General features: G+C 43.3%; 46 protein-coding genes and 1 pseudogene (1 of these 47 only partly in view). 20 read left to right on the top strand and 27 right to left on the bottom strand.

The window, feature by feature from the left end; translation table 11 throughout:
• Positions 1–184 precede the first annotated feature (184 nt).
• Positions 185–1,960: an ABC transporter ATP-binding protein gene (locus ACFVU8_RS27580; protein ID WP_387431658.1), complete on the top strand. Its 1,776-nt coding sequence runs from the start codon at positions 185–187 to the stop codon at positions 1,958–1,960.
• Positions 1,947–3,722 carry an ABC transporter ATP-binding protein gene (locus ACFVU8_RS27575; RefSeq protein WP_387431655.1) on the top strand — a complete coding sequence of 592 codons (1,776 nt, stop codon included), beginning with the start codon at positions 1,947–1,949 and terminating at the stop codon, positions 3,720–3,722. The genes ACFVU8_RS27580 and ACFVU8_RS27575 overlap by 14 nt, the downstream gene beginning before the upstream one ends.
• 109 nt (positions 3,723–3,831) lie before the next feature.
• Here ACFVU8_RS27575 and ACFVU8_RS27570 read toward each other — a convergent pair whose 3' ends face one another.
• Positions 3,832–7,197 carry a HEAT repeat domain-containing protein gene (locus tag ACFVU8_RS27570; RefSeq protein ID WP_387431653.1) on the bottom strand — a complete coding sequence of 1,122 codons (3,366 nt, stop codon included), beginning with the start codon at positions 7,195–7,197 and terminating at the stop codon, positions 3,832–3,834.
• A gap of 138 nt (positions 7,198–7,335) precedes the next feature.
• Positions 7,336–8,088: a peroxide stress protein YaaA gene (yaaA, locus tag ACFVU8_RS27565; protein ID WP_387431651.1), complete on the bottom strand. Its 753-nt coding sequence runs from the start codon at positions 8,086–8,088 to the stop codon at positions 7,336–7,338.
• A gap of 262 nt (positions 8,089–8,350) precedes the next feature.
• Between yaaA and ACFVU8_RS27560 the strand changes: the two genes are divergently transcribed.
• Genes ACFVU8_RS27560 through ACFVU8_RS27550 form a run of 3 tightly spaced genes read left to right on the top strand, consistent with a single transcriptional unit; the run spans position 8,351 to position 12,412 of the window.
• Complete coding sequence (locus ACFVU8_RS27560) at positions 8,351–10,078, top strand: methyl-accepting chemotaxis protein (protein WP_387431648.1); 1,728 nt, start codon at positions 8,351–8,353, stop codon at positions 10,076–10,078.
• Between the two features lie 25 nt (positions 10,079–10,103).
• Positions 10,104–10,856 carry an SDR family NAD(P)-dependent oxidoreductase gene (locus ACFVU8_RS27555; protein ID WP_387431646.1) on the top strand — a complete coding sequence of 251 codons (753 nt, stop codon included), beginning with the start codon at positions 10,104–10,106 and terminating at the stop codon, positions 10,854–10,856.
• Between the two features lie 44 nt (positions 10,857–10,900).
• On the top strand, positions 10,901–12,412 hold the full coding sequence (locus tag ACFVU8_RS27550; protein ID WP_175371612.1) for a sodium:solute symporter family protein: 1,512 nt from the start codon (positions 10,901–10,903) through the stop codon (positions 12,410–12,412).
• A gap of 167 nt (positions 12,413–12,579) precedes the next feature.
• On the opposite strand, the gene ACFVU8_RS27545 is transcribed toward ACFVU8_RS27550, so the two are convergent.
• Entirely contained in the window at positions 12,580–12,909 is a 330-nt protein-coding gene (locus tag ACFVU8_RS27545; protein WP_066379639.1) for an antibiotic biosynthesis monooxygenase family protein, read from the bottom strand.
• Between the two features lie 146 nt (positions 12,910–13,055).
• Positions 13,056–14,222, bottom strand: a complete 1,167-nt coding sequence (locus ACFVU8_RS27540) for a DUF4317 domain-containing protein (protein WP_387431643.1) — start codon at positions 14,220–14,222, stop codon at positions 13,056–13,058.
• A 186-nt stretch (positions 14,223–14,408) separates the two neighbouring features.
• Between ACFVU8_RS27540 and ACFVU8_RS27535 the strand changes: the two genes are divergently transcribed.
• Complete coding sequence (locus ACFVU8_RS27535; RefSeq protein WP_387431641.1) at positions 14,409–15,017, top strand: nitroreductase family protein; 609 nt, start codon at positions 14,409–14,411, stop codon at positions 15,015–15,017.
• Between the two features lie 92 nt (positions 15,018–15,109).
• Here ACFVU8_RS27535 and ACFVU8_RS27530 read toward each other — a convergent pair whose 3' ends face one another.
• From ACFVU8_RS27530 to ACFVU8_RS27520, 3 genes are all read right to left on the bottom strand, one after another.
• Entirely contained in the window at positions 15,110–15,508 is a 399-nt protein-coding gene (locus ACFVU8_RS27530; RefSeq protein WP_387431638.1) for a hypothetical protein, read from the bottom strand.
• A 45-nt stretch (positions 15,509–15,553) separates the two neighbouring features.
• On the bottom strand, positions 15,554–16,537 hold the full coding sequence (locus tag ACFVU8_RS27525; protein WP_387431635.1) for a helix-turn-helix domain-containing protein: 984 nt from the start codon (positions 16,535–16,537) through the stop codon (positions 15,554–15,556).
• Positions 16,538–16,750: 213 nt separating this feature from the next.
• Complete coding sequence (locus tag ACFVU8_RS27520) at positions 16,751–17,647, bottom strand: helix-turn-helix domain-containing protein (RefSeq protein WP_387431632.1); 897 nt, start codon at positions 17,645–17,647, stop codon at positions 16,751–16,753.
• A 210-nt stretch (positions 17,648–17,857) separates the two neighbouring features.
• Between ACFVU8_RS27520 and ACFVU8_RS27515 the strand changes: the two genes are divergently transcribed.
• Complete coding sequence (locus ACFVU8_RS27515) at positions 17,858–18,322, top strand: nuclear transport factor 2 family protein (protein WP_175371692.1); 465 nt, start codon at positions 17,858–17,860, stop codon at positions 18,320–18,322.
• A gap of 137 nt (positions 18,323–18,459) precedes the next feature.
• Here the strand turns inward: ACFVU8_RS27515 and ACFVU8_RS27510 are convergent, their stop codons facing one another.
• The 3 genes from ACFVU8_RS27510 to ACFVU8_RS27500 all read right to left on the bottom strand — a co-directional run bounded on the left by ACFVU8_RS27510 (position 18,460) and on the right by ACFVU8_RS27500 (position 21,361).
• On the bottom strand, positions 18,460–19,125 hold the full coding sequence (locus tag ACFVU8_RS27510) for an isochorismatase family protein (RefSeq protein ID WP_387431630.1): 666 nt from the start codon (positions 19,123–19,125) through the stop codon (positions 18,460–18,462).
• A gap of 52 nt (positions 19,126–19,177) precedes the next feature.
• On the bottom strand, positions 19,178–20,545 hold the full coding sequence (locus ACFVU8_RS27505) for a uracil-xanthine permease family protein (protein ID WP_387431627.1): 1,368 nt from the start codon (positions 20,543–20,545) through the stop codon (positions 19,178–19,180).
• A 72-nt stretch (positions 20,546–20,617) separates the two neighbouring features.
• Positions 20,618–21,361, bottom strand: a complete 744-nt coding sequence (locus ACFVU8_RS27500) for a FadR/GntR family transcriptional regulator (protein WP_387431625.1) — start codon at positions 21,359–21,361, stop codon at positions 20,618–20,620.
• A 197-nt stretch (positions 21,362–21,558) separates the two neighbouring features.
• Between ACFVU8_RS27500 and ACFVU8_RS27495 the strand changes: the two genes are divergently transcribed.
• Positions 21,559–22,254: an MFS transporter gene (locus ACFVU8_RS27495; protein ID WP_387431622.1), complete on the top strand. Its 696-nt coding sequence runs from the start codon at positions 21,559–21,561 to the stop codon at positions 22,252–22,254.
• An 11-nt stretch (positions 22,255–22,265) separates the two neighbouring features.
• Positions 22,266–22,754, top strand: coding sequence for an MFS transporter (locus tag ACFVU8_RS27490; protein ID WP_387431619.1), 489 nt, complete (start codon positions 22,266–22,268; stop codon positions 22,752–22,754).
• Positions 22,755–22,979: 225 nt separating this feature from the next.
• On the opposite strand, the gene ACFVU8_RS27485 is transcribed toward ACFVU8_RS27490, so the two are convergent.
• From ACFVU8_RS27485 to ACFVU8_RS27475, 3 genes are all read right to left on the bottom strand, one after another.
• Positions 22,980–23,867, bottom strand: coding sequence for an MBL fold metallo-hydrolase (locus tag ACFVU8_RS27485; protein WP_387431616.1), 888 nt, complete (start codon positions 23,865–23,867; stop codon positions 22,980–22,982).
• 238 nt (positions 23,868–24,105) lie between these two features.
• Positions 24,106–24,897 (bottom strand): TatD family hydrolase, encoded by a 792-nt coding sequence (locus ACFVU8_RS27480; RefSeq protein ID WP_387431614.1) that lies wholly within the window; start codon positions 24,895–24,897, stop codon positions 24,106–24,108.
• Positions 24,894–25,472 (bottom strand): RNA 2'-phosphotransferase, encoded by a 579-nt coding sequence (locus tag ACFVU8_RS27475; protein ID WP_387431611.1) that lies wholly within the window; start codon positions 25,470–25,472, stop codon positions 24,894–24,896. The genes ACFVU8_RS27480 and ACFVU8_RS27475 overlap by 4 nt, the downstream gene beginning before the upstream one ends.
• A gap of 319 nt (positions 25,473–25,791) precedes the next feature.
• Here ACFVU8_RS27475 and ACFVU8_RS27470 point away from each other — a divergent pair, with 319 nt between their 5' ends.
• From ACFVU8_RS27470 to ACFVU8_RS27450, 5 genes are read left to right on the top strand one after another with little or no spacing between them, the layout of a single operon-like run.
• Positions 25,792–26,853, top strand: a complete 1,062-nt coding sequence (locus tag ACFVU8_RS27470; RefSeq protein WP_387431609.1) for an AAA family ATPase — start codon at positions 25,792–25,794, stop codon at positions 26,851–26,853.
• A 2-nt stretch (positions 26,854–26,855) separates the two neighbouring features.
• Positions 26,856–28,664, top strand: a complete 1,809-nt coding sequence (locus tag ACFVU8_RS27465) for a DUF2201 family putative metallopeptidase (protein ID WP_387431606.1) — start codon at positions 26,856–26,858, stop codon at positions 28,662–28,664.
• A gap of 27 nt (positions 28,665–28,691) precedes the next feature.
• Positions 28,692–29,555 carry a hypothetical protein gene (locus tag ACFVU8_RS27460; protein WP_387431603.1) on the top strand — a complete coding sequence of 288 codons (864 nt, stop codon included), beginning with the start codon at positions 28,692–28,694 and terminating at the stop codon, positions 29,553–29,555.
• A 23-nt stretch (positions 29,556–29,578) separates the two neighbouring features.
• A complete protein-coding gene (locus ACFVU8_RS27455) occupies positions 29,579–30,064 on the top strand; it encodes a GNAT family N-acetyltransferase (protein ID WP_387431600.1) in 486 nt (161 codons plus the stop codon).
• A 22-nt stretch (positions 30,065–30,086) separates the two neighbouring features.
• Positions 30,087–30,818, top strand: coding sequence for an aminoglycoside 3'-phosphotransferase (locus ACFVU8_RS27450; RefSeq protein WP_387431597.1), 732 nt, complete (start codon positions 30,087–30,089; stop codon positions 30,816–30,818).
• A 52-nt stretch (positions 30,819–30,870) separates the two neighbouring features.
• Here the strand turns inward: ACFVU8_RS27450 and ACFVU8_RS27445 are convergent, their stop codons facing one another.
• The 5 genes and pseudogenes from ACFVU8_RS27445 to ACFVU8_RS27425 form a co-directional block, all read right to left on the bottom strand.
• A complete protein-coding gene (locus tag ACFVU8_RS27445) occupies positions 30,871–31,989 on the bottom strand; it encodes a slipin family protein (protein WP_379467549.1) in 1,119 nt (372 codons plus the stop codon).
• A gap of 799 nt (positions 31,990–32,788) precedes the next feature.
• Positions 32,789–33,787: a phosphotransferase enzyme family protein gene (locus tag ACFVU8_RS27440; protein ID WP_387431799.1), complete on the bottom strand. Its 999-nt coding sequence runs from the start codon at positions 33,785–33,787 to the stop codon at positions 32,789–32,791.
• A gap of 99 nt (positions 33,788–33,886) precedes the next feature.
• Positions 33,887–33,988, bottom strand: a pseudogene (locus ACFVU8_RS27435) (flagellin); the annotation flags it as partial.
• 45 nt (positions 33,989–34,033) lie between these two features.
• Complete coding sequence (locus ACFVU8_RS27430; RefSeq protein WP_387431596.1) at positions 34,034–34,366, bottom strand: hypothetical protein; 333 nt, start codon at positions 34,364–34,366, stop codon at positions 34,034–34,036.
• Between the two features lie 523 nt (positions 34,367–34,889).
• Complete coding sequence (locus tag ACFVU8_RS27425; RefSeq protein ID WP_387431593.1) at positions 34,890–35,582, bottom strand: helix-turn-helix domain-containing protein; 693 nt, start codon at positions 35,580–35,582, stop codon at positions 34,890–34,892.
• A 177-nt stretch (positions 35,583–35,759) separates the two neighbouring features.
• Between ACFVU8_RS27425 and ACFVU8_RS27420 the strand changes: the two genes are divergently transcribed.
• Positions 35,760–36,122 carry a hypothetical protein gene (locus ACFVU8_RS27420; RefSeq protein WP_387431590.1) on the top strand — a complete coding sequence of 121 codons (363 nt, stop codon included), beginning with the start codon at positions 35,760–35,762 and terminating at the stop codon, positions 36,120–36,122.
• Between the two features lie 384 nt (positions 36,123–36,506).
• Here the strand turns inward: ACFVU8_RS27420 and ACFVU8_RS27415 are convergent, their stop codons facing one another.
• From ACFVU8_RS27415 to ACFVU8_RS27390, 6 genes are read right to left on the bottom strand one after another with little or no spacing between them, the layout of a single operon-like run.
• Positions 36,507–37,157: an ATP-binding cassette domain-containing protein gene (locus ACFVU8_RS27415; protein WP_387431587.1), complete on the bottom strand. Its 651-nt coding sequence runs from the start codon at positions 37,155–37,157 to the stop codon at positions 36,507–36,509.
• Between the two features lie 12 nt (positions 37,158–37,169).
• The gene (locus ACFVU8_RS27410; protein ID WP_387431584.1) at positions 37,170–38,147 is read right to left on the bottom strand and encodes a hypothetical protein; all 978 of its coding nucleotides are present in this window, start codon (positions 38,145–38,147) and stop codon (positions 37,170–37,172) included.
• Positions 38,113–38,715 (bottom strand): RNA polymerase sigma factor, encoded by a 603-nt coding sequence (locus ACFVU8_RS27405; RefSeq protein ID WP_387431581.1) that lies wholly within the window; start codon positions 38,713–38,715, stop codon positions 38,113–38,115. Before ACFVU8_RS27405 ends, ACFVU8_RS27410 begins: the two co-directional genes overlap by 35 nt.
• A gap of 26 nt (positions 38,716–38,741) precedes the next feature.
• A complete protein-coding gene (locus ACFVU8_RS27400) occupies positions 38,742–39,434 on the bottom strand; it encodes a hypothetical protein (protein ID WP_387431579.1) in 693 nt (230 codons plus the stop codon).
• Complete coding sequence (locus ACFVU8_RS27395; protein ID WP_387431576.1) at positions 39,431–41,896, bottom strand: M1 aminopeptidase family protein; 2,466 nt, start codon at positions 41,894–41,896, stop codon at positions 39,431–39,433. Before ACFVU8_RS27395 ends, ACFVU8_RS27400 begins: the two co-directional genes overlap by 4 nt.
• Positions 41,893–42,768 (bottom strand): ABC transporter ATP-binding protein, encoded by an 876-nt coding sequence (locus ACFVU8_RS27390; RefSeq protein WP_387431573.1) that lies wholly within the window; start codon positions 42,766–42,768, stop codon positions 41,893–41,895. The genes ACFVU8_RS27395 and ACFVU8_RS27390 overlap by 4 nt, the downstream gene beginning before the upstream one ends.
• An 811-nt stretch (positions 42,769–43,579) precedes the next feature.
• Between ACFVU8_RS27390 and dndB the strand changes: the two genes are divergently transcribed.
• The 5 genes from dndB to ACFVU8_RS27365 are packed head-to-tail and all read left to right on the top strand — an operon-like array spanning position 43,580 to position 49,713.
• Complete coding sequence (gene dndB / locus ACFVU8_RS27385; protein ID WP_387431570.1) at positions 43,580–44,671, top strand: DNA sulfur modification protein DndB; 1,092 nt, start codon at positions 43,580–43,582, stop codon at positions 44,669–44,671.
• Positions 44,664–46,160, top strand: coding sequence for a DNA phosphorothioation system sulfurtransferase DndC (gene dndC, locus ACFVU8_RS27380; protein ID WP_387431567.1), 1,497 nt, complete (start codon positions 44,664–44,666; stop codon positions 46,158–46,160). Before dndB ends, dndC begins: the two co-directional genes overlap by 8 nt.
• A gap of 17 nt (positions 46,161–46,177) precedes the next feature.
• The gene (gene dndD, locus ACFVU8_RS27375) at positions 46,178–48,184 is read left to right on the top strand and encodes a DNA sulfur modification protein DndD (protein ID WP_387431564.1); all 2,007 of its coding nucleotides are present in this window, start codon (positions 46,178–46,180) and stop codon (positions 48,182–48,184) included.
• Positions 48,181–48,558, top strand: coding sequence for a DNA sulfur modification protein DndE (gene dndE / locus ACFVU8_RS27370; protein WP_387431561.1), 378 nt, complete (start codon positions 48,181–48,183; stop codon positions 48,556–48,558). Before dndD ends, dndE begins: the two co-directional genes overlap by 4 nt.
• Before the next feature lie 21 nt (positions 48,559–48,579).
• Complete coding sequence (locus ACFVU8_RS27365) at positions 48,580–49,713, top strand: cysteine desulfurase family protein (RefSeq protein WP_387431559.1); 1,134 nt, start codon at positions 48,580–48,582, stop codon at positions 49,711–49,713.
• Between the two features lie 105 nt (positions 49,714–49,818).
• On the opposite strand, the gene dptH is transcribed toward ACFVU8_RS27365, so the two are convergent.
• The 3 genes in view from dptH to dptF are tightly spaced (at most 5 nt apart) and all read right to left on the bottom strand, a layout consistent with a single transcriptional unit that may run on beyond the window.
• Positions 49,819–55,050, bottom strand: coding sequence for a DNA phosphorothioation-dependent restriction protein DptH (dptH, locus tag ACFVU8_RS27360; RefSeq protein ID WP_387431556.1), 5,232 nt, complete (start codon positions 55,048–55,050; stop codon positions 49,819–49,821).
• On the bottom strand, positions 55,031–56,437 hold the full coding sequence (dptG, locus tag ACFVU8_RS27355; RefSeq protein WP_387431554.1) for a DNA phosphorothioation-dependent restriction protein DptG: 1,407 nt from the start codon (positions 56,435–56,437) through the stop codon (positions 55,031–55,033). Before dptG ends, dptH begins: the two co-directional genes overlap by 20 nt.
• Before the next feature lie 5 nt (positions 56,438–56,442).
• A protein-coding gene (gene dptF, locus ACFVU8_RS27350) for a DNA phosphorothioation-dependent restriction protein DptF (protein WP_387431551.1) crosses the window boundary here: on the bottom strand, positions 56,443–57,671 show its 3' portion. 577 nt of this gene lie beyond the right edge of the window; 1,229 of the gene's 1,806 nt are visible here — the last part of the coding sequence; its start codon lies beyond the right edge, outside the window; its stop codon occupies positions 56,443–56,445.

The raw sequence follows: 57,671 nt of genomic DNA, 5'->3' as shown, positions 1-57,671 counted from the left end.
CGCTGTCATTGTAGCATCACCTTATAAACCAAGGAACAAACGATCTTCTTAAAAAGTTCCATCGATTGTAACAAGAAAAATATTTCCGTAATCGATACTTGGGCGTTTGATAATGTTATAATCACTTTGATTTAGCCACTCTTTTCAGGCAAGGGTGAGAGAACAATCAGAAACAGGTGATCAGATGTTCGAACTTAAATGGCTATGGCAGAACTTAAAGGGAAACCGGACGCGTTATATTATGGCGCTCTGCCTCTCGGTGGTGGGCTCCAGTCTCACGATCGTGAACCCATACATCAGTCAACGCATTGTCGATACGTTTATAGCTGGTGACAACGCGCTGCAGAATCTTACACAAGAACGGCAACTATTGATAATGCTCTGCCTGGGCATGATTGGATTTTCTCTACTGCGTACAGGGCTCGCTTATTTTACGACCATGCAGTATGAAAAGTCCTCGCAAAACATGATGTACAACATCCGTATTTATCTGTACAACAAGATCCAGGGGCAAGACAGGGAATATTACGACCATAACCGCACAGGTGATCTTATGACCAAGATGACTGGTGATCTGGACATGGTAAGGCACTCCATGGCATGGATTTTCAAGACGATCATCGAATCGTTAACAATCTTCATTGCTGCCGTTATCTATTTTTTCACAATAGATACGCAGCTGACGTTGTGGATGCTGATCCTGTCACCGCCGATCTTTATCGTGGCTTACATATTCGCCAAACGCGTCCGTCCCATGTATATCGACCTGCGCGAGCGACTGTCCCAGCTTAACACGACTACTCAGGAGAATATTTCAGGCAACCGTGTAGTTAAAGCTTTTGCCCGCGAGGAGTTCGAGATCCAAAAATTCACGGAGAAGAATGTCAACTATTCCACGGCGAACAAAAAGGCCGCCCTCGTATGGCTTGATTATTTTCCTTATTTGGAATCCTTCGCGCAAGGCTTCAACGTAGTCCTAATGTTAGCCGGTGGATACTTCCTTATGGATGGCCGGATCACCTTTGGTGAATTCACAGCCTTCTCTTCGCTCATATGGGCCGTATCTAACCCTATGCGCAACATCGGCATTATTATCAACGATATTCAGCGCTTTTTCGCGAGCTTGTCCAAAATCGTCGATGTCTATTATGCTAAGCCCAATATTGTCAACGAGCATACATCCATAGAGAAACGCCGTTATGAAGGCCGCATTGTGTTCGATCATGTCCGCTTCAAATATGATAGCGCTCTCGTGTTAGACGATGTTAGCTTTACCGTTGAACCGGGAGAAACCATTGCAATCATGGGCTCGACGGGATCAGGCAAAACAACAATCATCAACTTGATCCCTCGCTTCTACGATGTATTCGAAGGACGTGTGCTGGTAGACGATATCGATGTTCGAGAGCTGGAGCTGGATGAACTCCGCGGTAATATCGGCATGGCGACCCAAGATGTACTCTTGTTCTCCGATACCATCGACGGAAATATCGCCTATGGCGATCCTGATCTTCCGGAAGAGGATGCGAAAGGTTATGCCGAACTCGCAGCCGCACACGACTTCATTACCAAAATGCCTGAAGGTTACGATACCGTTGTTGGGGAACGCGGAGTCGGATTGTCTGGAGGACAAAAGCAGCGTATTGCACTGGCACGGGCCTTGGCGGTCCGCCGTCCAATCCTGATTCTCGATGATACGACCTCTGCTGTCGATCTGGAGACGGAGGAACATATTCAGAAAAGTCTACGCGAGCTCGATTATCCTTGTACGAAGATTATTATCGCGCAGCGGGTGTCTACTACTGCGCAGGCTGACCGTATCCTCATTGTGGATGGTGGGAAGCTGATTGAAGAAGGTACACACGCCGAACTGCTGGCGAAACGTGGCTACTATTACGATGTATTTAAACTGCAGAACGAGGGTATTGGAAGGCAGGTGAGCGAAAGTGGCACGGAATAAATTCGACGTCGATGAGAATTTGGAATCGCCGTTCAACATAAAACACTTCCGGCGTGCGATGGTATACATCAAACGAAAGAAAACACCTATGATTGTAGCGTTTATACTCAGCGCTCTTTCAGCCGGCATCTCACTCTCGGCTCCGCTGATCATGCAGCATGTCGTCGACGTGACCATCCCGGCAAAAAACAAACTTGCGCTGTTTGGCTGGTCTGCCCTGACGCTTGTGACCATCGTGGTCAGCGTCTATCTGGCAACCGTCCGATCACGCATCATGACAAGTGTCGGGCAGGATATTATTTTCGATATCCGCACCGATTTGTTTAAGCACTTGCAGGATTTGCCCTTCAAATATTACGACGACCGGCCGCAGGGTAAGATCCTTATACGGGTCGTGAATTACGTCAATTCAGTTTCAGATGTGTTGTCCAACGGTATTATCAACTTTATTCTGGAAATTGTGAACCTGCTCTTTATCGCTGCCTTCATGTTCGCCGTCGATGTGCGCCTATCGTTCGTCATCCTGGCAGGGTTACCTGTGTTCTTCGGCATCATGATGCTGATCAAAACCCGGCAGCGCCGGGCATGGCAGGCTGTGTCTAATAAAAGCTCCAATCTGAACGCGTATTTACAAGAGAGCATCAGCGGCATTGGTGTAACGCAGATGTTCTCCCGCGAACAGCGCAATGAGGGGATCTTCACGCGTCTGGCTGGCAATTTCCGTACGGAATGGATGAAGGCTCTACGTTACAACATGCTGATTCCGTTCTCAGTAGACAACTTGTCTACGATCGTTACAGCACTGATTTTTCTAGTGGGTCTGTTGACACTTAGTCCGCAAAACATAACGCTTGGCGTCATTCTAGCGATGAGTAGCTACGCTGCCCGTTTCTGGCAGCCCATTCTGAACCTCTCGAACCTGTACAATAACTTTATCAACGCCGTTGCCTACTTAGAGCGTATCTTCGAAACGCTGGATGAGCCGGTTACGGTCAGCGATATTCCGAATGCGAAGACACTGCCAGCTGTACAGGGCCATGTCACTTTCGACAATGTGACCTTCGCCTATGACCCTGGGCTCAACATCCTTGAGAATATTTCTTTCTCGGTCAAAGCGGGAGAAAGCATCGCTCTAGTAGGACCAACAGGTGCAGGCAAAACAACAGTCGTCAATCTGATCTCACGCTTTTATAACATTTCAAGCGGTAAGATTCTGATTGATGGCCAGGATATCTCGCAGATCACACTGAAATCCCTTCGTAGCCAAATGGGGATCATGCTGCAGGACAGCTTCATATTCTCCGGTACCATTCTGGACAATATCCGTTACGGTAAACTTGATGCCACCGAAGAAGAAGTGATCGCCGCGGCAAAGGCCGTTTGCGCGGATGAATTCATCCGTGAATTTGAGCAAGGCTATATGACAGAAGTTAACGAGCGCGGCTCCAAGCTGTCTCAGGGACAGCGGCAGCTCATTTCGTTCGCGAGAACACTTTTGGCAGATCCGCGTATTCTCATCCTGGATGAAGCTACTTCTTCCATCGATGCCAAGACTGAACGTTTGCTCCAAAAAGGCCTCAATGAGCTACTCAAGGGCCGTACCTCGTTCATTATCGCGCATCGTCTCTCCACCGTAAAAAACTGCGACCGCATTATGTATGTGTCAAGCAAAGGCATCGCAGAAAGTGGCTCGCATGATGAGCTGATCGCAAAGCAGGGACTCTATCACCGGCTCTATACGGCGCAGAAGATGGAAGCATAATTGAAGACAGGCACTTAATTGAACAAGCACCAAAAAAGCTCAGGCTTAATTTGCAGCCTGAGCTTTTTTGTGCTATTTTCCTGGAAAAATATAGTTCCACTCTCGATGGTCAATCTATCGCCGTCCAAACATTTAGCGCAAGTGAGCGAACCGCGATGTTCGGGTGATTTCTGTACAACCTCAAACGCTCTGCAGGCTCTGAACTCCATAATAGCGCACTTCCGGCAACTTCAAGCAACGAAAGTCCAATATACTGAGATTCGTAACTACCTTCAGACCCTAGCACATCTACAATTTCCAATAAAGTCTCCGGACTCCAGTACCCTACACTGTCTTCTAAATTATGAGCGACCTGCTTATAGGCATCGCTTAATAGCTGGGGCTGATCTGAGATACAGTTAATCATCCGATTCAGATAAGCTGCCGATTCCTCCGCCTTATTCCAGTCTATTACTGCTATATACAATTTCATCACAGCTTGCTGTAAAGTCTCATCAGATGACAGACAGTCAATTAGACCCGTATACAAAGGTATCAAGTGCATTCGTGTGATTTTTGGTAAAGCGTTCAACTGATCAACCAATTTCAGGAGACGCTGCCGATGAGGCAAATCTCTTCTGATAGTTGCATTCCATTCATTATTTATCGCCATACCTGCCAGTCTCTGACAAACATCGATTACAACCTCATTGACCTCACCATCGCGGCATGTTTCTATCAGCGTGTTCATAGCAAATTCCCATCGGGTGCTGTCTTCTAAATCCGCAATAGCCCGAGCAGTGGCAGCTGCAATAACCCCTTCATTACCATTGGTCCACCGCATCATAGAAAAGAAAGCATGTCTGCTAATAAACGCATCTTGGTTCTTTGCAATTTCAATGATTAACCCTAGATAGCGCGGTCTATAGTCTAGCGGAATAGCATTAGGCTGTTGAGATAATAAACTTCCTGCGATGTCACTTTCCGATGAAGAGGCCATTGCATTTAAAATATCCCAAGCACGTTCATCATCTAAAAGCTGTTTCGCAGCATGCCCTATGGCTATGATTACATCCTTGTGTGCATTTGGTTTCTTGAACTCGTTCATCAATAGCGGAATGCTATCCTCGCTTCTATATGCTCCCAGTAACCGGACGGCCTCTTTTCTTACAGTGATTTTCAGCTTGTCCCGATCTAACAGCTCCCTAAGCATAGAAACCAGCAACACCGGATTCACTCTGCGGATGCATCTAGGTATCGAGTACATGGCAACACGGGCCCGATCCCCATCCAGATTCTCCATTAGAATGGGAAGTGTCTTCTCCGGTTCTTCCATGAGTGAAAGGGCATGAAGCGCAGCCTCTACTACAGTTATTTCCTTATCCTGTACAAGCCCAAGTAACCTATCCGGGCCAAGATCAGGCATCCTTGCCATGATCTTAATCACTCGTGCACGCTCCCAAAGGTTGCGCTTCGCATCGAATGCTATTTTTTCTAATAAGGAGCTTAATGCTTGTTGCTGACGCGGCAGCCACCTGTAGAATCCGTCCGTAGCCGGTACAGGATAGATCGTTTTACCCGATAGGAACTTGCCCTTAATAACAGCCCCCGAAATAAAAGGATCGAGCCATTCTTGACGCTTCAGATGCAGATGCTGAAACACTTCATGGATCGTAATATACGATTTATCCAAAGCCAATAATTCCTTAACTCTGGCATCACGCGTTGGATGTGGCGCGAGCCAATGTCTGGCCGCTTGTATAGCTGTAGAATCTGCCTTTGCTCTCGTTGCTTCCTTTAACAGATTCTGAAGTTTTATGATGCCATAGCCTCTTTTACCGAATGAGCTAGCCAGGCTAAGCACCAGATTGTAGTCTTCTCTCCCGTTGGCTTGTACAGCTAATGTATATATTTCTTCGAAGATAATCTCTTCTACTCCCCGGGGGAAATTCTTCTCGAGTGATGGGAGTGAAAGCTGCCCATTCTGTTTAGCAAGTTTCTGGATCGTATTCATAGAGAACTTAAATAGCTCACCGTGAGGATGGATCACATTATGCCGCAGAATAGCAAAGGCCAGTTGTTGAACGGAAAACTTCGTACCATAGGAAGTATCTCTGGCATCTATAACACTATCAACAAGCAAAGTAAGCTCTTGGACATGGTCATCCGTGAACACAGACGCAGGACTTTCCGAAAGCTCTTTAAACACATATCCCCGAACAGGGTCCTGCTCATTTCGAATCCGGCCCAGGTACACCAAAGTCTCATTCATACCCTGTCTCGACAGAACTGTACTTCTGATCAACTGCATAAGCGCCGTGCCGCGTTGATCTGCGCTGGATACCCGTGTTGCTTGTTCAAGCTCCACTCTTGAATGAACAATGGATCGGCAAGCCGTAATTCTGAGGGTTCGATCCGGGTCATCCTTGATTTCACGAAGGCCCAGCATTCGGGTGGCTTCCTTGTCACGCAAGGCATGCGGTAATACGTAGAGTAAGCTTTCCGGAAAAATACGCTCTTGGCGTTTATCTTCCTCATATACGGCATCAAAAATGGCTTTGCGGTTAGAAGGCGCCATATTAAGAAGCAGCTTCGCTAAATGCATAGGGTGATCTGCGAGTAATTTCGCTATCGCAATCCATTGATCGATGGATAAATATTTTTTTCTTTTTAGAACCCCTTCAGGAACACCATAAGTAGTCAGATCACTCCGCGACTCCGTCTGAGTCAGCAACTGATACACCTCGTTAGGATTTTGGCGTACGAGCGTGCCAAGTTGTTCTTTTAACGCAGGAGGTATGCTGCCCACGGGTCCATGCTTCATCGCACAATCCAGCACCAAATCCGCCTTTAGATTGCATAGGAGCTCCATAGCGGATGAGAACCTCCACCAGACAGCTCCCTTTTCCCTCGGTGGCGTACTTTCTAGAGAGGTTACAAAGTATTCCGCAACTACGTCAAGATGCCTGGTGGATAATTTCTTCCAGTCTTTTATGGCATATCCAATATCAGCAAGCCATTTACTAACCGTTTCCGTATTACAGGCCTGCAGAACAATTGCTGCCTCCTCCGCGCCCCAACGGGCGTACACTACAGGCAATAAGCGTTCCGCCAATTCCTGACGGTTAATCTGTGAAATACTGTGCAGCAGCTTGCGGCGGCAATCATGCGACAAATGGGGAAGCTCACGTTCAATATCAGCATCTGAAGCCACTTTTGCCAAAAGACCCGCAGCAGTATTTCTGATACTTGCCATGGGATGACGCAGTCCTGATAGAACAATAGCGGTATCCTGTGTTGCAATGGCACCGATTAACGCTAGACGTGCTTCATAAACACCATCCTCCAGCAACGAGGACAGTAATTGGGAGTACTGGGCAGATCCAAGATGATCACGGCCTAATTTCGCTACTTTTTTAAGTCTGTCGGAATAGCCTAGTGAATCCAATTCTTTAAGTAAGCTCTGTTTGTCCAATGGATCTCTTTTAAAAATCATAAGTCCTCCTAATACGCCTGTTCTTATTCCATCCACACTTTATTCTCTATTCTGCCATACATTTCCTTTATAAATAAAGGTAACCCTGAAGCTGGCTGTAGAGCCGCCTTCAAGATTACCTTCAATGTACTACTTACTCTATTCATTCTTTTTTTGTATAAACACATACGTATTCTCATCCGACAGCTTATCATCAAAGCTGAAATCAAACCCGTCGAAGCCTTTGATATCCTCCACACAGGTGATTTGCCGCTCGGCCATGAAGCGTACCATTTCACCTCTAGCCATCTTGACCAGAGTCGCTCTCTCAACCACCTTACCGCCAATTTCCTGCCCGAATACACAGCTAATCATTCGAACGTTTCCGCCAACATACGGGGAGATGCACTTGCTGTATTCCTTAGAGGCCAGATTCAGAATAATGTCACTCTCCGAAAATAACTGATCCGCCAGCTTCCTGTTCCAGAACTCGTAGATCGAGCTGAAACCAGGTCCGCTAAGCTTAGCCTGCATCTCCAGCCTGTACGGTACAACCCCGTCAAATGGCCGGACAATCCCATAGAACCCGGACAATATTCGTAAATGCTGCTGAAGATATTCGAGCTCCTCCATTTGAAGTACCCCAGGTGCCATGTACTGGTACTGGATACCCTCATAAGAAAAGATAGCCGGTGTCAGATTCTGTGTTATATCCATATCCCGAATCCGCTCCACATTCAGCGTGGCGATGGCATCATTGCATTTCCATAGTGATTTGGCTTCTTCATATTTCAATTTTTGTAATAAGGCCAAAAGAGTCTGTGACTCGCTAATGAATTGCGGCATCTGGCGGCAATCCAAGAAATCCGTGTCCCGCTTCATCTTCTTGGCAGGCGAAATAATAATTCTCATGATGCTCCCTTTTCTTACCCCACGGGGAATTTAAATATATCTTATCGTATCATACTTAATCTTCGTAGGCATATTGAGAGCTGCAAGTTATGTTCAGTAAGGGAGATATTAAATATACTTATTGTTTTCTCCTTCCAAGAAGAATACTGGGATATTTTCAACCTTTAGACCTACCTTTCTAATTATTAGGAAGATTAATGTCGATAACTAAAAAGAGAAACGTTACATAACAGAGAGAAATCATTTAAAAGGAGAGGAAATCGTGGAAAAAGTTAGAAATTTATCTTTAAAGTATAAGGTATCCATGATTGTAATTATCATGGTTGTCTTAATTTTTGCCGGAGTCACCTATTTCAGCTTAAACATTCTTAAAACCAATCTTTCGAATGACTTGAAGAGTGAGCTTCTTAGTGTAGGAACCTTGACCAGCATGCAGGTTAATCCGGATCAGGTTAGTCAGCTACTCAGCAAGAACGGAGAAGGAAATCCTGACTTCACAAGTCTACAGAAACAGCTTGACCAAATACAGAAAGATCAAGGTGTAATGAGCTGGAGTTATATTTGGAGCTTAAAGAATGATCAAGTGACCACTCAAGCGTACACTTCCAATTTGAATGATATCTATAAGCCAGGTGCTTTGTTCGCCGACCTTGCTCCCATCCACTTAGATGCTGCTAAAAAGGTATACTCTACCGGAAAATCCGAAGTCACTGATATATTCAAAGATCCGTTCGGCACATGGAGAACCGTATTCTCTCCTATTAAGCAGGATGGAAAAGTTATTGCTGTAATCGGTATAGACTATTCTGCCGACTACATAAATCAGTTATCCAACCAGGCTCGGAACCAACAGCTATTAATTACAATTATTGGTCTGATCATTATAGCTCTTGTAATCTATGCCGCTATCAATAAGATACTCAAACCGTTGAAATCTATTGTAAATGTGTCTAACCGTATCGCCGAAGGAGACCTAAGCAGCAGTCCGCTAAGCTACGATTCAAATGATGAGATTGGCCAGCTTAATACGGCGATTGTCAAAATGCAACATAGCCTGCGTACTCTGATCTTGAATATCCAGGACTCTTCAGAGCATGTAGCTACCTCCTCTCAGCAGCTCACTGCTAGTTCCCAGGAAACGGAATCCTACTCTGTAAAAGTGAACAGTGATATGACAGAAATCGCTGAGAAGACTCTCATGAATTCTAAAATTACCGAAGAAACTGTAACTGTACTGGAGGAGACCGCGATCGGCATCCAGCGTATTGCCGAATCCACCTCTTCTGCTTCAGAGGAATCTGAACAAATGGCTGCTAGTGCTCAGAACGGATATGACTCCTTAGATAGGCTGCAGAATCAGATGAATAATATTACAGAATCCGTTACCCGTATTGCCGATGTGATTCAAGTACTCAATTCCCAAATTATTGAGATTAATGAAATGACAAATCTCATTACCGATGTGGCAGAACAGACGAACCTGCTGTCGCTCAATGCTTCTATTGAAGCTGCGCGTGCGGGTGAACATGGCAGGGGATTTGCAGTCGTTGCTACTGAAATTAGAAAGCTCGCTGAAAGAACAGGCCGCTCTGCAAATACAATTGCTGAACATTTGGGAAGTATTACACAGAGCACCACTCAGTCCCAGATCATAGCCCAAGAGGGACAAGAGGAAGTTCATAGAGGCCTTGAACTGATGAAAGAAGCATCTCAGTCCTTCAATCAAATTCTCGAATCGACCAAGAACGTATCTATGCAAATGCAAGAAATCTCTGCGTCTTCCCAGCAAATTTCCGCCTCTTCTGAAGAGGTTACAGCTTCGATGACAGAGCTTAGAAATGTCTCGGGTGAGATTGCCAAGAGCTCCGACCAAGTCTCCAGCTCCTCCGAGCTTCAGCTGCAATTCATCCAAGAAGTAGCCCAAGCTACCGAATCCTTAAGCCTTACTTCGCAGTCACTTCAGGAATTAATTCAACAATTCAAAGTCTAACTTAAATAGACAGGAGCGATCATAGATGAGTTATGCAGGGCTAAAAGGAAAGCAAGCGCTGATTACAGGCGCAAGCAAAGGAATTGGAAAAGCAGTGGCACTCGAATTCGCCAAGGCAGGAACGAACGTAATGATCAATTATATTGGCGATGATCAAGAAGCACTTGAAGTGAAAAAAGAAGCGGAGTCATATGGAGTTAAGGCCGAGATTCACCACGCGGATGTCAGTGATTCCACCCAGGTACATGAGATGTTCGATGCATTCGACCGGCTGTTCGGCACACTCCATATCCTCGTGAACAATGCGGGGATTGCCCAGGCTGTAACGGTCCGTGAAATGACCGATGAGCAGTGGGACCGGATGATCAAAGTACATCTATATGGAACTTTCTATAATGCAAGGGAAGCTGCCCGCCGCATGTGGGATAACCAAGCCGGCAAAATCATTAATATCTCCTCAGACTTAGCGAGTCTCGGTTGTGAAGAATTCACGCATTATTCTGCGGCCAAAGGCGGAATTACTTCTTTCACCAAAGCTTTGGCACGGGAACTTGCCCCGCACATTAACGTGAACTCAGTAGCTCCAGGCGGAACACTGACCGACATCTTAGCTGACTTCGGTGAAGGCTACGAAGAGGAAGAAGCGGCGAAATACCCGCTGAAGCGTCTGGCACAGCCGCAGGAAATCGCCAAGTCTGTTCTGTTCCTGGCTTCCGATGATGCCAATTTCTACACAGGGCAAGTGCTCGGTGCCAATGGTGGCAGTGTAATGAACTAATTTTCTCAAGTCATCTCATCGGTAATCACTGGAGGAGCAACAACATGACAGCTATAATTGTATTTCTCATTTACTTGGTGTTTATTTATTACATTGGCTTCAAAGGGTACCAAAAAATCAAAACCGCAGAAGACCTGCTCGTAGCGGGCTGGAGCATGCCGCTCTACGTCGTAGCCGGCAGTCTCCTGGCTGCCATGCTGGCCGCACCATTCTTCTTCGCCGCTATCGGGTCCGGTTATACCACCGGCGGCTTTGAAGGAACAGCAACGATGGCCGGACTTGGAACATGTATGGTACTGGGAGCGTTCATCTGGACCCGGCCGCTGCGCAGATTGAAGGGCTGGACCATTGCCGACTATTACGGCCTGCGCTATGCCAGTAAGAAGCTAGGTGCTTACTCAGGAACTGTAATGACCGTCGCTTTCGGCTTCTTTAATGCGGGGGCTTTGACGGTCGGAGGAACCTACATCATCCAAGCGATCTTCGATCTTCCTTTTATTCCGGCTGCACTGTTGTTCGTGCTTCTGACGGCGCTATATTCCATCATTGGCGGACTATGGGCTGTTGCTTATACGGAAGTCATCCAAGGCCTTCTCTCCATTGTGGGAATCCTGGGGATTACCGTTGCAGTGATTTACTCGTACCACGACAACATCTTCCATCCCGATTGGTGGAACGTAAGTACACTATTCAATAAAGGCGGCGCTACATTCTGGAGCTTGTATCTAGTGCTGGCCTTCGGTGATATTCCTGCGGCTGACTTAGGGCAGCGGGTAGCTGGAGCCAAGAATCCGAAGATTGCCCAGCGGGGGATGATCATCTCCGGTGTCATTGTAATTCTAATTAGCTGGATTCCTGGCATGCTTGGTGAAGCCTATAAATTCATTTACCCAGGCAGCCAAAATCCGGAGAACCTCATGCTGGCCTTCGCACAAGGTTACTTCCCGCCGCTAGTCTCTGCGATCTTCCTGACTGCGCTGGCTGCCATGGGAATGTCGACGCTAGCCGCCTGCTTTGTCGCTTCCTCCGGGGTGTTCACTAAGAACATTTATCTGGATTTCATCAATACAAACCCTGAACCAAAAAAGCTGCTTCGCGTCTCGCGGATCGGAATTGCGGTTAGTGCCGTTATCGGCTTCATCCTGGCGATTAACTTTCAGCAGATCATTGATCTGGCTTACCTCGCATGGGATATCATCTTCGTCACGGTCTTCTGGCCGCTCGTTCTAGGTCCATTCTGGCGGAGAGTCTCCACCATTGCCGTGTGGGCTAGCATCACCGTCGGTCTGCTCTACTACATCATCACTTCCTTCACCGGGGTACCGGGATGGACTACCGAATCCACTGGATTCTTTGGTCTGGTGACCGAACTCTGGATGATGCCGGGCATTTCCGGTGTGGTTCTGTCGGGCATTACCATTGTATTGTTCAGCTTCATCTTCCCGGCGACGCCTGCTGTCCTCGAAATGTTCAATAAACAGAAGGACGCTTCACTGGATGAAGTGAGTGGTACGGATGACATCAATTCAGGCTTTAGTACTCACGCTAAGGCTTAACGGAGAGCTGTAATCTTCGCTCAATCCAACTAAAGAAAGGCTGTCTGCCGGATCTGCATGATCTGGTGACAGCCCTTCTTTTAGGTTAATTACAAAATTCTAGGCCCGACGACAACCTTTTGGAGAGAGAGCTTCGCTTACAAAGCTTGAATAGAGCAGACCCAACTTTAGTTAGACTTTTCAAATCCATAATCACGTTCAACCTTACAGACTCTTGTCTTAAACGTTTGATACCATTCAGAAAGGCCCTGTCTTTGTGCGACTAAATGTCTTTCATTTTGTTTCCATTGTTGTATGTCCTCAAGTGACTCCCAATAAGATACAGTAATACCTACACCTTCTCTGGCACTTTCCACACCTAAAAAACCTGGCTGCTCGGATGCGAGTTTCTCCATTTCATCTGACATCTCAGAATATCCGTTATCGCCCTCCGTTCGGTTAGATGTGAAAATGACTGCATAATAAGGGGGTTTCGGTGTTTTAGCAATCTCGCTCATCCTATTTATCTCCTCAAAATAATCGATTTAATATTAGCTTAATCTTTAGAGCAAGACCCGTCACTTTACGATTTAAATGCTTGGGATATCCCATTACGTTACGACAATACATCTCAACGATTAATCTCTCTTGGCGGCCGTGGAGCCTACAGCGTCTCTGTAGTAAGCGTAAACCCTTCAATCACGGCATCTTCGTCAACCTCAATCAAGATGCAGCGTCTCCCTTGATAATTCACCTGCTTCACATACTTTAAATCCTGCGGGCTGATCGAAATCGTAGCTACCTTTGTATCGATCTTAATCGATTTGGTAGTGAATTTCGGCATCACGCTGCTCGCCTTCATCTCATAATGCTTATTGTCGACGATCGTTTCAAACGCCCGTTCCACTTTCTCCGAAGTCACATTCTCTACGCCGCTTACCGTCAGCACGCGTTCCAGATCTTTATAATCGAGCCGTGGAGGTTCTTCCTGGTCTTCGTTAGTTTCGATGACCTGATAGATTTCCTCATACACCTGTGCGAGGGTGGTTGCGTCAATTTGTTCCCCTGCCACTTCCTTCACGATATCTTCGAAAATAGCTCTCTCTTCCAGTGCCGTCACGGATCTTTCAGCATTCAAGACCTGCTCGATGAAATGCGGATCTGGAAAGTTCGATTTTCCCGTGCAATACAGAATACGGTTCACATCGGAATAATTGTCCGTCACGCTCGGGTAAAAGAAGCCCTGCTCCGGCGTACTTAACTTGACGATCGGATCTACAATGACATTGTATTTATATTCCTTCTCCACATAATCAAATAAGAGAGCTTTCCGTTGCTTCTCCGTGGAATTCACGCTACATAAAATGAACGGATGCGCGAACATCTCGTTCTTCTCGCTTTCCTCAGCTTCATCGTTTCTTTCTTTGGTCGGCCGGTAATACTGTCCGCGAACGAAAGTAACCACCGTATCCCGTTCATAATGGGTATCCGCCATCATTCTATCTACCAACAGCAGCATCAAGTCCTGCCATTCATCCGGATCACCTGTCACTAACGCTTGGTGAAGCATTACCTGCGTCGGCTCCTCGGCTTCCGCTTGAAACTTCAACTCGAACAACTTCTGATCCAATTCGCCGGTCAGCAGTTTTTTGAAGTTGCCCATATACAGCTCCTGCTTCTCTCTGTCCACCAGTCCAAACGGCTGACGCTCCCAATGATAGATTTCGTTGCTTTCCTTCATAATATACACGTTGAGAATATCGTAAATACTCATTAAATCGTGATCCAGCTTAAATTGCTTGCGTATATGCGCGACTTCTTTCTTTATCATAATTCGTTAAACAACTCCTAAGAAGTAAATTGGTCTTATCAGTATAAATGATATAAAAAACCTTCGCTATATAAGACGAACTTAGAATGGCTTTAGACCCTGCATAGAAATCTTTTGCCTTGCCTATCTTAACATGATACAATAAAACAAAATTCAAACAATACGCATAGGAAAGGTGTGTTATAAATGAGCTCAACTCGTATTTTAGAAGAAATCTCGGCAGAGGTGCAGCCTTACCGCAGCAACGAGAACGGTGTATCGTCATTGTTTCTGAATCGCTGGTCGCCGCGTGCATTTGACGATCGCAAAGTATCGGAAGAAGATTTAAATGCGATTTTGGGGGCCGCTCATTGGGCACCTTCCTCATATAACGATCAGCCATGGCGGTTTGTAGTGGCTAAAACGGAGGAACAATTGGCTGTATTTCATCAGTTCCTGGGCGAGTTCAACCAGCTTTGGGCGTCCACAGCGCCAGTGCTCGTTCTCGTAGCTTCCGATACCAAACGTGAGAACGGCGATCCTAATGGAGCACATGCATTTGATGCAGGAACTGCTTGGGGCTATTTGGCACTTGAAGCAACGCTGAAAGGACTTGCAACCCATGCCATTGGCGGATTCGACCGTCAGCAAGCTAAAGCAGCCTTGAACTTGCCTGAGCAGTACGATCTCCATGCCGTCATTGCCATTGGCTATCAAGGAGATAAGAGCAGTTTGCCTGCTCCGATTCAGGAGAGAGAGGTTCCAAGTGGCCGAAAATTGCTTAGCGAAGTAGTTTTCGAGGGAAGCTATAAATAATTTCCCACCTAAAAACGGTCTTTATCCATCAAGGATGAAGACCGTTTATTTTTGCGTATATGTAAGGATGCGTAAATCTCAGGTTGGGATTTCTACTCTGCGTTTATAAATGCTTTTACCTCTTCATTAAATTCACTGTAAAACGCTTTAGACCTATTTTCATTACCTGTTCTTCTAGAAATACGATTAATCTGCATTGCAGCTGTAACACTATTCGTTAATGTAATAAACTTCTTTGGTATTTCATCACTAATCCCAACCGTTGTATCATCCCAAACTTTATTAACTTCTGGTGTCCAAACCCCACTTGCTTCACGGTTATCTATCACAATTGCCTTTGTGTCTTGATCCTTAACAGATGCTTTTAACAATTCCGCAATGGCATATGCTTCCTCAATTGTTACACGAAAGCTTGCATGTTTAATATAAAAAATCCCTCCTTCTTTCCAATAGGTAGTTGTTTTGGGTAATTGATTATCAAATGTATACATAGAGACCTCATCCTTTTTCAATTATTCTAAATAAACTATATATATTTATTGTCTTTTATATTCACTTATCGTCATACCTGTCCACATATGAAATGCTCTTACAAATGAATTTAAATCTTGATACCCTAAGAGATAAGCTATCTCATCAGATAACATCCCCGAATTTTTTAAATAATGCCTTGCAAGCAGTTCTCTAGTATGGTTTAACTGCTTCTGAAATGTAGTATTTTCTTCATTTAATTTTCTTTGAAGCGTTCTTTTGCTACAGCCTAATTTTGATGATACATTATCTATACTTCCTTCTCCTGCCGGTAAAAGCTCTGTGAGTGCACTTCTAACTCTAGCTGCATAAGTGTCATCTACGTCTAATTCATTAAGCCGTCTTCTTAATTCTGGCTCGAAATACTCCCACATGGCATCATTCTGGCTTATAAAAGGACAAAGCGCATCTTGCTTTGATATAGTCAGTACGTTTCTTGGTCCTATTTTAGGTCTTACGCCAAAAAACTTCTCATAATCATCATGATCTATCTTATGCTTTGTCATCAATTCTATCGGTATAATATGAGTTTTTGTAGCATTTCTCATAAGCTGTACTAAAAACACCATTTCTAATGCAGTTAAAAACTCTGGTATTTCATGTTCTTCATTCTCAAAAACGATCTCTAAAGTTATGTAATCTCTATTTTCGTTAATTAGAAATACTAACGGGCCTGTAAGTTTTTTATATGTTGCTATTCTTTTCATACAAGTTAATGCATTCTTACTGCAATAAGCTGCAAAAACAGGTGGAGAAAATGTTTCTATACTTTCTAATGTACCAATCTTTATTGGCGCACACTCATCAATGGACAGTTCTTTAAGTGCTTCCATGAATCTTATATATTCAATAGCTGTTAATGAAGGTATTGGACGAGTAAATAAATCTTCAGGCAAGTCGGATTTTTTCAGGGCCTCTATAGTTGATATTCCAATTTTCTCGATTAAATCATCAAATCTCCTATCTATTACAACTCTACTATTAGACATATATCCCTCCTACTATTTCAAAGATACAATTAGTCATGATTGCATCTATATATTCAACTTCCCTTATGTTAAACATTATATCCTTTAGGTCACACGATTTTAACGACATTTCACGCCATTATTCTTTCAATTCACGCCAGATCGTAGTTGAGTTCGAATCCATTATAGAATAGCAAAAAGACACGGAAGAACCATTCCGTGCCTAATATCACATTATCCCTCAGCAATAGAAACTCCGGCAACGTTACGCTGTCTCATGGCGGATGGAGGAATTCCATACTTCTTCTTCCAGACTTTTGAGAAGTGCGAGACATTCTCGAAGCCTGTGGCGTAACAGACCTCCGTTATGGATATTCCCGAATGGGTTAATAGCTCCTTGGCCTTCTCTAACCTGCGGTTACGAATCCATTGAATGGCAGGCTCATTATAGATCTTCCGAAATTCCCGTTTGAAGGTCGATAAGCTTCTGCCAGAGAGATAAGCCAGATCCTGAAGCGATACCGGGTTAAGCAGATTTTTTTCCACCACCTCTACAATGCTTGTAGGGCGTTGCTGTCTCAGCTGTAGAATTTGGTTCAATAACCCTTTGTCCGCATCCAATATATCAAATAGAAGCTCCAGCATTTTCAGTTTTATTAATTCGTCTTGAATGGCCTCCGGCTTTTCAAAATAGGGTTTGAGTGATGCAACATAGCTTAGCAGGCGCTCATTCACCGAATGAACAACAGTCGGAGCTGGTGATACAGGCTCAGAAGAAGGAAAACTGGATATTTTCATAAACTCATGAAGCAACTCATCCTTCAGAAAGAACATCATATAATCCAAGACATGCCTCGAATCCTCTTCCCCATACTTCTCATACTCAACGGCGATGCCTTTATGCAAAAGTAACATTTCATTTTTCCTTACCGTATATTTCTGCTCACCGTATCTGACGATGTAGACCCCTTCTAGAACAACCAATAAAACATGGTCCTGCAGATACATCCTTCCGGTCTTGATATCCGAATAGCCGCATGCTCCCATGACCGATAATCCTTTTAACTTCAGCATGCTAACGCTAGCTATACTCTGAGGCATTTTCACAGCCTTTCTAATTACTGACCCCATTCACCTCACTCCTTATCTGAGTACAAGATAACACAAAGGCAGCAAGACAATCCAATGCTCGTTCGAATGAGCCGAATTGACAACAAAAATGACCTGTACGACAAAGCTTTAAAACTTCAGCCCGGTTACTATAAGGATAGAAGTTATGCAACAAGCAAAATATATGTGGAAAGAACAGATACACAAATATGAAGAAAAGGTGTGGAAAAAATGACAACTGTTAAAAAACTATCCCTTGAAGAAATTGCTGACCGTGATGCCATCCGCGATCTTGTAGATGCCTATGCATTCTGTGCAGACACGAGAGATGCTGAAGGTCAAATGGCTCTATTCACTGAAGATACACTGTTTAGAGTATTTATGGATGAGCGTCAGGCAGAACCAGATCAAGTCATTAATAGTAGACAAGATTTGTTCCCTGTTTTTGACAACCTGAACACCTATACCTCCACTATGCATTTTAATGGCCAAAGCAAGATCAACTTGTCTGGTGATACTGCAACTGGGACAACCTATTGTTTCGCTCACCATTTAACCGTTGATGGAGATAACAAAAATTTGATGGTGGCAACGATCAGATATTTCGACGAGTTCGTCAAAATTAACAATGCCTGGTTCTTCAAAAAGAGAGATCTCAAGGTTGCATGGGTTGAAACTAAACCTCAACATAGCTAAATCGCCCGCATGACCCTTTTCCTCTGAGTCTCAACTTACTTGTAACTTCGCTTCGACTTATCCTCAACAACTAAAAACACCTGTTAATACCGGACTCTTATTGCCCAGTATTGACAGGTGTTTTAGTTTATAGTGGTTTACTTCCCTGCAATCAAGTGCCTGGCTCGTTCCCGAATCTCTTGAATTATTTCACCCGTTGGCGAGACTTGCCCAAACTCATAGGCAATCACTGTCAGCGTTACACGCTGAATGTCTTCGGCTTCAATGGCCCCCCAGCCCATATCCGGGTAATCCATTGCTGCATTGCCATCGCTTAGAAAAATAATTTTGTATTCCCGATGCGCCCCATCGCGAACCGTGGTTTCGCAGCACACATTAGTCACTGTACCGCAGATAATAAGCGTATCGACATCATGTTTTCTTAAAATAGTATCCAGATCGGTATCATGAAAGCCACTGTAGAACAGTTTATCCACGATAATGTCACCAGGAAGCGGCTCCAGTTCGTCGATAATCTCCACTCCATGCGTGCCTCTTTTCAATATTTCATTCACATTCGGATACATATCCTTCATCCTACCGGTATCGCTGCCGTCTCCCCGTACGATATGACGAATATAAATGACCGGCATCCCTGCCTCACGAGCGGCTACAGTCAGTTCCTGAATATTCCCAATAATATTATCAGTGCGGGGAACATAAAGTGCGCCATCCGGCTGGCAAAATACATTCTGCATATCGACCACGATCACTGCAGTTCTAGCGGGATTGATCTCCCATCTCACCTTATTTTTAAAGCTCATATGCTCAGCTCCTCTACTTGGGTAAATTGAATTTATAGACGACAACCCGTCGTCAGGCAACCTCTGTCGGGACCTCCGTCTTCGTTCTAACCCCGCTGGATCGTTGCTCCATCACCGGTCTGATCCAGATGTTAACCACCGTATTTAATCCGATGAGCAGGACAACCCCCACCAGCATAGGCTGGGTAACAATACTTTGAACTGCTAGTGGCAGCTTAGAAGTCAATTCTGTAGGCAGATACATCGTGCCCAGCGAAATAATGAAGGAAGAACCGGCGACAACCAGATTCAATTCGTCCCAAACGACCTTGCTGACCATTTGAATACCGCTGACTGCGATAATGCCAAACAACACCGTTGAAGCTGCTGAAAGGACCGGGCCTGGAAGAGAAGCGATGAACAAGCCTACCTTAGGAATCAGACCAAGAATAATCGCCATAACACCTGCTGTCATTGTAACGAAGCGGCTTCCGATGCCGGATACCCGCACAATCCCGATATTTTCCGGATACGAAGTTGTACCCAGCCCGCCAAACACAGCGCCTATCGTACAGCCGAGAAATTCGCCGAACAACCCACGGTTCACGCGCTCGGAATCCATTGTCTGCCCGCCCCATTTGGTAAGCAGCGTATACATGCCGACGGCTTCAGCTGAAGCTTGAAGAAAGGCAAGGAGCATCAGGATTACTACCGGAATGGAGATACCAAAACCAAAGGGGAAGATCGACGGCAGGCTGAACCAACCGGCTGATCCAACTGCAGAGAAGTTAGCCGTTCCGAAAATCGAGTAAAATACGGTACCAATTACAATCCCCCACAACAGGGCACCCCGGCGAAGCAGCGTATTACCGCCAACAATCATCAGAACAAGCACGCAAATCACGGTAACGCCAGCAGCGGCGAAGTTAATTCCCTCATTGGCGCTGCCGAACCAGTTTTTCAGGCCGATGTTCGCGAGCTGAGCGCCAATGATAATGAGCAGGGTCCCATATACAATCGGTGGTGAGATAAACCTGTTAACATGTCCGATCAATCCGAATTTGCGGATCGGTATGGTCAGCAGCATGAAAATCACACCCGCAACTGCCATAGAGCCAAACGCAGTGCCCAGTCCTACGCTAGTACCCGCAGATAATACAGCTACAAAAAAAGCGGCAGTCGGCCCTTGAACGACGGGGAGCTTCAGCATTTTACCTGACTGGAGGATGGTAACCAGCCCGGTGGTCAAAAAACAGGCCTGAATCATATAACCAATGGTGCCAGCCTCGAGCTTCATCGCTTGTCCAATTAACACCGGAAACAGGAATATACCTGTTAAAGCAAGCAAATGCTGAAACCCGTAAGTCAAATTGGCTCCGAAAGAAAGCTTTTCTTCAATGCCCACCTGCAAAACCTGGTTCTCCTCATGAAGTTGACTCATACCTTCTCACTCCTTTGATGTGGTTGGCGGGACAAGTTATCCTTATTCAACATATCATCTGATGTTTAGAGCTTAGGAAATCCGAATTTGGGCCACAGCCTCCAGATTACAGATCGTCTGCCGTTTGGCTTCAGCACTGTCACCCGCTTGTATCGCTGCAAAAATCGCTTCGTGATAGGCCGTATTATCTTCATAATGACGGGTATCCAAAATTAGCTGGCTCAGCATCGCCTTGAGTCCTTCAGCCACGACCTTGTACATTTCCAGCAGCACTTCGTTGTGGCACGATTCAGCGACGGCAATGTGAAAAGAAAGATCAGCCTCTACATATTCGGCATACCGCCCCTTGTCCAAAGCTTCGTTTCTCTGGTTCAGGTATTGGCGCATCCGTACAAGATCTTCCTCCGATCTTCGGTCTGCCGCCAAACCTGACACTTCAATTTCCAGAATCCGGCGCACCTCGAGAATTTGAGCGTAGTTATGCGGAGCCAGCGTCTGCCGGACCCCGTTCATGACTGTCGAGGAAGAACGGATATACGTCCCGTCTCCCTGGCGGACTTCCAGCAGTCCGGCGTGAACCAAAATTTTGACCGCTTCACGAATAGTGGATCGACCAACGCCGAGCAGCCGCATCAATTCGGGTTCAGCCGGCAGCTTGTCGCCGCTTTTATATTCTCCCGTGCCAATCAGCATTTGTAACTGGTCAAGCACTTCATCCACCAGCTTTCGACGCTGAACAGTTTTAAAACCTGCATAGGTGCTAATAGGACCACCGCCTCTTGTATATGTTATTTTACCTAACGCATTTTCATTCATTTCGGTTTATGGTTCACATTATAGTGAGTGATATCGTAAAAAACAAGCTATTTTTTCATAGTTATGTAATGTTAAATTACATGTGTTATTGACAAATCATCTTACTAAAAGTTATGTTAGACAAAATCAAACATCAGATGATCTATTGAATGATCTGTTTTATGGATTTCCCCTTCAAAGGAGAGCTGGCCGATTCTATGAATACTAACTTACTCATCAGAGAGCCTAATTACACGCGGCTTATCGCCTTACTATTCTGGTCAGGGTTGATTGTTCTTTCTTCGTTATATGTATCCGTACCGCTGATTCCCACTATTACACAGAGCTTTCACCTGTCGTCCGAGAAGGCTGCTGTACTCGGAAGCTCCTTTTCTCTTTTTTACGCAATTGGCTGCTTAATTCACGGTCCGATATCCGATTGGTTAGGAAGAAAAGCAGTGATTTCTATCGGGCTTGCTGTTTTGTCCTTGGCCACTTTATCTGTGGGCTTTGTCTCCAGCTTCAACCTTCTGATCTTCCTGAGGTGCGTGCAGGGGATCGCTGCTGCGGCGTTCTCCCCCGTAGCTTTAACCTACATTGGTGAAGTTTTTCCTTCTTCCAAAAGAGGGACAGCCATCGGGGTGGTCAGCACCGGATTTCTAATGGCAGGGATTGTCGGACAGCTATGGGGAAGTTTTTTCACGGATTTGCTGGGCTGGCATCAAGTGTTTGTAGTCCTGGGCTTCGCTTATCTGCTGACCCTGGGGCTTATTATCACCCTGCTGCCCAGAGAGAAAATGGATCGGCCCTCTTGGAATGCCCGGACATATGCTAAACAATGGAAACAGGTGTGGTCCAACCCGAATTTGCTGCTGTGCTACGGAATTACTGCTTTGATCTGTTCTGTTTTGTAGGGATGTATACCGTGCTGGGTACTGTTCTTGAGAAAGCACCATTTGGGCTTAGCAGCATACAATTATTCGGTGTGCGCGCACTCGGCATCATCGGTATGCTGCTTTGCCCTTTTGCCGGTAATCTATTTGGAAAATGGGGCACACTTCCGACGCTGCGCATCGGCCTAACACTGGCCATCGTGGGTTTGGCGAGCATGGGGTTGGTTCAACAGCTAAGTAGCTATATGCTCATGAGTGTTGTTTTTGTAGGTGGCATCTCGCTGGTTGTACCAGCGATTATCTCTTTGGTTGGGGAAATAGGAAGCAGAAACAGGGCCATCGCCACTTCCATGTATACCTTTGTTCTATTTGCCGGGGCCGGGGTAAGTCCACTCGCAACGACACGCCTGCTGAAGACTGGCATAGCCTCCCTCCCTTTTCTCACCTTTGCCGTTATGATGGGATTGGGACTGATTACGGCAATGTTTATCAAAGTACCCGGAACTAACGATGCACTATGATATATATCGCAAACAGCCTGTTGAGGAAACTCAACAGGCTGTTTATATTTTGGACTAAGTAAAAGCAAAATGTTTTTACATCTTGGAGCCGAAATTCCAAGTCCAGCGTTTTAGCGGAGCGGTCCTTCGCTAATCTATGAGTTTTCCCTAGAGCGAAGCTATACTTTCGTCAGCCTTCTGACTACTGCCAGTTATGGTAGGTTAGGTTTAGTTTTTCACCTCTTCTCATAGGTCATTAGCTCTCCATTGCTCTGGTACATAGATATAACGAGTACCTTCTTTTTTGACGTACCCGAAAGCAGGGAAATCCATATGCATTCCTGTTACGCGGATTCTTTCCTCTGATGCGAAGTCGAGCAGTTTAATGCGTGTTCTTGACGCTTGGTCAGCATCAATATCCATGGCAAACTTCAATTCTGGCTGTGACATCTGGATGGTCGCATTCTGAATGATATCCCCCCAAATTAACAATCTATCTCCTTCAGATTCTATTAGATACGCGGTATGACCAGGCGTGTGTCCATGGGCTTCTATCGGGCTTATCCCGGGAATACCAACGGAATCGGAAAAAGTCACAATATCACCTTTATACGGAGCGAGCGCTGATCGAGCCATTTGGACACTCATTTTTCCTAAATCGTCCTGGAAATGATCCTCAACATTGTCCTTCATCCAAAATCCGTATTCCTTCTCATGTACAATGACTTTGGCGTTAGGAAACGCTCTCGTTCCATCTGCCAACAATAATCCATTCACATGATCCGGATGCATATGAGTCAGAAGTACGGTATCGACATCATTTGTTGAGTAGCCAGCAGCTATTAGATTATCGATTAGATGGCCTGCCCCTGACCCAAAACTAGATCCAAATCCAGTATCAACTAAAGTAATATTCCCATTGTTATTAACAATAAATCCACTTGTATTCATGTATGGAGGCACAGCTTGAAGGTGTTCTCTCAATATTTGAATGGGTTCGTCTTTTTCTAGTTCGAAGAAGGCATCCAATGGTAATTCCAAATTTCCGTCTGATAATACCGTAACGATAATACCACCGATTTTTTTATGAAAAACGCTAGGAACTTGAGCTTGGGGTTTATAATTCGTACTCATGTTTACTCCTCCTTAAACAACAACTGTTATTTAAAATACACTTGTCATAATATCAGTCTGTGTTATTGTTTATCAACCAACAACATTGCAGTTCCGTTGTGTATTAAACAACTCGGTAGGATTTGTCGCTTTATTCATGAGGCTTAAAAGATTATATTCAACAAAAAAATCCAACAAGATTTACTTGTTGGATTTAGTATTCATCACTAGCGTTGCATCAACCATATTAGACTTTCCTCTATCTCTTCAAATTAAAAAACGCTACCGCTGTCTCTGTCGTTACCTTGGCGACCTCTTCCACGGGCTGACCGATGCAACGCGCTACGGCCTCCAAAATATGCGGCAGGTAGACTGGCTCGTTCCGCCCATCCACCGGCTTTTCTTTTAAATCACGCGGGGTCAAAAATGGCGCATCCGTCTCGATCATCAACCGGTCCAGCGGAATCAGCTTCACCAGTTCCTTCAAATGTTTCCCTCTTCGTTCGTCACAAATCCAGCCAGTAATCCCAATATAGAGACCCATCTCCAGATACGCGATGAGCTCTGCTTGGGTTCCGGTAAAGCAATGGACAACCGCTTTGGGGATTGCCTGTTCCTTAAGAATAGTCTTAAAATCCGCAGCCGCTTCCCGTTCGTGCAGGAACAACGGCATGTCCAGCTCAACAGCCAGATTAACCTGCTCCCTGAACCATTTTCGCTGCACATCCCGCGGGGAGAAATCACGATTATAATCCAGACCGCATTCACCTATCGCTGCCACTTGCGGAAGTGCCGCTAATTCCTTTAACTTCGCAATCGTATCCTCATTGCAGCTCTTGGCATCATGCGGATGCACACCCGCTGTAGCATAGAGCTTCCCCGGGTAACGACCAGCATAACGGGCCGCTTCCACGCTGTTCCTAAGACTTGTTCCTGTAATAATAAGCGGACTAACGCCCTTAGCCGCTGCCCTCTCCACCACTTGCTCACGATCTTGGTGAAACGAACGGTGCATCAGATTAACGCCGATATCGATGATAGGTTGATTCATGATTGTCGCACCTCTTGTTCATCAGATTCTAAGACCGAGAAGCACCCAGACGGCACATGCTCCGCCAACCAGACTTCATTTCCTGCATAATAGAAGTTGATGCCTAACTGCTGTGCGCGCTGCGTATCCACTTTAAGAATAACTAACGCGCCCCTGCGACTCCCGGCCAATGTTGCAAAATGAGTCCCTTCCGATAAGTGAACATATTGCCTGCTCATCGGGCTCAGCCCTCCTTGCAGAATTGCAGGGAGAGCCTTCTGATTCGTACCATGATACAGTAGCGCCGGAGGCTCACCGGGGGCATACTGAATTTTATCGTGACTATGACCGTACCTCGCTCTGATCCGGTCATCCTTAATTTCAAAACGCTGTTTGTCCGATTGAGAAACCACCTGCTCAATATCCGCTAACGTAACTCCCGACCACTTTGGCTGGGCTTGAATCGCCTCTAATAAGACACTCAGCCGACACGATCCATCTCTAGAATCCAAAACTACACCAAACTCTCCAGGAGCATGACGGAGAATCTTGGTCATTAACTTGCTTAAGCTTTTTTCTGCAGCTTGATTTAACATGTACTTTCACTTCCTAAATTTCTTTTTCACTTTAACTTCCATTAACCGCATTATACTCTGATGTCACCTTAAGAAGCGGTAGTTTTTGATTATAGCTGAAAAATACAGCCTGTTATTCTCTCGTAGAATTGAAATCTGACCGCTAAAGATACATCCTAACGCGAGTCTCAGAACGCCCCGCTGCTCCAGTCGATCATTCCTGTGACACTTCCCTCGTGCACTAAGAAATTTATATAACCATTCTTTATCACCAAATCCACAATTATCTTGTGGTATCATTACTTTAACGTTTAAATATGGAAGGAATCAACAATCAATAATGAATATCTCTACAACAGTCTCATCAAAACAGATCATGGATTTATTATTAAATATCGCCGTCGCACGTCCAGTTTTTATTTGGGGACCTCCGGGAATCGGAAAATCCTCCTTAGTTCAGCAATTTGCCGATCAGGTGGGTCTGCCCTGTGTCTCTCTGCTGGGAAGTCAGCTTGCACCCGAGGATCTCATTGGCGTCCCGCAAATTATAGATGGAAAAAGCAGATTCTGTCCGCCAAGCATCATCGCCCGCGACGAGCCTTATTGCCTGTTTCTGGATGAGCTTAACGCTTGTACGCATGAGGTTCAGAAAGCTTTTTATAGCTTGATCCTGGAAAAACGTGTCGGGGAATACCGCCTCCCGGAGGGCTCTATCGTCATTGGTGCGGGAAACCGTGCGCAGGATAGCGCTATCGTCAAACCCATGTCATCCGCACTGATCAACCGCATGTTTCATGTGCAATTGAGAGTATCTCACCGTGAATGGTTAGCGTGGGCGTATGAGAATGAAATCCACCCGCTAGTGATCCAATATATAGAGACTCGTCCAGACCATCTTTGGGTTCAACCTCCGAAACACGAAGAACCCTTCTCCACACCAAGATCCTGGCATATGCTAAGTGATGCGTTAAAAGAATACGGTGACGGCCTGCAGCCTGAAATTTTGGATATTCTGGCCACGGGTTGTCTATCTCCTCATCATGCCGGGCAATTCAAAGCATTCTACAAACAAACGAATAACAAATACAAATTGAATGCCATCCTGGAAGGTGAACTCCATTGGCCTCATGAACCAGAGGATCGGGATGTACTGTACTTTATGGCACAGTCCTTCCGTGCACATCTTATTAAAGAACTGCCGGAATCCAAGTCCAATCTTACTGAGCATCACAAGCGACTTGCCCACCGTTCCAAGGCTCTGATTAAAAACTTAAGCACCATCAGTCTCGAAATCGCTCAACTCACGGTTGCGCGGAACGAGAACGGAGAAACTCTGCCCGATTGGTTCCTCGTTGAAATTGTCCGCGACTTGCCACGACTCGTTCAGAAGAAAGAAGTATAACTATGGCGAAACCTAAGTCCAGAGAACTTGATCCCGCTACCAAAGCCTATAACGAAGGTCTTCAATACATTACCGAACATCCCATGTTCGCTCCGCTTGCCCTACACGCTCATTTTATTCGCCGGGAAGGTAATCAGTGTCCAGAGCACGGCTGGGCTGTCACCACTAGTGATGGTTTTATTCATGTGCATCCTAAGCGAAGAGGTCTACCGGAGGAATGGGTGTACATTCTTGCCCATGCCTTGCTTCATCTTGGGTTTGGACATTTCCGGGCGATGGAACGTCAGGATCTATGGAATGCGGCATGCGATGCTTTTATTGCAAAATTTCTGTATGACATGAAGCTTGGGCGACCGCCTGCAGGTATGGACGGACGAGTAGAATTGGCTGCTAAAAGCGAAGAAGAGTTGTATGACACCTTCGTGGAGCGGGGGCTCCCTCCTTCCTTCCACAACCTCGGCTCTGCCGGGCGCGGATTTCAGGACATGCTCTTGAATTCCCGCGATACGGGCTACTATTGGAGCAACCGTCAAGTGAATTGGCAGGATTGTCTGGGGAAGGGTTTATCCATGGCTGTCACCAGTGCAGTCAATGTGACCGCAGGATACGAAGCATACCTGGGCGCTCAGAAAGAAATCCTCACGCCCGCCCTAAAAGCCCGCAATTGGTTCATCAGCAGTTATCCGCTTATGGGAGCGATGGCTGCCGATTTTACCATTATTGAGGACCCCATTCTATGCAATAGATTGTCCATCACTGTCGCCGCTGTAGATGCCGAGGCCAAAGAAATCTACATGAATCCCGCCGCAGGCCTCGATGAGCAGGAATGCCGGTTTGTGCTGGCGCATGAATTTCTGCATGTCGGGTTAAGACACCATGCCCGCGCTGACGGACGTGATCCGTATTTATGGAATGTGGCCTGTGATTATGTCATCAATCAGTGGCTGATGGAGATGGGTTTAGGCGCTTTCCCTAGAATTGGCGGGCTTTATGATCCGGAATTAAAGGGCTTGTCTGCCGAATCGATCTATGACCGGATCGTCAACGACCTCCGACTGTACCGTAAAGTTGCTACCTTTCGGGGAATGGGCCTCGGAGATATCCTGCCGCCGAGCAAACCTGATTGGTGGGAGCGGAATGATGGACTTGCACTTGATGATTTTTATCGTAATTGTCTCAGCCAAGGTCTTGATTATCACTATGATCAGCATCGCGGGCTACTTCCGGCAGGGCTTGTAGAAGAAATTCGCGCATTGTCTCAGCCCCCTATTCTATGGGATATAGAGCTTGCGAAATGGTTCGATCACTACTTTTCGCCAGTGGAAAAGGTCCGGAGTTATTCCAGAATCAGCCGCAGACAATCCTCCACCCCCGACATTCCCAGACCTAGCTGGGTGCCAGACGCCGGGGACGAAGATGGCCGTACGTTTGGAGTGGTACTTGACACCTCCGGTTCCATGGATACCAAGCTACTTGGCAAAGCTCTGGGTGCCATCGCCAGCTATAGTCTATCTAGAGATGTTCCACTGGTACGTGTAGTGTTCTGCGACGCTACTGTCTATGACCAAGGGTATCTCGCCCCAGAGGTCATCGCCGATCGCGTATCCGTCAAAGGCCGTGGGGGCACCATCCTCCAGCCGGGAATCGATCTGCTGGAGCGTGCAGAGGATTTCCCCAAAAATGGCCCCTTGCTGATCATCACAGACGGCTTCTGTGATAGAGTCACCATTCGCCGGGAGCACGCCTTTCTTATTCCCAAGGGACAAAGCTTGCCGTTTGTGCCCAAGGGGAAGGTTTTTCGTATGGATTGAAATGAGAGATTTTAATGAGGTGAACACATGCTTGAAGCATCGCTAACAAGAGGCCTGCATTCGTTAGCAAGGAGATATTGCATAACAAAAATTGATTATTGGGGCAGAAAGTATAGTAGATTAATCGATCAAGGTAGGGATCGGGAACCCGACGGAATTGACCACTCTCTTGAAGCCAAGAAATTATTTCCCAGATATATTGTTTTGAAAGCTATATTAGCTGAATTGGAAAGATATATACCCGAAGACTTTGACTCTTTTTCAGAGGCAAGATTCAAGATCACTCAAGTTATAAATGAAGCCGTTAGTTTTATGACAAAAGCAAATGACGATGATAATGTTACAAGAAACACAATGTCCGAAGAGAGAAGTAGCTTTGTTTCTTATCTTGAGAATGTATCTGCAGCAAAAGTCATGAGCCAACCACCGTTATTCTACAGACGCAAGTTATCCGTGCCAGAAATTGAATTACTTTGGACTCAACTAAATGATATATGGGCTATAAAAACGAGAGGGCCCTGGATACCACTTGATGGTAGTCAGAATGAACTCACGCTAGCTTTTATGGATGACTACTTTGATTCAGAAGTTGGCTACGAACTACTCCGTAAGTTTTTAAAAGAACATGGGGTTAATCATGTTTATGAGTTAAGGGAATTAGAATTTTCACCTGAATATGAACTGGAGCTCTCAGCATTTACTCCTACTTATGCATTTAATGGGGAGGGTTTCTGGTGTAGTAAAGAAATGGACTGGGTTATCTACGCCTCCCATGAAAATTCAATAACTATTGGCGGAGAATGGCTAATCAACAAAGTAAAAGAGGTTTGGTCAAATTGGGAAAGCAGACTGTGGCTAGACTGGGAGGAAAGATTAGAAAGAGGAATTTAATGATTTCACGGAGGCGAACTCGTTTGGAGACACACAGATGCAATTTAACCAGACTACAACGCAGTGACTACCAAGATGTGAAAAGTCTTTATGTGAACGAACAAGTAAGAACGTACTTGGGTGGAGCAATTCCAGAGGAACATATATTAAATAAATTTTCAGATACATTACAACGTTCTGAGACAGATTCAAATTATTGGGCCATTCGACTGAAACACAATAATGTATTTATAGGTTTAGTTTCTTTGGAACAACATGTTGACGGTCAAGATACTGAAATCTCCTATGAGCTCCTCCCTCATTCCTGGGGCCAGGGGTACGCAAAAGAAGCTGTAGACCAAGTCCTTGCCTACGCATTCAATAAATTGAACTTAAGCAAGGTTATTGCTGAGACCCAGACGGCTAACCATTCTTCTTGCAAGCTATTAGAAAGAGTAGGCATGAAATTAGATCGTAAAATCATGAGATACGGTGCTGAGCAAGCGATTTATGGGATTGATAAAGTATAAGATTAGAATGGAGCGTTAGAATATGAAACGTACGGAGATTTCCTTTGATATTGAAACCGTACCTGCAACTATCAGGCAATATCTAAAAGGAGCAACCCTTTATGACAGCAGCTCTTCCGAAAATGCAAAAACTCTGTTCGTTTCGGGCAATGAACGTGCTTTTCTGAAAATAAGCGAACGAGACTCGCTTGAACGCGAATATACGATGACCTCTTTTTTACATAACCATCATGTTGCCCCAGATACCATAGCTTATGAATCGGATTCTCACTATGACTATCTGCTTACAGAAGCGGTAAACGGTGAGGATGGAGCAGCCGTACATCACCTAGAGGACCCACGCCGGTTGGTATCCGTGTTCGGGGAATATCTAAGAATGCTGCATTCACTGCCCACTTCGGGATGTCCTTACAACCATAGAACAAAGGGAATTTTAAATGAGGCGCATGTAAAGGGAAGTGACTATAGTCTCTTAAATACGTTTAATTACTCCCCCGCAGACAATGTGATCATTCATGGGGACTACTGCTTGCCGAATATCATCATGGATCACTTTTCGCTTAACGGGTTTATCGATCTGGGATATGGCGGGGTTGGCGATAGACACTACGATTTATATTGGGGAATATGGACGCTGAACTATAATCTAAAGACTGATCAGTATAGAGATTTGTTTTTGGATGCTTATGGGCGCAGTGATATTGATGAAGAGGGATTGAAATACTTTACGGAGTTGGTTCGGTTGACGGAATAAATCCGTGTTCTGAGTTTGACAAAAAAGAGGGGCCATGGCCCCTCTTTTTTTATTATGATTTGCTTGCCGCCTTTCTCTCCCCAATAAGAGAGCTCAACCGCTCAAGCAGATCCCCACCACCCGTTAAAGAGATGGTTCCGACTTTTTCGCAGATCTTCTCTAAGAACTCCAGCTCTTTCAGTCGGAACAATGTCTGGTTCTCGTCCATCAGCTTCGCGGTATTCAGCAGGCTGCGAGTAGATGCCGTCTCTTCCCGGCGAGTGATCAGATTAGCCTGGGCCTTCTTCTCCGCCAATAAAACGGTATTTAGGATCTCCTTCATTTCTCCCGGCAAAATAACATCCTTAACTCCCGCGCTCAGGAATTGTACGCCGAACTCTTCAGCCTTCTCGCTCATACGAGACAGGATGAACGACGCAGCATCCTCCTTCCGTTTCAACAAATCGTCCAATTTAAGCGTTCCGACATACTCCCGCAGCACGAGCTGAAGCTGGATATGAATTTGCTCGTCGAACGATTTCATTTCCAAAGCGCGCAGCGGGTTTACGATCTTATATTGGCAAACGAAGTTCAACCGCAGCGTAACCTTGTCTTCTGTCATGATCTCTTGGCCGATAAGATCCATTTGTTGTTGTCTTAAATCAATCTTTTTGACCATAACCGACACTGGTCCTTTCCAGAAGTAATACTTTCCGGGAGAAACCTCTCGTTGCAGAACGTGATCATAAAATAAAAATCCAGATTCGTTACTTCCGATTTCGAAGGCGTGCACATGGGCGGTGAGCTTCGGTAAAATGGAACGATCTACCTCGGCAGACAGCTCAGGCTGTCTGGTATCTACATGCAAAAAGGTATGTTTTTTAAGTATGTTCCAGAAGGCATAGACACCAGGCTTAAGCAGATGTACGAATTGCCCGTCCTCGTAATGCAGAACATATTCGTGGTCTTGCACCCGTGCGATTTCAAGCTCCCGCACTAGGTCTTCATCATGAAGGAACAACTGCAGGTCTTTTCCCTCTACAATGAAAGGTTTGGCGATATTCAGTACAACAACTGTGCTTTGCAACCACGATAAATAGTTATAAGTTCCTGGAAGGAGTGTCTTCACATAACTTCCTTTATGAAAGAGCAGACCGCGTTGGTCAGCTTGAATGGTTACTTTGTTTAACATCTTCGTTCCCCCTTAATGGTTGCGACCATTGGATGGAGAATCCCACTGTGGCTTTGGCGGAATCTCGTTTTAGCTGGACTTTCCTGCAGTGATCCTCAAGGATATTGGGGAAAAGGCCTAACCAAACTTCAGTCGTCCTTATTTCTCCTCCGTCCAAGCGAATTCCCCGGAGTTTCGTTCCAGCGGTATCCACAGATTACAAAGCCAGCCTACAGTGCGCTCAAACTAGCCGCTAGGGATTCTATCCTTTGGTCTTTCTTTTGCTCAATTTTTGCTCGATTGGAAGTCGAGTATTCTACCAGAATCGCTCCCTAGGCGATTGGGGAATCGAACCCCGAATAGTGGATTCATACCGATCCGGATCATACAGGATACCGTAACATATCATGTACGGCACTGCGGGATAAATCGGATATCCCTGCCTCGTTACGTCCGTCCGAATAAGAACCAATGTGTCTTGCAGGTTCTATAATCGCTCATTTCAACCTAAAGGAACATGGTGAAAGTATTACGACGGGGATAAAGTTTGCCATTTCGTTCAAATTTGTCTTCTGCTGTAATGGAAGTAAGTGTTTCGTTTGATGGGATACGGAGGGATAAACCGAAAGGATACTATCTGACAAGATTATCTATGATTTTCAAAATAGAAGCTGGGGTCTGCATTCCCACGGCCGAGAGGGGGGTTGAAAATACCAGATGTAACATTAATAATCTACAAATCAGGGCGACTGCCCCGAACAAAGCGGAGCGACCACTAGAATAAGCCCCCCTAAGGTGGGAGGCGATAAAAAAATATGCATCATATGAGTGAAAGTAGTATTTCTCCTCGCTTAAAATACTTAGTCAAATGTTCTTTCAGAAGAGCATCTTCATTGCTCTCTATTAACTCTATTGTCTTGGCAGTAAAATTCCAATTCAAACAACCACTTAACCATAATAATGAACGAAGTCTCTCAAAATCTCTTTGTGTAAGTAATTCTTCTGCACCATATCCCCGTAATACGGATTTTGCAAGAGTTGAAGACATTTCATGAGATGCGATTCCATGAGTTCTAGAGTACCATTTTACTAACCATGCTAGCCCCTCCACCCTATCCGTGTATGTTATTGATTCAAAATCAACGACACCAATAATTTCCTCATATTCATTCCAAAGTATATTTAGCGGGTTTAGGTCAGACTGAACGATGTAGTCATAAGAATCCGTCTTTTCTTTATCTTTATGATATTCAATTTGATTAAAGTAGCTTTTTAATAATTCATTTGTGGAAAGAGAAAACTTAGAGGAGACAGTATGATTACGAAGTAAATTGTAAAAATGCCCATGACCTTTACTATGTGACTCTTTAGGAAAAACTACAGATTCGAATTTCGACGATATATTATGAATCTTTCGTGCAAAAGAACCAAATTTTTCAGATATAGTTTCCGTACAATGAGTAAGATGCTGACCTTGGATCCATTCAAAAAGTACAAATTTCCATTCTTTATCTATATCTTTTACTACAATAAATGGTTCTCCATTCACAGCTGGGACATGTTCCATAAAAGGGATACCGGAATTAAGAAGGTAATTACAAAATCTCATTTGTTCAGTCAGAACTTCATCTGACAATTTAATAAATACGTCCGTTTCATAGCGTTTATCTGCAATAAATCTTGCTGAATAAGCTTTGTTATCCACATGAATTTTGAAATGAACATCTCCATGCAAACTATTAGGCTGGAGTTCTTTTTCAATTATTAAACTACTAGGATTTAATCCATATTGTTTTATTGACAATTTAAGTAACTGCATATTATCCAAGAAAGCACCTCCACTAAAAGTAATTTTATAACGTCTAAATGGCAAAATAGGACGGCTACTCAGCCGCCCTCTGTAGGCAGAAAACTATAATTATTTAGATAAAAGAAGGGATAGAACTGATTGTGGTAACTGGTTGCTTTGAGCCAGCATAGCTTGAGCGGCTTGAGTCAGTATGTTGTTCTTGGTGAAGTCGGCGGAGTTACAACTAATTGGATATGCTAGTAAGACTTATACCTCCTACACTCTACGTGTTGTCCAGTACGCGAAAACAACAACTAAGACTCCCCCTACTATAGAAAGAATAAATGGTACAACCGTTAACGTTATTCCCGCAATTGCCAAACCTCTACCACTAGTTGATTTTCTCGCTCTAATCCCTAAGGGCAACCCAATAATTGATAAAACACATGACAAGATAAGAGAAGCTACTCCTAGATCCCCCATTGAAAAGCCAATAAGCAAAAATAGAATTGAAAAAATCCCTGTAATTAATGAAACGACAGCTGAACCTAGTCTATCTTTTTCTTTCTTAACCACTTTTGACTTTTTTGAAATAGTCTGTGTTGTCAACAAGACCCCTCCATTTTTCCTATGTAATATTATGTATTAAACTTTTGCTTAACTCTATGAATATTTCAATCATTAAGCACCGAACTTAGTGAGCAGAAGTGTTATGCGCTATTCGCATATTGTCACCACCCATAATATTACATCGGCATTCCACATCCATTTTTTCAGCACTAAATACCTATATTTCTCGTTTTAGAAATCGAAAGTAATATTATTTAAATTTTTTCATAGTAGGATCATCCCAATATTACTATGCTTGAAGGTCAACGAAGAAATCTTAAGAGGAGATTTGATTCATAGGTTGGATTAACTGTTTATACGTTCACGAATAACAGATCACATCATTATAAAAGCCAGCCTGCTTCGCGTATGCGATCAGACTGGCTTTTATGGCTTGACTCTAAACTCAAATTTACGGTTAACCTAGATAATTAGAAATTCCACATTACAATGTCTCCACATGTCTATTTAAGCGGCTGCATATGCGGAATGAAACAGCTTGTATCCGTGGGTCACGGGCGATTTACTTCATAGGTTTAACTAATTCATTCCCATTAACATCTAATAATTCATAAGCTTCACCTAACATATCCTTATCCTTGCCATACAAGGGATTAGTCTTATGCCATACCCCACTTCTGTTTGTCATATAATTCAACTGATGTACCATGAATTCCGAATTACATAGTACTATAGCCTTTTTGCTGCGCGCGATCACACTCTGTTGAAGCAGAACCGCTTTCTCAATAACTTCAGGAAAAAAAACAACAGGCTCCCCGTCCGATGCTTTCATGTCTCTGTGATCAACGAAAACACTTAATTCTCCCTCCGCAAAGTTAGAGACAATACCTTTCCATATTTTCGATACATAATCCACATTTGCTCCGGTTAGTAATCCTTGTATCTGGATAGTGAGTAACTTTTGGTCACAGTCCAAATGATACTTGAATCGTTCGGAGATTGGGACTTCAACATCCTTTTTTAAAAGAACAGGATTGCTTGAAAACCGCTCACTTGAAAATAAGTAATTCATTGGGACGCTCAGCCCGTTTGCAATCTTCTCGATATTAACTAAGCTGATGTTACGCATACCACGTTCCACCCCACTGATATATGTCCTATCCAGTTCGGAGCGATGCGCCAGCAGTTCTTGCGAGATTCCGCTACGCAACCGCAGCTCCTTAACCCTGTTTCCAAACTCAGCAAGTATATCCATACAACAACCTCCAACAGCCTCTTCTATATGTAAAATAAAGATTTGATTATGTATGTATTCTTGAAATACTTTTGGGAGAATTTCAATCTATGTGACTTATAGTCCGTGGAAGGATTAATAATTCATACCCTATACTTTAGTTAAGTTGATTTTACAGACAATCAGGAGGAATACATAATGTTCACAATCAATTACGATGAAAAAAAGAACAGGCTCTATCTCAAAATCTATTCGGTTACCAAGGATAATGTTCAACAATATGTCGATGAACTTACCGACAACCTTAAAAAAACAAAACCTGGATTTACAGCCATTGGTGATTTATCCGATGCCAAAGTTCTCTCCCAAGATGTAGCCCAAGAACTATCCACCTCAAATGAACTTGTCGTAAAGTACGGACTTTCAACGGAAAAGAGTTGGGCCTCTGTCACAACTAGCTCAATTTATAGAATGCAAATGAAAAGAATGTTTGGAGGATTCATCAAGTTCTTCGATACTGTTGAAGACGCACACGCTTACCTTGATGAACCGGAAAATTAACATAAATATATTGAGCGAATAGACCGCCCGTAGTGGCGGTTTTTTTCATTGGCGCTTGCCAAATTCAGTTCGGATATCCACATCTCATAACTCTGAGACCTTAGTAAGCCCTATAAGCTAAATATCGGACAATTAGGTCAAAAGTTGTAGATTTTTGTCGTTTATTAGTAGATGCGACTTAATTTCAGTGGAAATTAGGAATTCTGGGATCCTATACTTTATCAATTTTGCCACTGATAAGAATAGAATAATCTCCATTGCCAGCCAGCTAAGAGGCCGACTTTAGCCATGCCTTCAGCAAATGGGTCAGACAAGCGTCAGGCTATCCTCCAGGCAAGTTTCGCAGCCGCAGCAGGATAATTTAAGATAGAAAAAAGCGCTGCATCAGTGCAGCGCCGCCGTACCATTTTCCAGTTTGATCACAGCATCGAGCCAATCTCCCTGCAGGCCCTCTAATGCACCTGAAAAGATAGCGACTGTGCCAGGTGTCATTTCGTACAACGCCTCTAGCAGCAGGAAACGAATCTCGATATCCATACCATAGAGAGGCTCATCCAGCAGCAGAAACCATGGATCAGCAAGCATAGCCTGCACAATCATAAGCCGTTGCTTGTTGCCGCCTGACAACCGCTGAACGAGCGTCTTCCACTCGGCAGAAAGCCCGAGTCGTTCACATAGCTCGCGAGATCGTTCCTCAATGGTCACCCGTGGCATCAGCTTCATCTCACCCACATAACGCAAGTATGCCTCGACGGTCATATTGTCATAGTACGCTGCCTGCTGGGGCTTGTAGCCTAGATAAGGCTTGAAAGCATTCCCTGATAATGCCATGCCATGAAGCTGATAGGTAATCCGACCGCGTGCAGGCTGATATAGGCCAGCTATTGCTTTGAGCAATGCTGTTTTTCCGCTGCCATTAGCGCCCTCCAGACCATACCAGCCTGGCGGCAGAGCCAGATTCACATCCCCTAGCAGCAAATGACCATTATCTGCATGAAGTTCGACCCCCGTCAGTTTCAGCTCAGCTCCTCGCACCGCTTTTCCCTCCTATTCATGTTGCTTGTAATAATGCCGATGGCGTAGCAACAGGCTTGTGCAAACACCAAGCGCTACTGCCAGGCTAACAGCAACAAGCTTGCTTGCAAGCCAGTGAGCAGACCCGTATTCGCTGAACAGTTGAAACACGCCAAGCCTCTCGCCAGCGGAAAACTGGATGACGCCCACTGCGAGCACAGCTGCGGTACCAGGCCATGTCCCGAAGCGAAGCATCGCAGCCAGCGCTGCAAACGTGCTCAGGCAGATCGGCAGTAATAGATCTGTAATTAGTACAGCAGTACCAGATCCGAATTCACTGCTGGTACCTGTCATGACCAGTATTCCATAAAACAACAACGCTAGAAGGAGGTCATACAGCAGTATAGTTCCTATTCTGGCTACCATAAGCTGTACCGGCGTAACAGGAAAGGTCGCCTCAAGCTCACTCATAGGAGTATGCATGGATCGGAGTGAATAGGCCACACTGGCTACAGAAAGCAACAGAATCGTAAACAGAAATACATCCGGTTTGGCCGGGCTACTAAACCATTCATTTGCAGCCAGCCACTCGATGGCTGCTCCTGTGCCAACCATAAGCGCTGATATAATCCAAAACAGCCAATGCATCGTCCTTGCCTGGGCTGCCATACGCTGCATAAGTCTTACAAGCAAAGACATGGGGACAACTGGCTGCCGCCCAGGTTTGTCATGCCTTGCCACTCGCTTGGATAAGGGTCCGGCAATCGTCCGCTCAGGCTGTGTAGCATATGAAGCGGCTAGCGCCAGCAGGGATTTGGTCTGCTGGCCGCTAGGGCCATCAACGGTATAGCGATCCAATTGATTGAATACGGCTCCAAACGGGTTATACTCCCATTCATCCGCTGCTGCTTCGCCCTTTTCCTCCAGTCGCCGCAGCTCTTGTAATTCTCTATACAGTTGACTGTCGCGACTGCTGTTATTGGCGTTCCCGCTTCCGGAAATGTAGCTCATCCTGATCCTCCCCTTTCTGCAATGTATCAGCTAGCCGCCTGAATGCCCGATACAGCTTGGACTTGACCGTTCCAAGCGGAATTTCCAGCAGCTCGGCTATTTCATCCAGCTTGAGATCCTCGTAAAAACGCAAAATAACAATTTGCCGCTCCTCCTCAGGTAAAGCGCCAAGGGCAGCAATGACGGCTTCCCGCTCATACTGCTTGTCTAAAAAAGACGCTACGGTATCTTTACCACCATCAGCCGCATCATACACTCCGGTATCCTTAGCCGCCACTTCATATCGATAAGCTCCGGACTTCCATACATCACGGCAAAGATTTGTTGCGATTCGATAAATCCATGGTCGAAACCGTTCAGGCAACCGGCCTGCTTGCAAAGCTGTGAACACTCTGACAAAGCACTCTTGTACCAAATCTTCTGCGAGCTGAGGCTTGCCCGTCAGACGGTATAAATATGCATAGATGGTCTGATGATACCGATAGACGAACAACTCCAGCACGGCTGTATTCCCTTGCTTGTATTGCGTTAGCAGTTGCTCATCCGTAGCACCAGCTCTGCTGTCCACTTGACTCCCTCCTTTCTCGCGCGGCACTATTGCCTGCGCACGAGCCAACCTCTGCCTCTCCCCAATAAAAGCAAACAGCAGAAGAGCAGTATTCCAGCTGACACAAATAATGCAATGGCATTGTGCGATTGATCTGCGAACCGGCTCACCGGCCAGACGGCTTGAAATAAATAATAACGATTGAGCGGCATACTGGACATAAAATACTCCAGCAGCCACACCGTTGCCCCCACTCCCAGCCCGACAGCCATATTGCGCCCGAGCAGACTGCCCAGTGCCGCCAGACCGCTGACAAACATATTCACACTGAGGCTATGTTTGATTATGTAAGCCAGTTGTGCCGTACTTAAAGCGATCACCCAGCGGTCAATGGCCCAGAGCAACGCTGCTTCATAGATGACAAGTAATAGCGCAGCGACCGTTATCCGCTCGGCGAACACGAGTAGCTCGGAATACGGATAGCTGAAATGGTGGGCAAAAGTACCCTCACTGAAATCATCGGCGAACACCCCCGCACTCAAGGCAATCGCAAGTAAGGGCAGAACAAAAATAAAAGCCACTTTGACTTGATAAAAACCGGGAGCTCGCAGCACCATTGGCAGTATGAGGCAACCAGCTGCTATTAAAGCTGCAATAACAGCTATTGCAATCAAGTAGCCTCCACATAGTATGCGCCATGCATATTTTGCACGAGACAACAGGATGAGGGCGACCTTCATTTTCCTCCCTCCATTTTCCTTTGCAAATAGCCTTGCAGAAGCTCTTCCATTTGCTCATCGCTATCCTCGCCTAGCTGCTCTTTGCCGATACTGTCATATACGAGCTTGATGACTTCGTATACACTTTCGATGCCGTACTGACTGTATATGTTGTTCATAAGGTCATTAACCTGATTCGGTCTGCCATCTAAAACTGAGCTACCAGGTTCGAGCAATGGACCAGGCAGTTCCTCTCCCGCCACTTTGCGCTCGATATAGGCTTGAAAAAAGTTGTTCAATATATATTGGCTGTTAAAATAGTACAATCTCGCATTGCTAATCTTTCTGCGTTTGGCACTGTAATCAAGCCAGTATTGGCCTGTTCTCAGTTGTATATTCCCGTTTTTTCCTTGTTCAATTTCCGCCCCAAAATAATCGAACAAGGAAAAAGGAGATGAATTAGATACAAAATGGGTATCACGAGCTTCCGGACCTGCCACTGCTGCATCTACCATACCCCTGGTTTTCAAACTAGACTCATTCAAACTATAATACGGGTAATCGGCAAGCGCCATCGTAACCGTCTGGGGAAAGCTCGTTGCAGCTTTTCCATCCAGCATTTCCAAGGTATGCGCTGCTTCGACGTATTGCTTGGCTGCGAGCTGAGCTGCTTCCTCGACAGAACGGGCAGGCAATTGACCGGATGTCAGCAGACGCAACGTCTTGCCGCCTGCTGTCGCTTGTGCAAGATGCAGATCGCCCCCAAATAATGTAAGTCCACTTGTTTCATCCACCTCCAAGCGCGTTACTGAAGCCCCCTTTTCTCCAGCCTTCTCACTAGTAACGAGAGAGGCGTTGGAGAACAGTTTCAAGCCACTTGGCCCTGTTATGGCAACCTCAAAGCCCGCCATAGGGCGCGGTAATTGTGTGTCCAGAATATCTGTAGCGTGGCGCCCCCATTCGTAGTGATCGGTAAGCAATTCCGATAGCCGGCTATTGCCGATAACAGGGTACCAGCCGTAGAAGGCTGGCAGGAACAGCTTGTTATCGTCGACAACAGCGATTTGCTCCCATCGATCCCTGCTAGGAGCAGCGGAATAATAATGCCGCCAATCATTTATGGTACCGCGATATGTCATCTCGATCTCCAGATGTTCGCCTGGCATAACGTCCGTATCAGGAGTGATCCATAGTACATCTGTAGCCTTTTCCCACTCAAAGGCAGCAGCACTACCGTTCACCTTCAGTTCCTGTACGTCAAATACATGTCGTAGCATGATGGGGAATCGCCCTAGCTTATCCGCTTGTCCATTTCTTGCTTGCATCGTCGCCTGTATTTCCAGCCCATGACGCGGAAGTAATTCCAGCTCCAGCTTATAGCTGTTAATGTGCAGATCCTGGAACTTCATTCCGACAAGCAGATCTTTAATATGCGATACCGAGAGCGGATTGCTGGTAATCCCGTCTGTATTAATGGTGATACGAGACATTTTCTCAATATCCGCCTCCGTATATTTGCCCGCTGCAAATCCAGCAACGAACAATTGCTCCAATTCACGCTGTTGCGTGATCTCATTGGCTGAAGTAAGACGTTCGCCATAGAAACGTTCATTGGCATCCGCAATGCCGACCCGTTCCTGCAAATGCCCATACATCTCACTACCTGCCCATAACAATGCTGCACCCAGAACCAGCATCGTGGGGTAGATCAGCCATGCCATGCCCCGTTCCCGCCTGCGCCTACATACTATAAGTAGCACAGCCAAGGCCATTCCTGCCGCTATAGCAGTAACCATGCTGCGATGCAGCCAAAATGCCGGATCATAGATGAATCCCCACATACGTGAATAGGAACTACCAATATATTTGACTAGTGAATAATCGAACCAAACCTGCATATGAGGCGGTAATGAAAAAGCAGGGCGATCGGTCTTAAAAAATTCCGGTAAAATGATTGCCAACCCCAACAACAGAACGAAGCTGATCAGATAACTGTATCGCTTGCGGATAAGGATGCCTACCAAGTAGGCAATTACAGTTGCCAATAACATCGGGATGACAAAAGAAGCCAATACAGCGCAGGTATACCATTCACACATTCCCCATGAGATACCATCATTTACGACCAGCCATACATAAGCCCCCAGCGGCACTAGCGCAGCTGTTAACGGAAGCGTTATTGCACAGAGCAATCGTGCAGCCTCCATTTCCCATGTCCGATACGGAAAAGTGGCCATCATGGACGCTGTCTTCCATTCTTCATCACGCCGTGCAATTGCCGTTGCCAGCAAAGGCAAAATAATGATGGCCGCACGGCAATACACCTCAGAAATGTCCATCACGTATACTGCACGATCCAATTGTGCATCGACGGTCTGAATCATCAAATACAAGATGCCGGCGATAGCTGCCAACATCAGATACAAGCCCGGGCCGCGCCGTAGCAGCTTGCACTCGGTTTTGTAATAGTGAATCAGGCTCATTGGCTGTTCCCCGCTCTCATGACCGCGATATATCCGTCCTCCAGCCCTGCCGTTGCTTGTTCTGCTCCAGGCAACGGCATAGAGCTGGCAAGAACTCGCACCTCGTACCCGGCTCCCGAACGCCTCGCCGTCACGATAGCTGCGGCTTTCTTGAGCTCAGCGAGCTTCTCATCACCCACCTGAACCGTCCATACTTGTCCATGCACACGCTGGAGCAATTGGTCTTGCGTACCGTGAAATACGATGCGCCCCCCGCTCATAATCGCCATACTCTGACAGTTATTATCAATATCGGCGACGACATGTGTAGACAACAACACAGTTCGATCTTTGCCCAATTCGGCCAGCATATCACGAAATCGCATGCGTTCTTCCGGATCTAGCCCTGCCGTCGGCTCGTCCACAATAATGAACTGCGGATCTCCAAGCAACGCCTGGGCAATACCGATACGCTGCCGCATCCCGCCAGAATATTTGCCTATACGCACATGGCGCTTCTCTTCTAGATTGACTTTGCGTAGCATATCAGCTACTGCTTCCTTCCGTACTTTGCTATTTGTAATACCCTTCATGGACGCGACATAATCGAGATATTCCGCCCCTGTCAGCTTGCGATAAACCCCAAACTCCTGTGGCAGATAACCAAGCAAGCCACGAATTTCACGTTCATCTCGCCCAAGCTTACAGTGCCCGATTTGCACATCTCCCGTTGTTTTCGGTATTACTGTCGCCAATATTTGCATCAACGTTGATTTCCCCGCCCCATTGGGCCCAAGCAAGCCGAACATTCCCGTGCCTAGTGTCAGGTTAATTCCATTCAGCACTTCTTTGCTACCATATTTTTTGCATAATTGCTGGATTACTACTTGCATGATTGGCTGCCCCCATTCGTACTTGGCCAACTCCCGCGCGCACGAGTAGATTGTCGAACAGTATAACGACGCTCCCTGCTAAAAAGTTTAAAAAAGGTAAACATTTTTCCAAAAAGCTAGCTTGAGATGAAATCCATATTCCTCAGGCCTAAGATTTCCCGCTGGCTTCCTTCAGATTCCGCCTCACGGTAGACACCCTTGCCCTTAGCTAAGGTTAGGCGCTCGCCAGCCCCCGTTAGGGATTTCCCCCCTAGGAATGACGCCCATTCTGAGTGCACTAATAAAAGCCCAAGCGTTGAACACGCCTGAGCTTCTATTGGAAGATATATGCGGTTTTCTGATACTACTCCTGTTCAATTGCGAATAGCATGAATTTATTGTGGGGGTGACACCATTCAGCACCAACAAAGCCGCCGACTCCACATGCAAGTATCGCTTCTGATATACGGTTCCCCGTATCCTACAGCAGATCATCAATAACGTTGGTCTGATGGTGTATCTGCTGCCTAGGCTACGATTGTAGGTCTTGAGTGTATGGTGCGTAGTTGTTCGGATAATCGGCAAACCTTACTCATTTTCACGAACTACTTCGGATCTTTCTTTACTGTACATTCATGGCTTACACTTGTTACCATCTTCTCAATTCTACCCAATTTCTAAAAGTTCTATTGAGTGGCTGTTTAATGATTTTTTTGTATTTCCTAAAGAAAAAGTATACTTTTTTACGTCTTTACTGATTGAACATTTGTTCGTATTGAGTTAAAATGAAAGACATAACACGTTATTACGTACGTAATAAAGGAGAATGCTGATGAACTTCAGTTATACCTTTCCAGCTTTAAGAGGAATTCAAGCGGGTAGAGAATTCTATACTGTCATGTGCCCTCTGCGCCTAATACCTAAAATTTTTCTGTTTGATGAAGATGAAATCCCTGTGGAACATCGGGCACAACGATTAATGAACAGGTCGCGGATTCCTGATATCACTAATTATATTTTAGAGAATCCTAAGGACTATATATTCTCTTCTCTAACAGCAAGTGTGGACGGGACTATGAGATTCAAAGAAGCTTCAGATGAGATGAAAGACATAGGCCAATTAACTATCTCTCTCGATTCTAAGTTTTTAATTAATGACGGACAGCACCGTAGAGCGGCAATCGAAGAAGCCCTGAGGATCTCTCCAGAACTTGGGGACGAAACAATTTCAGTGGTCTTTTTTCATGACTTGGGCCTTACTCGCTCTCAACAAATGTTTTCAGACTTGAATCGTCACGCCGTTAATACGACATCATCTATTGGAATACTTTATGATCATCGAGACCAGTTGTCGTTAATTACAAAAAGTCTAATATCGGGTATCCCATTATTAGAACGTTATACCGACCGAGAAAAAGTATCTCTTTCTAAGAATTCGCCAAAGCTTTTCGCACTAAACCATGTTTTTAATACAACTTCTCGTCTTATCAACAAACGTAAAGGCGAAATAATATCTGAGCAGGAGAAAGAATTCGTTACCGAATTTTGGGAGCACTTATGTGTATCCATTCCAGAATGGCAAGAGGTTATAAAAAAGAAGCTCTCGCCTAGAGAACTACGTATCCAATCGATTGTCGCTCATGGGATTTTCCTGGAGTCTCTTGGTATTGTAGGTTATTATCTATATCGGTATCACCCAGATGAGTGGCAGTCCTATATTAAGAAACTTAAAAACATTGACTGGAGCCGAGAAAACAAAGAAGACTGGCAAGGACGGGCTTATAGCAACACTGGTAGAATTAACAAGAATGGTGAAACTATTCAGCTGACCGCAAACTTGATTAAGTCCAAAATCGCCCTCCCACTCACCGAACAAGAACAGAAAATTGAGAGCAAATTTAAGGAGGCGTCTCTAAATGGATAATTTGGGACTCAATATATTTAATACCGGTACCAAATTTATTGAAGCAAAAAAGCTTGTTAAGGAAGTTTATTTAATGGACGAGCGTCCATGGGTCGTTGGTTTTAGTGGCGGAAAAGATTCTACAGCTGTAGTTCAGCTTGTCTTTCAGGCACTCCAAGAACTCCAGCCTTCGGAGCTACACAAAAAAGTTTATGTAATCTCTTCTGACACCCAAGTGGAAACACCACTTATTATAGATAAAATCACCCGTACATTAGGTAGAATTCAAGAAAAAGCATTAACGCTTGGTCTTCCTATTGAGACGCAAAAGGTACGACCAAAGGTTGAACAAACCTTCTGGGCTTCAATTATCGGTAAGGGTTACCCAACACCTCGTCAAAAATTCAGATGGTGTACAGATCGCTTAAAAATTGAGCCTGCAAATCGCTTTATTCTCGATAAAGTTGATCAGTTCGGCGAAGTTATTATGCTACTTGGCGTTCGTGACTCCGAAAGCTCTACACGAGCAGCAGTAATGCAGTCGCATACCATTGAAGGCAAAAAGCTAATGCGTCATTCAACTTTAAGAAATGCATTTGTGTTTGCTCCGATTCGGACGTTTAACGTTGATGATGTTTGGGAGTTTTTGCTTCAGTATGAATCTCCTTGGGGTGACGATAACAATGAATTGCTTGAACTTTATCAGAGCTCTAGTAGTGAGTGTCCATTAATTGTCGATAAAGAAGTTAAAGAAAGTGCCGGATCTTGCGGAAATAGCCGTTTCGGTTGCTGGACTTGCACTGTTGTTGCTGAAGATAAAGCTCTGAGTGGGTTTATTAACAATGGAGTGGATTGGTTACGCCCTCTCTACGAATTCAGAAACTTCTTAGTACAAATTAGAGAAGATCACTCAAAGAGACAAAAACAGCGGATGAATGGTGAAGTATATTTACTCCCATATCACGAGGTACCAGCACCAGATCAAGAGATAATTGATAAGGCTAAACTAAAGGAATACCTCGACATAAATAATATTAACTTAGCTACTGTAGAGGAACTAAATATTCTGATTAGAGAAGAAGATGACACTTATAAGCGCCTTGGGGTGGGCCCCTTTACCCTAAAAGCTCGTGAAGAAATACTCAGACAATTATTGCGAACACAAAGACAAATTCGTGAGCTTCATGATCCGACTATCGAATTAATTAGTCTTGAAGAACTTAAAGCTATTCGTAAATATTGGCATGAAGACTTGCAATGGGAAGATCGTTTACCGTTAATCGTTGAACAAGAGACAGGTGAAGTATACGACTGGAATCATGATGATCGCCCTGTATTCAAAGATGATCAACTCACCGACCTTGAAACGTTGTGTCAAGAAGAAGGCGTAAACTTAAGCGTGCTCAAACAATTGATTTCTATAGAGAAGGATTATTCCGGAGTAAAAGTTAGACGAGGATTATTCCAAGCATTTGATAAAACTTTGAAGCAAGACTTCTTGCATTTATAAAGGTGGACTAGCATTCTATGCAAATAACAAAACTAGTGCTCTGTAACATTGGAGCTTACTTCGGTAATCAGAATACATTTGATTTTAGAACAAATGAGTCTAAGAATGTAATTTTATTAGGCGGAAAAAATGGAGCTGGAAAAACAACCATTCTAGAATCACTTAGAATTGTATTATTTGGATCAATGGCTTATGGTTTTTTGAATGATAATGAACCGTACTTCCGTAAAATTTCATCTATCCTTAATAGAAAAGCTATAAAAGAAGAAAGCAATCCTGATTTTCGAATTATTATCCATTATGATTCTACAGAAGATCTTGAAATCCAAAGTTATACCCTGACGCGCAGCTGGAGAATTAAAAAACAGAAAATCAAAGAAGATTTCTATGTTGTTAAAAATGGGAAAGCATTGAATAATCAAGAAAAATCAGATTTTCAAAATCGACTGCGTGAGGAAATGCCCCCTCGTCTCTTTGAACTATGTCTTTTCGACGGCGAAGATATTTCTCGAATTGTATCGGAAGAGAAGATACCTGAATATCTTAGTGAATCTGGAAAAATACTTTTTAACTTAGACCTTTTTATGAACTTAGAAAAAGATCTCCAGACTTATCGAATACAATATGCGCAACAAAATGCAAATGCAGCAAAAGAGATTAAAGATCAAGAGGATTTACAAATACAGATTACTGAACTCAAGAAAATGCTTAGTGAAAAAGAAGCCATCATCTCCGACACAGAGAATGAAATAGATCTTCTTAATGACGCAATTAAACAACACAAAAAAGATTTTGATACGCATGGTGGCTTATTAAGAGAAAAACGACAAGAATTAATTAGTGAAGTGAATGCAATTGAAAATCAACGTAAATTTAACTCTGAAAAGATACGTTCTCTGACTACTAGTCTCCTCCCATTTTTTATTACGAAAGATTTACTAGGCAAGGTTGTAAAGCAACTTGATTTAGAAAAAGAAAATGAATCATTTGAATATGTGACCTCATCGTTAGAGAAAAATAAGCTAATCAAACTTATTGAGCAGTTACAGCAGCTAAATAAAACACAGCCCATAGATATTGACGTTGATCAGCTACATAAGGGCATTTTAACCATTATGCAGCCGGAGAATATCCAATTAATACATCGCGCTTCCTTCGCGCAACGTAGTGAAATTCAACAGCTATTTAATCAAATTCAAAAATTAGAGCCTAATCATTACATTCAACTTTTCAATCAGAACGCTGAGTTGCTTGTCCAGGCTCAGGCAATTCGAAAAACAATAGAGCAGAACGATCAATCAAGCGAGTTTAAAGTTCTCTTAGAACAAATAGAAAGTAAAACAAAACGTGTCGAACAGTTTAGATCACTTATCGAACAGGCCACTAAAGACCTTCAGGAAGCAAATGAATCTATTCGGGTGCATATGATCACTTACAATAAAATTTCGGATAAAATAAGGGAATTTCATAAGGCCGAGAATTCTTATCTCATGACTGAAAAACTCTTGCATGTCAGCAAACGTTTTAGAGAAAGGCAATGGCGTAAAAAATTAGATGACGTAGCTAACGAGTCTACCAAAATGATTAATATTCTTTTTCGAAAAAAAGCTTATATTGAACGAATTCATATTGATCATATAACCTTCGAGCTACATCTTTTTGATCGCCAAAAAAACGAAATTACAAAAGAACGCTTATCTGCTGGTGAAAAAGAATTGCTAATGCTTACTGTTATATGGGCAATGTTTAAAGTCTCTGGTTGGAAGTTACCATTTGTATTTGATACGTTAATGGGACGTCTAGACCAAGACCATAAAAAGGCTCTAATCGAACATTTCATTCCTAAATGTGGAGAGCAAGTATTGATGTTTACAACCGATTCTGAGGTCGCTGCTGAACAGTATGAATTGATAGAAGGCCATACTGCTAGATGCTACACTCTGGAATTTGATGATATTTTTGATAGTGTAAGGATTGTTAAAGGACGCTATTTTAATTTTATTAAGGAGCGTGAGCTAATTTGAATTTTACTTTGCGAACCTCCAAATATGCTAAAGATATCCTCACCCAACTTCATGCATCAACTGGTATCACACCAAACATTTTAATCCGTTATGCCGTTAGCCTCTCTCTTAGAAACAGTACGACTGAAGATAAAGTGGTGCCAGTTACTAAAGACTTTTCAGATGGTCTTGTGCTCAACCGAAATACTGTTACAGGAGAATATGACTATGTATTTAAGGTGCTCATCACACAAGCTGCTGAAAAGGAATTAACAGATGAGGATTACTTTCCCGGATACTTTAACGCACATTTGGAACGGGGAATCCGCTCTTTAGCCGCTGAATATAAGAGTACTGGCAATTTCGAGCGTTTTATTCGAGCTTTACTAAGCTAATAGGAAGTAGGAGGAATTTAAATGCTGTATTTAGATAATAGCGCCACTACCAAAATTCTTCCCGAAGTACTGGAGACGATGATGCCTTATCTCAAGGAGGAGTACGGTAATCCTTCCAGTAAGTTTTACTCTTTGGCCGAAAATGCAAAAAAGGCTGTTGCTAAAGCTCGTGAACAAGTATCGACGTTACTTGGTTGCGAACCAGATGAAGTTGTCTTTACCAGCGGAGCAACCGAGAGCAACAATATGATAATTAAAGGCGTTGCCGATTATTATAACGACAACAATATTACGAATAAACGCTTATTAACCTCGAAGGTGGAGCATCCTTCTATAATCGAGACCTTTAACTTCTTAGGTAAGCGTGGGTTTGAGGTTTCTTTGATTGATGTTGATCAGTTTGCAAGAGTTGATGCTCAAATAGTAAAAGAAGTGACTGAGCAAACTCAGCCTCTTCTTACATCTATTATGTGGGGTAATAATGAAATCGGCTCACTAAATCCAATTGCTGTACTTGCTAATCTCTTTGAGGAAAATGGTTTGTTCTTTCACACTGACGCAACACAAGTAATAGGGAAAGTTCCTATTGATCTTAAAAAGTTAAAAGGAATCCGCTTCTTGTCTATGTCCGGCCATAAAATTGGTGGCCCAAAAGGCATTGGGGCAGCAATCATCCGAAAGCAGACGAAAGAAATATATACTCGGATCACGCCTCTTCTGCATGGGGGCGGACAAGAAAATAATTATCGTAGTGGAACCTTAGCGGTTCACAATATTGTTGGTCTAGGGAAAGCGGCTGAATTAGCTGCAGCTAATTTAGAGCAAAATGTTAAACGTTTGAATACTTTGGAGAAATATTTGACCGATATTTTTAATACTAACTTAGGAAACAAAATTAAATTCAATAGCGATACTAAAGAAAAAATCCCTGGTTTAGTCAGCTTGCAATTTATCGGTGTAAATAATGAACTGTTGCTTAAGAAACTTGCCGACTACGCTGCCCTCTCCTCCGGATCAGCCTGTAGTTCAAGTAAACCAAGCCATGTATTAAGTGCTTCGGGTAAATCTTTGGAAGAAGTTCGGCAGACCATCCGTGTGACTTTAAGTCCAGATGTTACTGAGAGTGAGTTAGATTTCTTTAAGCAGATTACTTAATTGTATTAAGCTATCAAAAATACAAAGCCTGTACTTTATCTTGAACAAACACGTCCATTGATAAAGTACAGGCTTCAACATATTAATTAAGTTCCTGTATCATAATTACTTATTTAATTCATAGAAAGCCCGGTCTCGCATCCAAACAGGCTGACCTCCTCCTGCTTTCACAATGCTATAATGCTTTTGCAACGACTTGATTCTGTTCATGATATTCTCTTCCTCGGCCTTACTTTGTGTACTGAACACCTGCCGAATCTCTTTAGCAGACATTTCAGATACATTATGAACAATCCATGTAAGAATATAATTGGCATATTCGTTATCCGATGTTGAAAAATGACTTAGGAACTGTGTAGATAGAATGGTACCTACTCCATATTCTCTACCTTCCTTAAGAATTTTCTTAATTGAGGTGAAATCCTTGCTGAGAAAATTATCTGCTTCGTCAACTAGGATCATCTTTGTAATTTCACGATAATTACCGTTAATTCTACTATGACCTTGCATCTGCATTTGGTTATAAAATACATCGAGAGTAATCGATACTACTAGGTTCTGAATGCTTGCATTAAATCCAGATAAGTTAATAACAGTAATACCATCGATCATGTCGAAGAGTGAGATTGTCTTACTAGCATCTGGCTCAAATACCTCCATCTCATAAAGCTCTTGAAGCGCTGCATATAGACTATCAACTTTCACATCTTCTCGTCCTGTATAAAGTTCATAAATATCACTTAAAGTAGGGGCTGCCTTTTCCCAAGTTGTTGCGTCATTTTTGAGAATACCTTTTTGGTTGTAGGCATCCATTATTACCCCCTTAAGAGTATTCACTTGAACCTGCCCAAGGCTAAATGCCTTAGCGATCGTATCCGTCAACGTGCTACTCGTATGAACTGGCAGCAGTGGACGCAACGGTTTCGTTACATAGAGAGATAGTGGATTATACGGCAAGTGATACAGATCATAAACTTTAGCACCTGTAAAATCCGTAAAATCTGGCTTGATGTAATCGCCCTTGTAGTCAAATATTAAGATTCCAATTGGTGTTTCATTTACATTATCCTTTTTGTTACGATGTAGCTGAGTAATCAGGGACTTCGTGAATTGCGTTTTCCCTGTACCCATTGTTCCAATAATGCCAGTGTTAGTATGCATTACTTTATCAGTCGAGGTTGGATACCATTTCACCTCTTCTTGATTTTGTGCATTATGACCGAATAAAATCTCCAGTGGTTTGACAGCTTTAACTTCAATTTCTGAATTGCTATCTGCCTGTGCGCTATCATTAACAAAGGAATACTGCTGGTTATTATCTGTTGTATAGCCACCTAATTGTTCTGCGACATTTTTGGAGTAGTTGCTAGTTACTGCTGCTTCTTTCATATAAATTAAACTTTCAGTCATTTTTGATTTATACAACTTTGAAAGAAGTTGATCTGCTGGAATATCCCCATACTCACTTTGGATATGGGCCTTAATTTCTTCAATATTCTTAACGATAAAATCATATCCGCTCTTCTCTGGGTAATCAAAGACTAAAACATCCTCTTTTCTCTTAATTTCTGTAAATGTCCAGTCCTTTTTAAAAGAGATAACAGCTCCGTCTCCAATATATTCTTGTAGATTATTTGAGATTTTATAGTCGTCATTGAGTAGTCTTTCGCGCAAGCTGCTATCCGTAACATTTCCCCAGTATTGCTCTGGCCAGATTGAGTAAAGATTCATTTTCTCAGCACTTGCAATCGCTAATTGCATAAAGAAATTACGGTATAATTTCGCTCTAAAGACATCCTCTTCGGATTCTAGCAAGAAATCGATTAACAATCTTTTAGTTTCCTTAACTTGGATAATAGCCTTTTCATATACTGACGGAGGGTTATTCCCTATTTTCACTTCAATCGGGTAGAAATGAACCATTATCTCTTCACCCTGCGCCTCAATACCAATTAGTAACAAATCGTCACTATAAGAACCAAATTTACCAAGGTTTCTTGCTGAAAACAATCCTTCTGACTGCCGTAGTCCAGTACCACCAGAAATTCGTAGAATTTCTTCCATTGAGATTGGTATCCAAATAATATCCACATGCGCGAAAGCAGCTAACGCCAATTTTACAGCAGACAAAATACTGATCTTTTCTTTCGGAAACTGATTTTTTTGAGCTAGTAAACGTAATAACCAGTTTCCATTTATAGCATTAAAGAAATTAATTATCGGAGGTAAAACGTCGTCGACCGTTACAATTTGATGAGAGTCTAAAAATTCCTTAATTAGCCGCTGATATTGCTTTGAGCGTCTTGTTACAGTGATTGCATCAAAGCCACTAGAAGAGGTGTACTGATCGCTGTAATGAATAACAAGCAAATCTTTATGCTCATCATTATTTTTAAAGAAACTGAGATCTACCTTGGGTTCTATAAAAGTTACCCAGTGCGAAGAATCATATACTGCATCTAGCTTTTGTTTATATTCAGCAGAAATAGCTGTTACTATATTCATATCCTCTTGATAATTATCTAGGGTCCTTGCCACACGAAGTAAAGAATTAAGTTTAGGAACAAGGTTTAACAGTGATGAATCAGACGCTCGATAATATTTAGTTCCAAATCCCGTTTTATAATCCTCATTAATAAATACAGAGGGTATTCCAGATACTAAGCCAAATAAGGACACCCCTGTAATAATCTCGGATGCATTACTTGTGGCTACTTGTTCAATTTTGTTCATCTGGTAAAAGGTTATATGGCTATACTCATACTGGTTAGTAGCTACATCGCGTGAATAAAATTTAACTTGGTCCCTGAAGATATTAAGCAACTCTTCTGAGTGATAGCCTTCTAATTCCAATTTCAAGTTGAAATTTTTAGCGATCTCCTCTGCATCAGAGTAATGTGACATTTCTTCAAATACATTATTAATTCCTTTTTCAGCATAGATATGAAGTTCAATTGGGAGCAATTCACTCTTTTGAACCTCTCTTTTAAGCTGTCTTTTATAATACTCAAACAACCCTTGCAGAATATCTTGACAGTCTCCCATGTTAATTGTATTTATCTTCATTGGGGCTCGATAATTTAGATCGAATAAATAAGAAAAATGTTCTGTAAATTCCTCTATCTTCTCCTGGACTAGTTTATTTACAAAGAGTTTTGAAGACTCAAATCTAGGTAATCTTTGGTCAATGTAGGTTGTCCATTCGTAAGAGTCACTTGCTTCAATCACTTTGTATAAACCAGCATTAAATGAAACATAAGGAAGCAGATGTGTAGGCCTTAGGGTACGAAGCAGCTCATCATTAATAGTTTCCTTTCCAATCAAGTCATTTAGCTGTAATTGATAAGCAAGATTCAGTGGGTGCAGAGGCGTGTACAGCCATTCTGGATCCTTAAGTCCTTTACGGATCGTGCCTAGCAACACTAAATCACGATGCGTTTGGACTAACGACTGTCCGTTTTGCAACTGTTCTAATTCCTTAATATATGCTTCTACATATCGCCGAGCCAGTAAGGAATATTCTTCGTCCAAATAAGCTAAACTTGGAAGCAAACGATTATCCCGGAAAAAACGCAGAAGATCAATATATGCTTCTCTAACAGTCTCTGGCACGTTGATTTGCTCAGGATGTAGTTCACCGGCTTCTTCTATAAAATACAGATGATTATCCCCGATTAATTTAAGTTCACGCACAAGATTCTTTTTGAATTCACCTTGTGCATATGTTTCACGTGTACCTTGTATAATTTTCATCTTATCGTTGGTTTCTAATCGGTAAGTAAAATGCTCTTGTTTTTCCCGTTTCAATTTCCAAACATTAAACCCACCAATGGGAACCGGGCGTTCGACCACATCCTGGACAGAAAGTGGAATTTCAGTCATGGATAGTTTAATTAAAAAATGAATTAATTCTTCATCGCTTTGATTTTCAGGATTCTTAGAAACCACCAACTCTTTAAATTCTGTAATCTCAAACTGATTATTTTCAAAATCATCCATGAGCTCAACTTCTTCTACGTCTGGCTCACCCTTATTAAAGACCCACTTATTTTGTTCTGAATTAATCAGTATACTTGAATGCTTTGATTTAGATTTTACTAGGTTAATTGTATAAGAAGTTTGAACAGCCTGAAGGAATTGCTCTGTTGTCTCTACAATCGCAATTTTAAACTCATACGTTGGAGATATATCTGTTTTGTACTTAACTCCATAAAACGTTGTTTGGCCTGGAGCATGTGTCAGTTCAACCTTAATTTTTTTACCTGACTGCTCTGAGTGAATGTTATATCTAATCGTATTTTTAGTAATGAATTGTGTTTTAATAAAATCATTAAACTGAAACTCCAGCGTGATTTTCTTTTGCTGTTCCGGGTTGAAAACTATAATATTGCGTTTACGTTGCTGACTCTTCCCTTCGCCATCCGCTCTTTCCCAATAAATCAAACCCTCACTAGTCACTTTCTTATTAGATTCAATATACTCTAGTCCCTTACCATCTAGCTTCTTCTTATTAGAATACTCAACTTTACCAAAATCTGTATTTTGCCAATTTGTGATATCAGAGAGCAATTTTACACCTTGCTCATCAAAGTGTCTTTCCAAGCTAGCTTCAATGGGACCATACTGATGAGCCAACTCAACACTGCTGAAAAGACTCTGATTATCATACAACCGTGCTTGAATTTGTTTGTCCGTCATCGGCGTATTGAATAGTTCTGAATCTTGAAATAAACCAAAGTCTTTATAATCATTATTTTCAAGCTTTTTATTATTCAGAACTGTTAAAATCTTCTCATAATCAAATAAGGTTACCTGTTCATGAATCCCTTGTTGAGCTCTATTTGTCTCCATGCTGAACTTTAGAATTTGCCTTTCTTGCTGCGTAAGAGGTGAACCCGCCATCATTTCCTGAAGATTCTCTTCAATTGAATTAATGTGAAATGGCATTCCTTCTTTAGCGAATGATGTCATTCCCTGTACTAAGCTATCTAGGTTCGAATTATGAATTAATAGCATTGCTTTATCGCTGAAGAGTTCTTCATTGGTTCCCACTTTATTTCGTAGTGTTGTTAAAAAATCTGGAGTAACTTCTTCCGAATTAGAAGCTATTAAAACTTTGGCATTTGGGCCAACTAGACATTTCGATTGGTAAATCCCTTCCTCCGTCTGCATATAAAAGGGCTCACTTGAAGATAATGCTTTGACTTGATCCACAAGGTACTCTACCTGCTCATCGCGTTCGAATTGAATATGGTATTTATCTCCGGGTTGGATAACTGTCGCTTTAAAGAAATTTTCAATTTGATCAGCTAAGTAATTATAAAAATGCTTTGACATAGATAGCATCCCCACTGTCGCTTTTTTTCTCAAGTAAGTTTAGCTTTTCAAAATAATCAACGATCGCTGTTTGTGTATCGCGATCAAAGATCATCCCTCGAGCTTCAAACTCTTCAAATAATGTTCTCAAACGAATTTTATTCTCGTCCTTAATGACCATTTTAGTCAAAAACAAAAGATAATCTGTATCAAGTATGAGCATCTTACCCGAACGTCCCCTAGATTTCAGAAACGTTTTCTGGCAAAAGTGAACAAACCATAATCTATACTCGTTGTAAGGTTTTGAACGAGAGGTTTGGTTAAATTGATAGTCGATCAACCTGAATAGTTGATCTATTTTATTTAAAGCCGGCAAATCATAACGTTCCGGAAAGGTTCCCATCAGCATCCACTTACTGTCCCCAGAAAGCTTCTGCTTATATTCTTCAATTAACTGATCAATCTGTTGCTCAAGAGTCGATTGCTCTTCTGCCGGCATTTCACGAATGCAAGAAGCTATTTCTTGATAAGAAAGAGGGGCATTTAAACTCCCTTCCTCTTGTCTAACTGTTGCAAAGTTCAACATCTTTAAAAGGTTAATATGTGAGAAAATCCGTCCGATTGTTTTTTCGATATTTTTCCAACCATATTCATAACTAACACGCGTTTTAGATAATCGCTCTTCTTCTTCAAACGTGAAATAAATTGGACGAATTTTTTGTTCGATTGAGTTAAACAAATTTTCACTCAGAATTGCAAATTGAGTAACGTAAAAGAAGTAATAGTAAGAGATAATTTTCTCAATTTGTTGGGTAAACAGCTCACTTTTTGTAGTAAGCCATTTAAAATCCAGAAAGAATAAATTAGATATCTCTGGAATCATCACTGCATAGCTCTTTCTACCTTCGCTAGAGCCTATTAATTCAGGTAAAGATTTAAAGAGCAATGTACTCATCAAATCGGATTCATCTTGGCCAGTAGAATCTACAGACCAAGCCCTTTGTTGATTCCAAAGGACGTTATACAAAAAGAGCGCCAGTTTCTTATTCTCGTTATCAATAGTATTAATGTAGTACAGAGTCTGAGGATGAAATAAATAAAGTTGCTCGTTATTGTCTAAAAAGAGAGTCTTAATCATCTGTTTGAACTCAGCACGTTGATTGGGCTGTCCAAATGATATTGAGTCCAAAACATTACTTAATAGCCTCTCTGCATCGACAGCCTCAGGTAATTTCTTTTGCCCCACCAGTCGCATAAACTCTCCAACAACTTCTCTGAAATTGTACTGTGTTTCTTTAAACTTTGTGGTATAGGGCAAAAATTCCTGTTGAGTTCTAGGATTGTGTTTAATAGAAGTTTCAAATTTAAATTCTTTTCGTATTTCTTCTAAATTCAGATGGTAACTCATAATTTTCACGTCTCCATAAACGAGTATTGATCAAAAGTTTCATCATACTGCAGGCGATAACGAGTCGACTTGCCAAATTGCTTGCTCTCGAAGACAATTTCATTCTTTTGATTTCCGGAGTTGTTTAGTTTTTCAATAAACTCTACGAATTTAATGAATTGGAATTTGTCTTTTTTATTTGGACGGTATCCGTTCTTAATTCGAATCAGTAAGGCATATAAAGAAAAATCAATATCTATAGAGGGAACAGCTGTATCGCTCTCGTAGATGACATTTTTTGTTCTGAACTGAATTGTCATCATTGTCAAAAATTTAAATAGTTCTGAATCAGGAAGTATGCCCTTATTATCGATATGTGCTTCAATTTCAAGTTTCTGAAGTGCATGATATTGAGTCTGTGGCTGGCCCACTTGAACATAGACTAGATCACCGTTAGCCTCGCCATTCCATTTATAGATCGCGTCACGAACCTCATCTTTATATAGCTTGGCAAGTTTACCGCGCTCTCTCTTATTCCAATAGAACAAATACCTCATAAACTGCTCATATGTCTCATCCCTGAAAAAATCATGATTCTCCTTAGGTAGGAAATAATACAAATATACAAACAGTTTGATCAGTCTCTTTTTAGAACCTTGTTCTTTACTATCCGGATTTCGCCATGGAGAATTTTGAAAAAGCGATCTAGATAAATAAGGTAACCTACTTACATTGATATGATTAGCGAATAGACCTGCTCCCTCTTTGAGAGATTTAAATTCAATCAGATACTGGTCCATCTGTTCCGTTCTTATCCGTGTGGGATTAATCTGATCAATTGCACGATGAATGGCCGATGCATCCACCTTCTCAAAGATTTGGAAGGGAAGCAAACAAGCCACATAATCCTGAAATTCTTGTCCTCGTACATATTCAATAATATGATTATGACTCATGTTCTCCATGACAGAAGGAACAAGTAAGTTATACACAAAATCTAACAAGGCTCGTGTGGAAATGATCAGTTTTTCTTTTATCATAACTTGAATAAGCAGTGAAATTATCTTATCTTGAACATCCTCATACTGTAATAATTCGTAGTTTTGGAAGATTGGATTTTTAGCGACGATTTCCCGATCATCTTCATAATCTTTCAGGTAGGCTTGATAGAAAGGGTTATCCTCTGTCTGTTGCGTAACCTTTTGAAATATCCCTTTTATGTAGTCGGACTTTGGACCATTCTCTGTAAGTTGAT

Origin of the sequence: Paenibacillus sp. NPDC058177, from assembly GCF_042883835.1 — a bacterium.
In the GTDB taxonomy this organism is placed as follows: domain Bacteria; phylum Bacillota; class Bacilli; order Paenibacillales; family Paenibacillaceae; genus Paenibacillus_AQ; species Paenibacillus_AQ agri.
This window is presented reverse-complemented; position numbering and strand designations above follow the sequence as displayed.

What these genes read in the sequence shown, in the direction of transcription:
- ACFVU8_RS27580 (WP_387431658.1), top strand. Translation starts at nt 185, where the DNA reads ATGTTCGAACTTAAATGGCTATGGCAGAACTTAAAGGGAAACCGGACG.
- ACFVU8_RS27570 (WP_387431653.1), bottom strand. Translation starts at nt 7,197, where the DNA reads ATGATTTTTAAAAGAGATCCATTGGACAAACAGAGCTTACTTAAAGAA.
- yaaA (WP_387431651.1), bottom strand. Translation starts at nt 8,088, where the DNA reads ATGAGAATTATTATTTCGCCTGCCAAGAAGATGAAGCGGGACACGGAT.
- ACFVU8_RS27555 (WP_387431646.1), top strand. Translation starts at nt 10,104, where the DNA reads ATGAGTTATGCAGGGCTAAAAGGAAAGCAAGCGCTGATTACAGGCGCA.
- ACFVU8_RS27550 (WP_175371612.1), top strand. Translation starts at nt 10,901, where the DNA reads ATGACAGCTATAATTGTATTTCTCATTTACTTGGTGTTTATTTATTAC.
- ACFVU8_RS27545 (WP_066379639.1), bottom strand. Translation starts at nt 12,909, where the DNA reads ATGAGCGAGATTGCTAAAACACCGAAACCCCCTTATTATGCAGTCATT.
- ACFVU8_RS27540 (WP_387431643.1), bottom strand. Translation starts at nt 14,222, where the DNA reads ATGATAAAGAAAGAAGTCGCGCATATACGCAAGCAATTTAAGCTGGAT.
- ACFVU8_RS27535 (WP_387431641.1), top strand. Translation starts at nt 14,409, where the DNA reads ATGAGCTCAACTCGTATTTTAGAAGAAATCTCGGCAGAGGTGCAGCCT.
- ACFVU8_RS27530 (WP_387431638.1), bottom strand. Translation starts at nt 15,508, where the DNA reads ATGTATACATTTGATAATCAATTACCCAAAACAACTACCTATTGGAAA.
- ACFVU8_RS27525 (WP_387431635.1), bottom strand. Translation starts at nt 16,537, where the DNA reads ATGTCTAATAGTAGAGTTGTAATAGATAGGAGATTTGATGATTTAATC.
- ACFVU8_RS27520 (WP_387431632.1), bottom strand. Translation starts at nt 17,647, where the DNA reads ATGGGGTCAGTAATTAGAAAGGCTGTGAAAATGCCTCAGAGTATAGCT.
- ACFVU8_RS27515 (WP_175371692.1), top strand. Translation starts at nt 17,858, where the DNA reads ATGACAACTGTTAAAAAACTATCCCTTGAAGAAATTGCTGACCGTGAT.
- ACFVU8_RS27510 (WP_387431630.1), bottom strand. Translation starts at nt 19,125, where the DNA reads ATGAGCTTTAAAAATAAGGTGAGATGGGAGATCAATCCCGCTAGAACT.
- ACFVU8_RS27505 (WP_387431627.1), bottom strand. Translation starts at nt 20,545, where the DNA reads ATGAGTCAACTTCATGAGGAGAACCAGGTTTTGCAGGTGGGCATTGAA.
- ACFVU8_RS27500 (WP_387431625.1), bottom strand. Translation starts at nt 21,361, where the DNA reads ATGAATGAAAATGCGTTAGGTAAAATAACATATACAAGAGGCGGTGGT.
- ACFVU8_RS27495 (WP_387431622.1), top strand. Translation starts at nt 21,559, where the DNA reads ATGAATACTAACTTACTCATCAGAGAGCCTAATTACACGCGGCTTATC.
- ACFVU8_RS27485 (WP_387431616.1), bottom strand. Translation starts at nt 23,867, where the DNA reads ATGAGTACGAATTATAAACCCCAAGCTCAAGTTCCTAGCGTTTTTCAT.
- ACFVU8_RS27480 (WP_387431614.1), bottom strand. Translation starts at nt 24,897, where the DNA reads ATGAATCAACCTATCATCGATATCGGCGTTAATCTGATGCACCGTTCG.
- ACFVU8_RS27475 (WP_387431611.1), bottom strand. Translation starts at nt 25,472, where the DNA reads ATGTTAAATCAAGCTGCAGAAAAAAGCTTAAGCAAGTTAATGACCAAG.
- ACFVU8_RS27470 (WP_387431609.1), top strand. Translation starts at nt 25,792, where the DNA reads ATGAATATCTCTACAACAGTCTCATCAAAACAGATCATGGATTTATTA.
- ACFVU8_RS27465 (WP_387431606.1), top strand. Translation starts at nt 26,856, where the DNA reads ATGGCGAAACCTAAGTCCAGAGAACTTGATCCCGCTACCAAAGCCTAT.
- ACFVU8_RS27460 (WP_387431603.1), top strand. Translation starts at nt 28,692, where the DNA reads ATGCTTGAAGCATCGCTAACAAGAGGCCTGCATTCGTTAGCAAGGAGA.
- ACFVU8_RS27450 (WP_387431597.1), top strand. Translation starts at nt 30,087, where the DNA reads ATGAAACGTACGGAGATTTCCTTTGATATTGAAACCGTACCTGCAACT.
- ACFVU8_RS27445 (WP_379467549.1), bottom strand. Translation starts at nt 31,989, where the DNA reads ATGTTAAACAAAGTAACCATTCAAGCTGACCAACGCGGTCTGCTCTTT.
- ACFVU8_RS27440 (WP_387431799.1), bottom strand. Translation starts at nt 33,787, where the DNA reads ATGCAGTTACTTAAATTGTCAATAAAACAATATGGATTAAATCCTAGT.
- ACFVU8_RS27425 (WP_387431593.1), bottom strand. Translation starts at nt 35,582, where the DNA reads ATGGATATACTTGCTGAGTTTGGAAACAGGGTTAAGGAGCTGCGGTTG.
- ACFVU8_RS27420 (WP_387431590.1), top strand. Translation starts at nt 35,760, where the DNA reads ATGTTCACAATCAATTACGATGAAAAAAAGAACAGGCTCTATCTCAAA.
- ACFVU8_RS27410 (WP_387431584.1), bottom strand. Translation starts at nt 38,147, where the DNA reads ATGAGCTACATTTCCGGAAGCGGGAACGCCAATAACAGCAGTCGCGAC.
- ACFVU8_RS27400 (WP_387431579.1), bottom strand. Translation starts at nt 39,434, where the DNA reads ATGAAGGTCGCCCTCATCCTGTTGTCTCGTGCAAAATATGCATGGCGC.
- ACFVU8_RS27395 (WP_387431576.1), bottom strand. Translation starts at nt 41,896, where the DNA reads ATGAGCCTGATTCACTATTACAAAACCGAGTGCAAGCTGCTACGGCGC.
- ACFVU8_RS27390 (WP_387431573.1), bottom strand. Translation starts at nt 42,768, where the DNA reads ATGCAAGTAGTAATCCAGCAATTATGCAAAAAATATGGTAGCAAAGAA.
- dndB (WP_387431570.1), top strand. Translation starts at nt 43,580, where the DNA reads ATGAACTTCAGTTATACCTTTCCAGCTTTAAGAGGAATTCAAGCGGGT.
- dndC (WP_387431567.1), top strand. Translation starts at nt 44,664, where the DNA reads ATGGATAATTTGGGACTCAATATATTTAATACCGGTACCAAATTTATT.
- dndD (WP_387431564.1), top strand. Translation starts at nt 46,178, where the DNA reads ATGCAAATAACAAAACTAGTGCTCTGTAACATTGGAGCTTACTTCGGT.
- ACFVU8_RS27365 (WP_387431559.1), top strand. Translation starts at nt 48,580, where the DNA reads ATGCTGTATTTAGATAATAGCGCCACTACCAAAATTCTTCCCGAAGTA.
- dptH (WP_387431556.1), bottom strand. Translation starts at nt 55,050, where the DNA reads ATGTCAAAGCATTTTTATAATTACTTAGCTGATCAAATTGAAAATTTC.
- dptG (WP_387431554.1), bottom strand. Translation starts at nt 56,437, where the DNA reads ATGAGTTACCATCTGAATTTAGAAGAAATACGAAAAGAATTTAAATTT.